The organism is Algoriphagus sp. AK58 (genome assembly GCF_014324365.1).
Taxonomy (GTDB): Bacteria; Bacteroidota; Bacteroidia; order Cytophagales; family Cyclobacteriaceae; genus Algoriphagus.
The window spans coordinates 1-57671 of sequence record NZ_QEIG01000003.1; the positions used below are offsets into that span (position 1 = coordinate 1).

The 57671-nt window shown below is 44.5% G+C and carries 51 protein-coding genes (1 of these 51 running past the window's edge); 15 read left to right on the top strand and 36 right to left on the bottom strand.

Translation table 11 applies throughout. The annotated features are described in order from the left end of the window. Positions 1-145: 145 nt before the first annotated feature. The 3 genes from DDT91_RS02065 to DDT91_RS02075 are packed head-to-tail and all read right to left on the bottom strand — an operon-like array spanning position 146 to position 2771. Positions 146-967: a mechanosensitive ion channel family protein gene (locus DDT91_RS02065; protein ID WP_187174470.1), complete on the bottom strand. Its 822-nt coding sequence runs from the start codon at positions 965-967 to the stop codon at positions 146-148. 23 nt (positions 968-990) lie between these two features. Then, on the bottom strand, positions 991-1695 hold the full coding sequence (locus DDT91_RS02070; RefSeq protein ID WP_187174471.1) for a methyltransferase domain-containing protein: 705 nt from the start codon (positions 1693-1695) through the stop codon (positions 991-993). Continuing rightward, positions 1692-2771 carry a type III polyketide synthase gene (locus tag DDT91_RS02075; RefSeq protein ID WP_187174472.1) on the bottom strand — a complete coding sequence of 360 codons (1080 nt, stop codon included), beginning with the start codon at positions 2769-2771 and terminating at the stop codon, positions 1692-1694. Before DDT91_RS02075 ends, DDT91_RS02070 begins: the two co-directional genes overlap by 4 nt. Positions 2772-2866: 95 nt before the next feature. On the opposite strand from DDT91_RS02075, the gene DDT91_RS02080 reads away from it, so the two are divergent. Continuing rightward, positions 2867-3763, top strand: coding sequence for a UbiA family prenyltransferase (locus tag DDT91_RS02080; RefSeq protein WP_187174473.1), 897 nt, complete (start codon positions 2867-2869; stop codon positions 3761-3763). Here DDT91_RS02080 and DDT91_RS02085 read toward each other — a convergent pair whose 3' ends face one another. Next, positions 3764-4882, bottom strand: a complete 1119-nt coding sequence (locus DDT91_RS02085) for an NAD(P)/FAD-dependent oxidoreductase (protein WP_187174474.1) — start codon at positions 4880-4882, stop codon at positions 3764-3766. A 159-nt stretch (positions 4883-5041) separates the two neighbouring features. Here DDT91_RS02085 and DDT91_RS02090 point away from each other — a divergent pair, with 159 nt between their 5' ends. Both DDT91_RS02090 and DDT91_RS02095 read left to right on the top strand, forming a co-directional pair. Next, the gene (locus DDT91_RS02090) at positions 5042-7531 is read left to right on the top strand and encodes a zinc-dependent metalloprotease (RefSeq protein ID WP_370539282.1); all 2490 of its coding nucleotides are present in this window, start codon (positions 5042-5044) and stop codon (positions 7529-7531) included. A gap of 80 nt (positions 7532-7611) precedes the next feature. Next, positions 7612-8025: a Fur family transcriptional regulator gene (locus DDT91_RS02095; protein ID WP_187174476.1), complete on the top strand. Its 414-nt coding sequence runs from the start codon at positions 7612-7614 to the stop codon at positions 8023-8025. On the opposite strand, the gene DDT91_RS02100 is transcribed toward DDT91_RS02095, so the two are convergent. Beyond that, the gene (locus DDT91_RS02100) at positions 8022-8249 is read right to left on the bottom strand and encodes a hypothetical protein (RefSeq protein WP_187174477.1); all 228 of its coding nucleotides are present in this window, start codon (positions 8247-8249) and stop codon (positions 8022-8024) included. The two genes, DDT91_RS02095 and DDT91_RS02100, sit on opposite strands and share 4 nt — an antisense overlap. A gap of 152 nt (positions 8250-8401) precedes the next feature. Here DDT91_RS02100 and DDT91_RS02105 point away from each other — a divergent pair, with 152 nt between their 5' ends. Then, positions 8402-8875: a YcxB family protein gene (locus tag DDT91_RS02105; protein WP_187174478.1), complete on the top strand. Its 474-nt coding sequence runs from the start codon at positions 8402-8404 to the stop codon at positions 8873-8875. A gap of 58 nt (positions 8876-8933) precedes the next feature. Here DDT91_RS02105 and DDT91_RS02110 read toward each other — a convergent pair whose 3' ends face one another. Continuing rightward, positions 8934-9434, bottom strand: coding sequence for a fasciclin domain-containing protein (locus tag DDT91_RS02110; protein ID WP_187174479.1), 501 nt, complete (start codon positions 9432-9434; stop codon positions 8934-8936). A 178-nt stretch (positions 9435-9612) separates the two neighbouring features. Between DDT91_RS02110 and rlmH the strand changes: the two genes are divergently transcribed. Both rlmH and DDT91_RS02120 read left to right on the top strand, forming a co-directional pair. Further along, the gene (gene rlmH / locus DDT91_RS02115) at positions 9613-10086 is read left to right on the top strand and encodes a 23S rRNA (pseudouridine(1915)-N(3))-methyltransferase RlmH (protein ID WP_187174480.1); all 474 of its coding nucleotides are present in this window, start codon (positions 9613-9615) and stop codon (positions 10084-10086) included. Between the two features lie 102 nt (positions 10087-10188). Next, positions 10189-11019, top strand: coding sequence for a hypothetical protein (locus tag DDT91_RS02120; RefSeq protein ID WP_187174481.1), 831 nt, complete (start codon positions 10189-10191; stop codon positions 11017-11019). Between the two features lie 129 nt (positions 11020-11148). Here the strand turns inward: DDT91_RS02120 and DDT91_RS02125 are convergent, their stop codons facing one another. The 4 genes from DDT91_RS02125 to DDT91_RS02140 all read right to left on the bottom strand — a co-directional run bounded on the left by DDT91_RS02125 (position 11149) and on the right by DDT91_RS02140 (position 14638). Beyond that, positions 11149-11607, bottom strand: a complete 459-nt coding sequence (locus tag DDT91_RS02125) for a DUF6252 family protein (protein WP_187174482.1) — start codon at positions 11605-11607, stop codon at positions 11149-11151. 126 nt (positions 11608-11733) lie between these two features. Further along, positions 11734-12249 carry a peptidylprolyl isomerase gene (locus tag DDT91_RS02130; RefSeq protein ID WP_187174483.1) on the bottom strand — a complete coding sequence of 172 codons (516 nt, stop codon included), beginning with the start codon at positions 12247-12249 and terminating at the stop codon, positions 11734-11736. A gap of 17 nt (positions 12250-12266) precedes the next feature. After that, complete coding sequence (locus tag DDT91_RS02135; protein WP_187174484.1) at positions 12267-13970, bottom strand: capsule assembly Wzi family protein; 1704 nt, start codon at positions 13968-13970, stop codon at positions 12267-12269. After that, positions 13967-14638, bottom strand: coding sequence for a hypothetical protein (locus DDT91_RS02140; RefSeq protein WP_187174485.1), 672 nt, complete (start codon positions 14636-14638; stop codon positions 13967-13969). The genes DDT91_RS02135 and DDT91_RS02140 overlap by 4 nt, the downstream gene beginning before the upstream one ends. Positions 14639-14771: 133 nt before the next feature. Between DDT91_RS02140 and wecB the strand changes: the two genes are divergently transcribed. Together wecB and DDT91_RS02150 are read left to right on the top strand one after the other, a co-directional pair. Continuing rightward, entirely contained in the window at positions 14772-15866 is a 1095-nt protein-coding gene (wecB, locus tag DDT91_RS02145) for a non-hydrolyzing UDP-N-acetylglucosamine 2-epimerase (protein WP_187174486.1), read from the top strand. Next, complete coding sequence (locus DDT91_RS02150; RefSeq protein ID WP_370539281.1) at positions 15863-16354, top strand: cupin domain-containing protein; 492 nt, start codon at positions 15863-15865, stop codon at positions 16352-16354. Before wecB ends, DDT91_RS02150 begins: the two co-directional genes overlap by 4 nt. A gap of 2 nt (positions 16355-16356) precedes the next feature. On the opposite strand, the gene DDT91_RS02155 is transcribed toward DDT91_RS02150, so the two are convergent. From DDT91_RS02155 to DDT91_RS02185, 7 genes are all read right to left on the bottom strand, one after another. Then, positions 16357-16797 carry a DinB family protein gene (locus DDT91_RS02155; protein WP_187174488.1) on the bottom strand — a complete coding sequence of 147 codons (441 nt, stop codon included), beginning with the start codon at positions 16795-16797 and terminating at the stop codon, positions 16357-16359. A 13-nt stretch (positions 16798-16810) separates the two neighbouring features. Continuing rightward, positions 16811-17386 carry a hypothetical protein gene (locus tag DDT91_RS02160; protein ID WP_187174489.1) on the bottom strand — a complete coding sequence of 192 codons (576 nt, stop codon included), beginning with the start codon at positions 17384-17386 and terminating at the stop codon, positions 16811-16813. Positions 17387-17508: 122 nt separating this feature from the next. Next, positions 17509-20412 (bottom strand): TonB-dependent receptor, encoded by a 2904-nt coding sequence (locus DDT91_RS02165; protein ID WP_187174490.1) that lies wholly within the window; start codon positions 20410-20412, stop codon positions 17509-17511. Between the two features lie 78 nt (positions 20413-20490). Then, positions 20491-21732 (bottom strand): hypothetical protein, encoded by a 1242-nt coding sequence (locus DDT91_RS02170; RefSeq protein ID WP_187174491.1) that lies wholly within the window; start codon positions 21730-21732, stop codon positions 20491-20493. Between the two features lie 184 nt (positions 21733-21916). Next, positions 21917-22888: a MoxR family ATPase gene (locus DDT91_RS02175; protein ID WP_187174492.1), complete on the bottom strand. Its 972-nt coding sequence runs from the start codon at positions 22886-22888 to the stop codon at positions 21917-21919. A 118-nt stretch (positions 22889-23006) separates the two neighbouring features. Beyond that, the gene (locus tag DDT91_RS02180; protein ID WP_187174643.1) at positions 23007-23648 is read right to left on the bottom strand and encodes a pseudouridine synthase; all 642 of its coding nucleotides are present in this window, start codon (positions 23646-23648) and stop codon (positions 23007-23009) included. A 4-nt stretch (positions 23649-23652) separates the two neighbouring features. Next, positions 23653-23829 (bottom strand): hypothetical protein, encoded by a 177-nt coding sequence (locus DDT91_RS02185; RefSeq protein ID WP_187174493.1) that lies wholly within the window; start codon positions 23827-23829, stop codon positions 23653-23655. Positions 23830-24702: 873 nt separating this feature from the next. Between DDT91_RS02185 and DDT91_RS02190 the strand changes: the two genes are divergently transcribed. Beyond that, positions 24703-25317 carry a Crp/Fnr family transcriptional regulator gene (locus DDT91_RS02190; protein WP_187174494.1) on the top strand — a complete coding sequence of 205 codons (615 nt, stop codon included), beginning with the start codon at positions 24703-24705 and terminating at the stop codon, positions 25315-25317. A 46-nt stretch (positions 25318-25363) separates the two neighbouring features. On the opposite strand, the gene DDT91_RS02195 is transcribed toward DDT91_RS02190, so the two are convergent. Further along, on the bottom strand, positions 25364-26725 hold the full coding sequence (locus DDT91_RS02195; RefSeq protein WP_187174495.1) for an alkaline phosphatase family protein: 1362 nt from the start codon (positions 26723-26725) through the stop codon (positions 25364-25366). Positions 26726-26800: 75 nt separating this feature from the next. Continuing rightward, on the bottom strand, positions 26801-29971 hold the full coding sequence (locus DDT91_RS02200) for a TonB-dependent receptor (RefSeq protein ID WP_255501999.1): 3171 nt from the start codon (positions 29969-29971) through the stop codon (positions 26801-26803). Positions 29972-30377: 406 nt separating this feature from the next. Here DDT91_RS02200 and ileS point away from each other — a divergent pair, with 406 nt between their 5' ends. From ileS to DDT91_RS02225, 5 genes are all read left to right on the top strand, one after another. Next, complete coding sequence (gene ileS, locus DDT91_RS02205; protein WP_187174645.1) at positions 30378-33752, top strand: isoleucine--tRNA ligase; 3375 nt, start codon at positions 30378-30380, stop codon at positions 33750-33752. Between the two features lie 10 nt (positions 33753-33762). Continuing rightward, positions 33763-34383, top strand: coding sequence for a lipoprotein signal peptidase (locus DDT91_RS02210; protein WP_187174496.1), 621 nt, complete (start codon positions 33763-33765; stop codon positions 34381-34383). Between the two features lie 203 nt (positions 34384-34586). After that, positions 34587-37526, top strand: coding sequence for a DEAD/DEAH box helicase (locus tag DDT91_RS02215; protein WP_187174497.1), 2940 nt, complete (start codon positions 34587-34589; stop codon positions 37524-37526). Between the two features lie 255 nt (positions 37527-37781). Then, complete coding sequence (locus DDT91_RS02220; protein ID WP_187174498.1) at positions 37782-39128, top strand: PhoH family protein; 1347 nt, start codon at positions 37782-37784, stop codon at positions 39126-39128. A 257-nt stretch (positions 39129-39385) separates the two neighbouring features. After that, positions 39386-39616, top strand: a complete 231-nt coding sequence (locus tag DDT91_RS02225) for a hypothetical protein (RefSeq protein WP_187174499.1) — start codon at positions 39386-39388, stop codon at positions 39614-39616. A gap of 138 nt (positions 39617-39754) precedes the next feature. On the opposite strand, the gene DDT91_RS02230 is transcribed toward DDT91_RS02225, so the two are convergent. From DDT91_RS02230 to tpiA, 13 genes are all read right to left on the bottom strand, one after another. Next, complete coding sequence (locus tag DDT91_RS02230) at positions 39755-40510, bottom strand: LytTR family DNA-binding domain-containing protein (protein WP_187174500.1); 756 nt, start codon at positions 40508-40510, stop codon at positions 39755-39757. A gap of 130 nt (positions 40511-40640) precedes the next feature. After that, a complete protein-coding gene (locus DDT91_RS02235) occupies positions 40641-41375 on the bottom strand; it encodes a LytTR family DNA-binding domain-containing protein (protein ID WP_187174501.1) in 735 nt (244 codons plus the stop codon). 14 nt (positions 41376-41389) lie between these two features. After that, complete coding sequence (locus tag DDT91_RS02240; protein ID WP_187174502.1) at positions 41390-42445, bottom strand: sensor histidine kinase; 1056 nt, start codon at positions 42443-42445, stop codon at positions 41390-41392. An 83-nt stretch (positions 42446-42528) separates the two neighbouring features. Further along, a complete protein-coding gene (gene uvrA, locus DDT91_RS02245; RefSeq protein ID WP_187174503.1) occupies positions 42529-45360 on the bottom strand; it encodes an excinuclease ABC subunit UvrA in 2832 nt (943 codons plus the stop codon). Between the two features lie 187 nt (positions 45361-45547). Beyond that, on the bottom strand, positions 45548-46687 hold the full coding sequence (locus DDT91_RS02250) for a nitric oxide synthase oxygenase (protein ID WP_187174504.1): 1140 nt from the start codon (positions 46685-46687) through the stop codon (positions 45548-45550). 157 nt (positions 46688-46844) lie between these two features. Continuing rightward, entirely contained in the window at positions 46845-47783 is a 939-nt protein-coding gene (locus DDT91_RS02255) for a lytic transglycosylase domain-containing protein (protein ID WP_187174505.1), read from the bottom strand. A gap of 45 nt (positions 47784-47828) precedes the next feature. Continuing rightward, positions 47829-48317 carry a hypothetical protein gene (locus tag DDT91_RS02260; protein ID WP_187174506.1) on the bottom strand — a complete coding sequence of 163 codons (489 nt, stop codon included), beginning with the start codon at positions 48315-48317 and terminating at the stop codon, positions 47829-47831. A gap of 3 nt (positions 48318-48320) precedes the next feature. Further along, positions 48321-49841 (bottom strand): GH3 auxin-responsive promoter family protein, encoded by a 1521-nt coding sequence (locus DDT91_RS02265; RefSeq protein WP_187174507.1) that lies wholly within the window; start codon positions 49839-49841, stop codon positions 48321-48323. Beyond that, positions 49841-50578, bottom strand: a complete 738-nt coding sequence (gene lptB / locus DDT91_RS02270) for an LPS export ABC transporter ATP-binding protein (protein WP_187174508.1) — start codon at positions 50576-50578, stop codon at positions 49841-49843. Before lptB ends, DDT91_RS02265 begins: the two co-directional genes overlap by 1 nt. A gap of 1 nt (position 50579) precedes the next feature. Then, on the bottom strand, positions 50580-52304 hold the full coding sequence (gene recJ, locus DDT91_RS02275; protein WP_187174509.1) for a single-stranded-DNA-specific exonuclease RecJ: 1725 nt from the start codon (positions 52302-52304) through the stop codon (positions 50580-50582). 96 nt (positions 52305-52400) lie between these two features. After that, the gene (locus tag DDT91_RS02280; RefSeq protein WP_187174510.1) at positions 52401-52601 is read right to left on the bottom strand and encodes a hypothetical protein; all 201 of its coding nucleotides are present in this window, start codon (positions 52599-52601) and stop codon (positions 52401-52403) included. A gap of 1 nt (position 52602) precedes the next feature. Then, entirely contained in the window at positions 52603-53430 is an 828-nt protein-coding gene (gene prmA / locus DDT91_RS02285; RefSeq protein WP_187174511.1) for a 50S ribosomal protein L11 methyltransferase, read from the bottom strand. 92 nt (positions 53431-53522) lie between these two features. Continuing rightward, positions 53523-54284 (bottom strand): triose-phosphate isomerase, encoded by a 762-nt coding sequence (gene tpiA, locus DDT91_RS02290; protein ID WP_187174512.1) that lies wholly within the window; start codon positions 54282-54284, stop codon positions 53523-53525. A 69-nt stretch (positions 54285-54353) separates the two neighbouring features. Between tpiA and DDT91_RS02295 the strand changes: the two genes are divergently transcribed. Next, complete coding sequence (locus tag DDT91_RS02295; RefSeq protein WP_187174513.1) at positions 54354-54860, top strand: regulatory protein RecX; 507 nt, start codon at positions 54354-54356, stop codon at positions 54858-54860. A gap of 45 nt (positions 54861-54905) precedes the next feature. On the opposite strand, the gene DDT91_RS02300 is transcribed toward DDT91_RS02295, so the two are convergent. From DDT91_RS02300 to DDT91_RS02315, 4 genes are all read right to left on the bottom strand, one after another. After that, positions 54906-55724 carry a YgcG family protein gene (locus DDT91_RS02300; protein ID WP_187174514.1) on the bottom strand — a complete coding sequence of 273 codons (819 nt, stop codon included), beginning with the start codon at positions 55722-55724 and terminating at the stop codon, positions 54906-54908. Then, complete coding sequence (locus tag DDT91_RS02305) at positions 55705-56139, bottom strand: TPM domain-containing protein (RefSeq protein ID WP_187174515.1); 435 nt, start codon at positions 56137-56139, stop codon at positions 55705-55707. The genes DDT91_RS02300 and DDT91_RS02305 overlap by 20 nt, the downstream gene beginning before the upstream one ends. A gap of 8 nt (positions 56140-56147) precedes the next feature. Beyond that, complete coding sequence (locus DDT91_RS02310; RefSeq protein WP_187174516.1) at positions 56148-56738, bottom strand: LemA family protein; 591 nt, start codon at positions 56736-56738, stop codon at positions 56148-56150. Between the two features lie 103 nt (positions 56739-56841). Next, a protein-coding gene (locus tag DDT91_RS02315; RefSeq protein ID WP_255502001.1) for an aspartyl protease family protein crosses the window boundary here: on the bottom strand, positions 56842-57671 show its 3' portion. Its footprint extends 382 nt past the window's final position; the window shows 830 of its 1212 coding nt (coding positions 383-1212); the start codon falls outside the window, past its right edge; it ends in the stop codon at positions 56842-56844.

Consider the following 57671-nt stretch of genomic DNA (forward strand, 5'->3'; position numbering starts at 1 on the left):
CAGTGGTGCTCGCGCTGTAGATAAGTGATGTGTTCGACTGTTTGTTTTCAAGCAGGAGACGGATTATGATATCTTTTCACGTGATTGGAGTTCAGACGTGTTCTTTTTCTCTTTTTTTTTCTTGACTTTTTGATTTTTATGTATTCTATATCTGATGCAGTACTCGCTGCGGGAATGGAATTTCGATACTATGTTTCTCAAAAGCTTCCTTGATTTTTTCCATAGTTTCAAAATAAACAGGCCAAAGGTTTTCAGTATTTGTCCATGCTCTGACCACTAAATTCAAGGAACTGTCTCCAAAATTATTCAACCACACTACAGGAGCTGGATCAGAATGAACGCGTTCGTCATTTTCCAGAATTTCCAGAATCACTTCACGGGCTTTTTTAAGATCGGTAGAATAAGCTACTCCGACATTCAAATCTACCCTTCGGGTTGGTTGAGAAGTCAAATTCACCACATCGGAATTGGCCAAATTGCCATTGGGTATGACCACTTCTTTGTTATCAAAAGTGGTCAGATGTGTATACAAGATATCAATCTTTCTCACCGTACCGGTATGCCCCATCCCAGTCACCACATCACCGACCCGAAAGGGTTTGAACAATAGAATCAGGACACCTCCGGCAAAATTGGAAAGCGAGCCTTGCAATGCAAGACCGATGGCCAACCCTGCTGCACCCAAAATGGCCAAAAAAGAAGACATGGGCACACCGAGTATAGAGGCTATTCCAATAAATAAAGAGACAAAAAGAAGCGCTTTGACCAAGCCTACCAAAAAGGTATTGAGTGAGGGATTGGCATCTCTTTTTTCCAGAATCTTACTAAAGCCGTTGACGAGTTTGATAACTACAAACCTCCCCACTAGATAAAAAAGTAAGGCGTATATCAGAGAAGGAATGATTTTGTAAGCGAGCTGAATGCCTTCATCCAAAAGTGTTTTCACTGTTTCCGGTGATAGTTCCATAAATCGATAATTAAGGTTAAACATTAAAATTTCACGCAAATCTGCCATCTAAAGGCCCAAAACCAACGGATTTGAAAACTTTCAATTCCGGCTTTTTTAAGGATTTTTTCCCAATCTTCTTTTGAAAAACCTCTCAATACGGACAAAGCTGCATCATTCTTTACCATCGGGGAATTGCTAAAAAACCTCGTCAACCACTTGATACTGTAGTAGGCTATAGGATGCCTATGCAAATCATTGATCACTAACCCTAAGCGGGCCTTATGGCGGAGCGCTTTTATAAGATCTACTAATTCCCCGTCTGTAAAATGATGAGTAAACAGCGTGCAGGTCACAATATCTGTTTTCTCAGCTGAAAATTCAGGGTCAAAAACATTTTGAACCCTCCATCGGACATCTTTAACATCCCTTTGTCTAACCTTAGCCAATTCGATTATGTTCCCATTAGCGTCAATTCCGGTGAATTTGGCTAGGATTTGATGCTTATTTGCCCAATCGTGCATCACCCGTATCATATCTCCTCCTCCACATCCGATATCAGTGATTTCGTAGTGATTTTGTGGATTTTTGCTTATCAGCTGTGTCAATCCTAAGGTGGTGACATGATTTCCTCCCAGCCATCGATTGATGGTTTTCAGTTCCCGAAGGGTTTGTTCCAAGACAGGACCTGAACATTCCAGGTCATCCATAATCTCCTTCTCAGTACTCCTTTGGGAAAAAATGCTCATCGTTTATTCAGTTGAAGGGTTTCCAAAGTCAATCCAGGACCAAAACCCATCGCCAAAATATCTCCCTCGATCGCTGGATCCCTCATCATCCTTTCCAAGACAAAAAGGATGCTGACAGAGGACATGTTTCCGAAGTTTTTCAACACATCCATCGCATGGCGATTCACCTCTGGCTGCCAGCCAAATGCTTCCTGCACTTTTTGCAGAATCTGCTTTCCTCCTGGGTGGATGGCAAAATTCCGGATCTCAGAAAGCCCGAATTTTTCTTCGAAAATGGAGTTGAGCCTTCGGATTCCCTGATCCAAAAGTGAAGGAATATATTGACTCAACCGCATTTCAAACCCGAAATCCCCTATACCCCAGGCCATATCCTTTTCACCTTCCCGAAGCACTTGGCTCAGGTAATTTTTAATGGCAAGTCCTTTATCAGTATTCATGACCAAGGCGGCGGCTGCTCCGTCTCCAAAAAGCGAATTGGCCAGGAGATTGTCCTCGGTGTATTCTTTTTGAAAATGAAGGGTGCATAGCTCTACGGCCACCACCAACACTTTGGCACCAGGCTCGGCTCGGAGAATTTTGTCTGCCAACTTCAAACCCGTAAATGCCGCGTAGCAGCCCATAAAATGGACACAGTACCGCTCTACAGAGTCATTGAGACCGAGCTTCTCGACCAATTCCAGTTCCACGCCGGGGGCTACCATACCGGTACAAGACACTAATACCAGATGTGTCACTTCTCCTGATTTTACTTCGGTCTGATTTATGGCCGAAAGACAGGCCTCGAGGGCCAGTTTTGGTGCTTCGGCTTGAAAAACCTCCATCCTGGCCTTGGTCGTTGGAAAAGGACTCAGCTCCTTGTTTTTCGGAAAAAAGGAAAATTCAGAGGTGGCTTTTTTCTCAAAATCATCCAAGACACTGTAACGAAAATCAATGCCGGACATCCGATAAAAAAATTGGAGCTTCCGGCTTTCCAAATCATCCAGTTGGTGTGCCAGCTGCATAAATCGGGAGATTTCGGACTGTGGAATAGGCTTACCCGGATTGGAAAGGCCAATACTGACAATGCTGGAATTCATTAAATCAAGTAAGAGAAATATTTCTAATTTAGTCGATATCCATATCAACCCTTTCCTGTCAAGAAGGTTAAGCAAGTATTCCAACTTATCGACTTATGATCACCCGCTCCAGTGTTCGACATCTCCGAATTCCTTTTTCTTTTTTCCTGATGCCGGTTTTTTTCTTTGCGCTCGCTTTGACTCCCAATCTCAACGAACTTCGATTACTGCTGGTATTTTTGGCTTTGCACTTGTTTCTCTATCCCAGCAGCAACGGATACAACAGCTATTTTGATCGGGATGAGGAAAGCATCGGAGGGCTAAAATATCCCCCCAAAGTGACCCCGGACCTTTACTGGCTTTCTCAGGTCTTTTTCCTGATTGCACTGATTATTGGCGCGTGGATCAGCTGGGCTTTTGCCAGCATGCTGGCAGTCTATGGTCTAGTCAGCATGGCTTACAGTCATCCTTGGATTCGAATCAAAAAATACCCTTGGGCAAGCTGGTTGATTGCGGGGCTTTTTCAGGGGTATTTTACCTTTGCCATGGCCTATGCAGGCTTGAGTGAGTTAGGCTGGGAAGTGATGTTCAAGCCCCATGTAGTCCTCCCGGGCCTGTTGACCAGTTTGATGCTTTGGGGCAATTATCCCTTGACCCAAGTATATCAACATAAGGAAGATGCCCGTCGGGGAGATCAAACATTGAGCAGAACATTGGGAATCACAGGAACCTTTGCGTTTTCGAGTATCTTTTTTTCGCTTACAGGTGCGGCTTTTGTCTGGTATTTCCTTAGCAGAGGACAAGAAAGCATAATTTGGGTATACCTTGGAGCCATGGCTCCTATCCTCTTGTTTTTTCTGGTGTGGTTTGGTTTCGTGAGGACCAATCCTGAAAAATATGCCTCTTACAGTTGGGCCATGGGAATGAACTACCTTTCCGCGATAGCTCTCAATGCCTTTTTTATGTATTACTTTCTGGAAAACACCCAGATCCTCCAAGTATTTGGCTACTGATCAAAAAGGCTGACCGTGGGTGTTTCGCATAATTAAGTTTGCCGCGAAAGGCACGTGCTCGATCAGGTTTCGGGCGATCACTGATCCTCTGCCGGATCCGAAAAGTTTTTGGACGGTCCTTCCTACTGCTAGTCGTCTACGAAATTCTTCATTCCAGTTTTGAGCATACATTCGCTCAACATGCTCTCTAGACTTTCCTTCATTCAAGGCCTCTACGGCGATTTTGGCCGAGTGAATCGCCATCGCCATACCATTACCGCAAAGAGGTGTAATTAAGCCCGCTGAGTCTCCAAGCATGAGTACATGATTTTCGACTGGCAGCTTGGGCTCAAAATTGATCTCATTGATTACCTCAGGCTTGTCGAAAAGGAATTCACTTTCCTTAAAAATCCGCTCGAGAAGAGGATTTTTCCACAAAACCTGCTGCTCCATTTCAGCTATCGTCCCATAGTGCCTAAGTTGCTCCCTGCTCCCCAGATAGCATAGGTTAAACTTCCCCTCCTCGATGGCATTGATCCCGCAATATCCCCCATGGAAGTTATGCAATGCCACAGTATCTCTTAAAAAATCGGTTTTCACATGATATTTTACGCCGATATAAGGACTCCGTTGAAAGAAAAATCTACGATTCAATGACTTATCGAGCTTACTTCTTTTTCCGAAAGCTCCAAACACAAAGGGAGCAAGTACTTCACTGGAATCAGAAAGCGTTAGGTGAAAAAGATCTGATTTCCTGTCAAACTCCAATCCGGTAACCTGAATCCCTGTCCGAAACTCCACTCCTTCATTTATTGCCAAGTGATAAAGCCACTCATCCAATACAAACCTGCTAATTCCAAAACCGCCTAAGTCCAAAGGAAGGCGTACAGATTTTCCTTGGGTATCAGAAAACTCAAACTTTGTGATTTGGGGCATATCGATAAAGTCCGGGAAAAGACCATTTCGTTTCAAAAAATGCCGGACCTCATTAGAAATATATTCCCCACAGACCCGATGAAAAGGATACACTTTCTTTTCTATCAAAATAACCTGATGTCCGCTTTTGACCAAAAGGAAGGAAGCCACCAATCCGGCGAGACCTCCTCCGATTATGACCACCTCTTTCTTTTGCCTTTCCAAGTGCCTTTGATTTTATGATGAAACCGCTTATCAAAAAATAGGTTTAAGACTCGGCTTATCCCGAGCTTTGGAAGTTATTTTATTTTACAATCAATTTAGAATGCTATGAACAAAACCCTACCCAAATTACTGAGGAGAACCACCTTTGTATTGGGTCTGATGGGCGCAATGCTTCAGGCAGAGGATTCTTTCGCACAGAAAAAAAAGAAAAAAGGTGCCGAAACTCCTGTTGCCGCTGCTCCTGCCCCAGCTTCAAGACCCCAAAACAATGGCCCTGCTAATGGGCCAAAACCTTATAAAGATGTCATTACTGCCAAGGCAAAGTCTAAAGCAGGGCTCTTCAAGGTGCATCAAATAGAGGACAAGTATTTCTATGAAATCCCGGATTCTCTTTTAGGCCGTGACATGCTCATGGTGGTGAGAATCGCCAAAACTGCCGATGGAATCGGATATGGTGGCGAAAACACCACCAATTTGATGGTGCGTTGGGAAAAAAATCAGGATGACATTCTCCTGAAAGTGGTTTCTGTCAACAACTATGCGGCAGACTCCCTTCCAATCTCCCTTGCTGTAAAAGCGTCCAACTTAGAACCAATCCTTCAAAAATTTGCCATTAGATCACGTGCTACAGATTCTACCGGTACCGTGATCGAAGCCACCGATCTGTTTACCAAGGACAATCAGGCACTGGGCCTTCAAAGAAACAGAAGAACGGAATACCGTGTGACCCGATTGGACAATGAGCGCTCGTTCATCCAGCATATCCATACCTATCCGATCAACATCGAAGCTCGTTATGTATTGACGTATGCTGCTTCCGATCCCCCTTCCAACAGCGTGACAGGCTTGATCACCTTGGAGATGAATGCTTCCATGATCCTTCTTCCGAAAGAACCCATGAAGCAGCGTCTCGCTGATCAGCGCGTAGGTTGGTTTGCAAGATCCTATGTGGATTACGGCGCGGACGAGCAAAAAGCCACATCCAGAAGATATCTGGACAGATGGAGACTAGAGGTGAAGCCGGGCGATGAAGAGAAATTCAAGCGTGGAGAATTGGTAGAACCGAAGCAGCCCATCGTGTATTACATCGACCCCGCTACTCCAAAAAAATGGGTTCCTTTCCTGAAGCAAGGAGTAGAAGACTGGCAAAAAGCCTTTGAAGCGGCTGGCTTCAAAAATGCCATCATCGCCAAGGAAGCTCCTAGCCCTGAGGAAGATCCTACCTGGAGCCCAGAGGACGCGAGATATTCTGTGATCCGTTATTTCGCTTCTGACATTCAGAATGCTTACGGTCCTCACGTTTCAGATCCTAGATCAGGTGAAATCATCGAGTCTGATATCGGATGGTATCACAACGTGATGAACCTGCTTAGAAACTGGTTTTTCATCCAGACTGCTGCAGTTAACCCTGACGCGAGAAGCGTGAAATTTGACGATGAAGTGATGGGTCGATTAATCCGATTTGTATCCGCTCACGAAGTAGGACACACCTTGGGTCTTCCTCACAACTTTGCCTCCTCGGTAGCTTATCCGGTAGAAAAACTGAGAGATGCAGCCTTTACCAAGGAGTTTGGAACTGCTCCATCGATCATGGACTATGCCCGATTCAACTATATCGCACAGCCAGAAGACACAGGGGTGAGTCTGATGCCTGACGTTGGACCTTATGATAAATACGCCATTATGTGGGGTTACCGTCCAATTCTGGACGCAAAAACTCCAGAAGATGAACTTCCAACATTGGATAAGTGGATCGTGGAGAAAAAAGGTGATCCAATGTACAGATACGGACGTCAGGGCAACAACTATGACCCGACTACCCAATCCGAGGACCTTGGCGATAATGCCATGCTTGCTTCAGAGTATGGAATCAAAAACTTGAAGCGAATTGTGCCTAACCTCATTGAATGGACTACCGAGAAAGACAAGCCCTACAAGAATTACGCTGACTTGGAAGAAATGTATGGTCAGGTGATCGGACAGTTTAACCGCTACATGGGACACGTGAGAACCAACGTAGGAGGAGTGATGGAAGTCTACAAGTCCTCCGGACAAGGAGAAGCCGTTTACACCCACACTTCTAAGGAAATGCAAAAGTCTGCGGTGGATTTCTTGAATAAGAACCTATTTGCCACACCTAGCTGGTTAATGGATGAGGCCATCATCGCAAGAATTGGTGATTTTGGTGCTTTGGAAAGAATCCGCGGCATCCAAGTGACTACCCTCAATGGAATCCTGGAATGGGGCCGATTGGGCAGAGTCATAGAGAATGAGGCCTTGAACGGGGCTAATGCCTACAAGGTCACCGAACTATTCGACGATCTACGAAAAGGAATCTGGACAGAACTACCATCAGGAAGAGCCATCGATGTACATCGCAGGGCCCTTCAGAGAGCTCACATTGAGCGTCTCGAGCTGTTGTTGACTGGAAATGTGGCTCCACTTCCTGCTCAATTTAGAGCATTTGCCGGTCCACAGCTTAATGCCTCACAGTCTGACATCAGGCCAATGGCTCTTGGAGAATTGAAAACCCTTCAAAGCCAGATCAGAGGTGCAATCGGCAGAACTTCCGACCGAATGAGCAAACTACACCTGGAAGATGCATTGGAGAGAGTCAACAAGATTCTGGAAGGATATTCCGGAGATTAATTGAGTAAGGAGGCGTCGAAATCGGCGCCTCTTTTTTTACCATCCATTTTTTCAGTTAATTTGAGAAGCAAAGGAAGCCCATGAATAACCCCTATTCTATATTACAATCCCACAAACTTCGAATTACCGATTGCCGTCTGGAGATCATTCAGGAATTTTTGAATAAAAATATTGCCCTGTCTCACTCCGACTTGGAAGAAACCCTGAACAAACAATTTGACCGAGTGACGATCTATCGTACCTTGAAAACCTTTTTGGACAAGGACTTGATTCACAAGGTTTTGGATGATAGTGGAGCTACCAAATATGCGTTGTGCACTCACGGGGAATCCGAGCACGACCATAGCCATGAGCATGTGCACTTCAAGTGCGAAAAATGCGGAGAAACTACTTGCTTGGAAGACATTACCCTGCCTCAGATCAAGCTACCGAAAGGATTTGAGAAAAAGGAAATGAGCCTATTGGTACAGGGTGTTTGCGAAAAATGTCATTAAAACTCTACCGGCTCGGGTTGCTTCGATTTTTTGGGAGCATCCGAAGGCCAAATAACCCCGGGGGGCAGATCAATTTTGGGAGGGGTAATTTTTTCGATTCCTCCGTCTCCCTCATCATTACCTTTTCCCCTTTTTAGTGCGTTTTTGGTCATGGTGGCTATGAAATATACTGTAATCACATATGCCAACCCACAGACGATCAGATCTACCACCAAACTGTTCATAGCCAAAAATTTTTCTATAATTTAAAGTATTACAAATTTTAAATCAATTGCATGAACGATTTGTTTTTCTTCCAACCCCATCATTTATGATTTAGAACCATTTGCTTAATCACAGGGATAGGTGGATATTTGCGCTCTCAAATTCCTGACTAATGATTATTAAAACCAAAAAATACCAGCTCGAAACTGGAACATATATCAAAATGGGGCTCAAATCCATCCTAAAAGAACAGTGGTGGGTGATCCTGATCGCTTTGGCCATTTGCTGTGGGTACTTCTGGATTGCTTCCATTTGGTGGATCATCGGCGCGGTGATCGCTTATGGTTTGTATGTATTGTTCTGGGCTATTCAGTTTACCGGTGTGACTCAAATGGAGCAAAACAAACCCATTTTCCAAAAAATGGCTTACGAGATCGACAGCCGTCAGATCCTGATGAAAATCAACGCTCGTGAAGGAATGCCTGTGCAGTGGAACATGATCAAGCGGGTAGAGATGACCAAAGATGCCTTTGTTCTTTACCTTTCCAAGGCTCAGTTTATTCACTTACCATTCCGAATATTCAATTCGGAGAATGATAAAAAATTTCTCGAAACAATTCTGAAAAGAAAAGAGCTAATCAACTAAAAAAAGCCCGCTGGAATTGATCCAGCGGGCTTTTTGGTATTTAAAATCGAAATCCAAATTACATTTTCGGTAGGATCACAGTGTCGATTACATGAACCACTCCGTTTGATGCCTGAATATCTGCTGCGGTAACAGTAGCATTGTTGGCCATGGCTTTGCCATCCTTTAGGGTAATGGTAATTTCTCCCCCTTGAGCAGTTTTTGCTTTCATTCCATCTTTCAAATCAGAAGACATCACTTTTCCTGGTACTACATGGTAGGTCAATACTGCTACTAACTGAGCCTTGTTTTCGGGCTTAAGCAGGTTTTCTACCGTACCAGCGGGAAGCTTGGCGAATGCTTCATTGGTCGGAGCAAATACGGTGAAAGGTCCTTCACCTTTTAGCACATCTACCAAGTCGCCAGCCTTGACAGCGGCTACCAAGGTGGATAAAAACTCAGTAGACACTGCCAAATCAACGATATCGGCATCTACTTCGTGAACAGTGTTGGTTTTTGGTGTGAAGGCTGATGCGAAAAACAACGTCATCACCATCACTAAAGAAAATACTTTTTTCATGGGTAGAAATAGTTTTGGTTTATGGTTTTCGAACAGACTGTTTATCAGGAATGTTTGGCGTCTTGACACAAAGAAGGTTCAAAGGAAGATTTGATGTAAAGGCGGGAAATGTGAGGGATTAGTGGAAAATTAATTTTGTAAAAAAGCTTTTAAAAGGAGCTTTTCGGATATTTACCCCATGCAAATCAAGCTTTTGGCCATAGGCAAAACCGACCATAAACCGATTCAGGAACTGATCTCTGAGTATACTGAGCGTCTTGGGTATTACATCCGTTTCGATCTGGAGATTATCCCTGATTTGAAAAACACCAAATCCCTTTCCGAATCCGTACAAAAAGAGCGGGAAGGAGAATTGATTCTCAAAAAGCTTCAGACCTCAGACGAACTTATACTTTTGGACGAGCGTGGGAAAAGTTTTTCCTCTCTTGAGTTTTCGGAATACCTCCAGAAAAAAATGAATTCAGGCCTTAGGCAATTGGTCTTTGTTATCGGAGGGCCTTATGGATTTTCAGAAGCAGTGTATGCTAGGGCAAATGGGAAAATATCTCTTTCCAAAATGACTTTTTCTCATCAGATGATCCGTCCATTTTTTATTGAGCAGCTGTATAGAGCTTTCACCATCCTCCGAAACGAGCCCTACCATCACCAATGACCCCTTGTAATTATCCCAATGTTAAGTTTTGGGTCATTTTTTTTGCTAATGTTATCAAATTGTTAATTTTAGACTCAACTGATAACAATAGCTTCATGAGCCATGAAAAAGGCGGTTCTATTCATCGCAATCTTCTTAGGGTTTGTCTTTTCGGGCATTTCCCAAGAAAGAGCTTTGCATGAAGATTACCTTGCTTTTGGATCTGAGACAGAAAAAGCAATTTGGAATTCGGATGAAAAAACTCCCTTTCAGCTATTCAAAGCCGTAAATGCTGTCGAAACTATTTCCGAAGAAAAGTGGAATTTACTTGTCGGAGAATTGGATGGCAAAGCTTCGAAAACAACCGATCAGATGGTTTTACTTCGAACCATCTTTCAAAAAGCACATCAACGACTTTTCAGAAAATACGAGCAGCACTCCTCTTTCAATACCATGCTTGCATCTGGAAAATTCGACTGCGTAAGCGGTTCAGCTGCCTTGGGTTTGCTTTTGGAAAGGTATGGGTATGATTTTGACATTGTAGAAACGGATTACCATGTATTCATTCAGGTAAATCTGGCAGGAAAGCCCATTATCTTGGAGAGTACGATTGCCGTGGGTGGTATGATTACCCTTCCGTCTGAAGTAGAAAACTACCTCAGTTCGTATCTTCCAAAAAAAGATGCTACACCAATCACCTTCAATCAACGATTGGCCGGACCTAACGTTGATCTTTCTGAAACTTCCATATTCAGAAAAGTAAATCTTACTGAATTGGCCGGACTGCAGTATTACAATGACGCCATTGTCCATTTCAACTCACAGGATTATGGACAGGCTGTTCATCAGTTATCGAAGGCGTATTTGCTGTACCCTTCTGATCGCATCGAAGGTCTGAGAGATTTGAGTATCAATCTCGCTTTTAAGACTTACGGATACGATCTTCGTAAGTAAGCAAAGGCCTCTCTGAACAATCAGAGAGGCCGGCTACTTTACAGTCCAATCACCCTTACGACTTCAAGCGCCATTTCAAAAAATTAGCCTAACCACCCGCGGGCTAACCACACAGGTGATTATGCTTTCTTATCGCATGATATTGATATCTGTAAAAACGCCATCGGTGATGGTGACTTCTGCTCCACCTCCAAGGGCGGGTCTAGCTTTAAAAGAAAAAGTGCCCGACACTTTGTTTCCTTCCAATTTTGTAATGTTCAAGGTACCCGAAGTAGCATTGTGAACTACTAAATCAGACGTAGTCCATACTGCATTGCCTGCCAGATTAAATGTACCTGTCCGCTCTTCGGTCATGGTGAGTGCAAAGCTCGATCGATCTGTGGCCCCAGCCCCGATCGCAAAAGCCTTGAACCCTCCGGGTAAACTGGTAATTCGGCTATTGCCTGAGCCCTTCCAATCGACCCCATTGATTTTTGCCTCGACATTGAAAGAGCCCTGTGGAAGCTCATCTTCAGTGGAACAAGCCATAAATGCGATAAAAAAACCTAGCAAGGCAACTTTTCTTAAAACATCAATCCAAATTTTCATAGTAGTAAAGGGTTAGGTTTTGAAATTGAACTGACCAAAAATACCTTAACCTAAGACTCTCCACCATACGACAAATGCCCTATTCCTTTCGAAATAGGGCATCTAAAAAGTTCAATTCCTTGTCATTTAATGGTGATGATGACCGTCCGGGCCATGGGCATGACCATGCTCTATTTCTACAGGCTCAGCATCGCGAACGGCGACTACCTTCCCTTCAAAATATAAGTCAAACCCAGCGAGAGGAGGATTGAAATCCATGTGTACTCCGAGGTAATCTACCTTTATCACCTCTCCACGCATTTGGTTTCCTTTATCGTCCTGCATGGGAATCACATTTCCTACCTTCAGAATATCTTTATTCTTTTTTCCGTCTTCTTTGAAATTGGCTTTGGGAATGATGACTTTTTTGTTTTCATCGTAATCACCATATCCGTTTTCAAAGTCAATAAAAACTGAAAAAGTATCGCCTACGGACTTACCCTCTATAGCCTGCTCAAATTTTGGAAGGACATTTTGGTAGCCGAACAAAAAGTAAAAAGGCTGATCTTCGGATACCGTTTCATACAATTCTTTTCCGCTTTCCCCATCATCTACCATCAGCGTGTAGGCCACAGCAATTACTTTATCTTTTGAAGCTTTCATTTTTGTTACGTGTTCGATTATTTTATTAGATAGGTCACCCCAATTTGGCCTACAAAATTATTCCGGTCATATCCAGGTACAAAATATTGATTGGGGTCATTTTCAAGATACCACTTGTAGTTAAGAGTATTTACGTATTGAAACTTACCTGAAACCAAAAACTGCTCCCCAAACTTCCACTCTGGAGTGAGGGAGAATACTAAGTCTACATATTTGTTTCTGAAATCTTTAGATTCCTCGTAGCGGTAATAGTAGAAATCGTTATTGTACTCAATCCGCTCAAACTGCAATCCTATTTTTTTCAATCCTTCTACCCATGCGAGTCCCACAAAAATCTGATTACTAGCGGGTCCATTCCCAATTCCCAACACCTGACCTTGATGGGTATATCCATGCCTCACATGATCATGGATGTACCAAGTCCTAAGCTGTCTGATATCATCCCTGATCGTCTGCCCTGAAAGAGTCATTTCAGAACTGATTTCTAAAAAACGATTGGGTTTTTTGAGCTCCATCAAATGAGCAAACCCAAAGGTAAAAGCTCTGCCCGATTCGGGAGTGGTAATGAAATCATTGAATGTCCGGTCATTGTCTCTGGTTCCATATTCCCCATAAAACTCAAACCTACCCTCAGGACTCAGCCACCTGAAAAATCCCGAGCTAAACTGCTGCCTTTTTTCTTGGATAGGATCATTGACGTTTTGTGCTTTTTTCCTCCCATTGAAAACAGGGATCGCATCAGCAAGAGTGGAGACGTCCGAACGATACATATGATTGACAGAACCATATCCCAGAAAAAGGCCTGGAATCCACTTGGGTTGGTAAGTGAAAACCAAACCTGAGAGATATCTTTTGTCATCTGACCTCTTAGGGATATATACAGGGTTTTGCTGGATGTTGTAGTCAGGCCAGGGCGGCAAAAAACCTGACGATTTCAAGAAGCCGGAAATCACCTGTCCCTCAAAGGATCCAATACCAGTCTTGACTGGTTTTCGTGTATTCAATGTAAAGTGCAAAAATCCAGGGGCATTATTCCCCATCAAAAGTGAATTCCGTCTGCCTGGACCCCACCATAAATTTTCAGTAGAAACCCCAACGGAAGCTTCCTTAAGATTAAATCGGAAGCTGGATTGACCTGGATAAAGTCTGACAAAATCGGTTAACCCAAACCGCTCTGGCATATCTATCCGGTTCATATACTCATAATAAAACAGAATCGTGGCCTGATGCTCGATAGGAAACCCTTTGTAATCCTTGTTATCTGCCCAGATTAGTTCGGGCTGCAGCTGCAGGCTAAACTTTCCATACTCTGCATAAGTCCCCCAACTGAATACCTGCTGAATGCCCCGGTTTGGAATCATGACCCCATCATTCACACCAAAAGCATAATTAGAATTATACTGAGCCCGATAAATTACCGGAAGCGTCAGGAATTTTCCTTTTCCATCCTTCCCAAAACGATGGTGGTATGCCGACTGATCCAAGTCTACCAAAGAACTGTCGAGATCAAAACCATCTTTTGCCCCAAAAGCATCCACCGGAAACAGAGGTCGGATCATCCAAGAGGACGCCGAGTCGATTTGTCCCATTAACTGAAGCCTCCTTAGGTAGTCATCCAAAACAGGCGTTCCTACGGGAATAGTCTGAGCAAAAGTGGATTCGATGAGGACAGACGCCAACAAAACCAACAGAAAACCAACACCTCTTTTTTTAACTCTCATCTTTTATTGGTTTGAATCGCAAAAACTTGAATCCCAGCAACAGACCAAGACTCGTCACACACAGGATCAGGACTATTCAACTGCCTAAGTTCTCCACCTAAAAACACCCTCACATCAGGATTGGTATGCTCGATCAGTTGCTCTACACGATATCGAGTAGTGTAATTTGGAAATGCCCCAAAAAGACACAATCCGGGCAAATTAGTTTGAATAGCTCCAGTCTTGGGCCTGTTTTGTCTAAAGTACGTGTTGGGATAGGACTGATACAGACAATACGTCGATTCGCAGGGTGTATTGGAAAACGTGGTTCGGTATGTTTCTGTACGATCTATACCCATATACCAATAATCTGGTCCCGAAAGGCTATCCTCGGGATTGCCATCCCAAGTATCATGGATTAGAATTTCGATGGAAAGCTTCAGGTAATTGTGAGGAGGAAGATCCTTCAAGTTTACCGCCACCTCTTCGTTGTGGTAATAGCCCGCCAAGGTATCATTTCTCCAAATAAAAAGTTTTCCATTTTCAAACCCTGCTAAGTTCAAATCGGAAAAATCATTGGAATAAGCCAGCACCTCATTTTCGACTGTTTCCACACAGGAGGAAATCCCTAAAATCAATCCAAAAAATGCTGTCAACCACGCTAGCCTTAACTGATCAAATCTTCTCATTTAAACTTATTTACTCAAAAAACATTCTGCCACAAAGAAACAAAAAACCGACCAATCCCCCGATTTTTAAATGGAAATTGACTGCCTGACCCGAAGGTAATCCTTATTTTTGCCAAAATTTTATCAATAAGCCATGCCTCTTTTTACCATCGTAGCCGGTGCCCGGCCAAATTTTATGAAGATCGCTCCGATCATCCATGCATTGCAAAAGAAACAAGCAGAAGGAAAGGATGTAATGTTTAGACTGGTGCATACCGGTCAGCATTATGACAAAAAGATGTCCGGAGACTTTTTTGAGCAGCTGCATATCCCCGATCCCAACGCCAATCTAGGAGGAGGCGGAGGTACCCAAGCCGAACAAACGGCTGCCATTATGGTAGCTTTTGAAAAAGAATTGATGGAAAACCGCCCGGATATTGTGATCGTGGTAGGCGACGTGACCAGTACTTTGGCCTGCTCCATTGCTGCCAAAAAACTCCAAATCGATGTGGCACATGTGGAAGGAGGAATCCGGTCAGGCGACCTCAGCATGCCTGAGGAAATCAACAGAATGGTGACGGATTCCATCACAGATCACTTTTTTACTACTTCGGAAATTGCCAACAGTAACCTGAGAAAAGCAGGAGTTCCAGAAGAGAAGATCCACTTTGTCGGCAACACCATGATCGACACACTGATGGCACAAATGCCTCATTTCAAAAAGCCCGAAGGTGAAATTTTTGAAAAGTTGGAACCGGGCCAGTATTTTGTGATGACCATGCACCGTCCTGCCAACGTGGATCAGGAGCATTCACTCAAGGCGATGATCGACGCGATCCTGGATGGAACAGAAGGTCTGCCGATCATCTTCCCAGTCCATCCTAGGACGGCAAAAAATCTTCAAAACCTTGGAATAAATGCTCCAAACCTCCACATGTGTGAACCACTGGGATACTTGGAGTTCAATTACTTGGTGAAAAATGCCAAGGGAGTGATCACGGACTCGGGTGGGGTGACTGAGGAAACTTCTGTCATGAACGTACCCTGCGTGACCCTGAGAAACAATACCGAACGGGCAGAAACCATCCACATGGGAACCAACGAGCTGGTAGGGACCGATCCATCCAAGCTAAAGCCTTACCTCGAGAAAATCATGCGAGGTGAATGGAAGCACTACCAAGGCATCCCTCTTTGGGATGGAAAAACTGCAGAGCGAATCGTAGATATTCTAGTAAACAATTATTCGTGAAATCGATCGAAAAGAGGATTCAAGAACTGGTTGAGATTCTGAATCTCAAAGCACATCCGGAAGGAGGGTTTTACGCTGAGACGTTTCGATCTGCTCAGGAAGTAATTCATTCCAATGGAGAAAATCGGCAATTAGCTACCTCTATTTATTTCTTGCTGAGATCTCAGGATGTATCCCATTTTCACCGAATCCAAAGTGACGAATTGTGGTTTTGGCACGAGGGGAGTCCGCTTTCTGTTCACTTATTGGGTGAAAAGGGACATGAAGTCCTAAAGCTTGGACCTGTTTCAGAAAAAGGTGCAAGACCTCAGCACTTGGTACCAGCAAATACCATTTTCGGAAGCTCTGTGGATCTTCCAAACAGCTATGCACTTGTATCCTGTGTCGTAGCACCGGGTTTTGATTTCAGAGATTTTGAGCTTTTCACAAGTGAAGTTTTACTTCCCCTTTATCCTGAAGCCGAGCAAATCATCCGAAAACTTACCTAATATCACTGCCCATATTTCAATACCAAAGCCAGTTGCCCGGCATGGTAAGCGGTATGGGTAGTGATTCTTCCCAAGGCTTCTGCCTTGGTCTTTTTCCCAAACTCTTTGGTTTCGATCACTTGCTCCCAATTTTCCTGCAGGGAAATTGCCTTTTCCAGCATGGTAGCCGAGTAAACTGCCATCTCTTTCAACTCCTCCAAATTGGTCCATTCGCCTGTGTCTTTTCCGGCAATCAGCGTTTTGGCTACAATTTTTACTTCGGCCAAGCCGAAGACATTTTTTGCAAAAAGCAACTCGACTTCCGCGATATGCCGGATCAAAAAACCAGCAGAATTGGGACTGTTGCCGTTGCGCTTGGACAAATCAGATGCTGCAGTTTTATCCAAAAGCTGTGTGAATCGGGTTCTTCCCTCTCTCCAGAGTGCAATTAATGAATCGTTCATCTAGTAATTGGTTTTAGTCTACCCATCCCCAAGGTGCTTCCGGGACTTCTATGGGCTGAGTCAGATCAAATTTTACAGTAAATAAAGTTGGAGAACCAAGTCTTCTGAGATTGTAGGAAAAGGAGGTATCGTCTACAGTAATCCACCAGACATTACCCACCGCGGCGGGTAGAAGGTTGGCCGTAAACTGATCTGCTGGAAAAAACTGGGTAGTAGCCGACCCTGTGTTGGAAGCTTTTCCACCGTATTGAGTCACCTGGTCTTCAGAACCATCCTCATGACGGTGATCGTGCTTAAGTTGGATCAGACCCTCTTCATCCATAGTCAGCACCCAAGTCCTTGATCTGTCTTCCCCCACAAAAAAGGGAATTCGAATTCTTCCTTCTTCACACGCCCTAACATGCATGACCAATCGTCCGGAAAATCTCGGATCAGATTCAGGAGATATCAATTCTCCTGCATAGGCTTTGCCGCAGTGATTTCTGAGGTTTTCCCAGAATTTTTGAGAGGGGGCTTTCTCTTGGGAGAAGGCCGGATTTTGGAAAATGCCAAGGAATAGTACCAAGGCCAGAAGTAGGCTGGATCTCATTATCATGTCCCAAAGTAGTCAATCCTGAGAGAATGAGATGGAATATAGCCAATAATTAGCTAAAGGATACTAAAAAAGCCATCCCTTATGAGATGGCTTTAGTAAACTAAAAGCTGTATGTATTAGAATGAAAAACCTACGCTGAAATTAACCCTTGTGCCAGGGGCAAGTTGGGTGAAGATCTGATCCTGAGCTCCAAAGGAACTGAACACGATCTCTCGCTTGTCATTCAACAAGTTTTGAACTCCCAAGCTGGTACGGATGCGCTCATCAGCACCAAAAGTTTTGTTGATGTTCAAATTAAGAGAGTGGAAAGGTTCCGTATAAGTATCCGTACGGTTGCCGAATCCAACCATATTTAGGGTAGGCCCTTGAACATTATAGAAAATACCTGCCTCCCAGCCATTGCTGAAGTTATTGTATGCTACACCCGTATTGATGATGTAGGGAGCCTGTCCAGCCATATCTCTGGTATTGCCAATCTGCTGCCCTTCTCTGGCAGTAAGTTCCCTGGATTTCTTTTCAGTTTCTGACATCGCAATTTGAGATTCGGTGATCGTCACATTGGTCGTCCAGAGGAAGTTTTCCAATCTTGGGCTAAGGAATCTCAAGGATTTTCTGAATTCCATTTCTACCCCTACCACAGTTCCATTTCCCACATTTCTGGGCTGGAAAGAACCTGGATCAGAAAGGAACTGTACAATTTCAATCGGTTTATCAAAAGTTTTGTAGAAAGCTCCTACTGACCACATCTCTCCTTTTTGCTGGAAGGTTTCCCAACGTACGTCGAAATTGTTGATACGGGTAGAAGTCAGATTTCCATCCCAAAGCACCTCAGTTCCGCCGTTGGTAGTCTCTGGGAAAAGACCGCCGATAAAGGTTCTGCCGGTGATCGGATCCAAAATTTCAGCAAAGGAAAGTTCCTTGAAAGAGGGTCTGGCGATGGTCCGGCTGGCAGAGGCTCTCAGGTTTTTATTCTCCTTCAAGCTGTACACCAGGTTGAGGGTAGGGAAGAAATCCAAGTCATCCAGCATTTCTACCAAATCATAGTTGATGGTTCCAGTTTGGTTGGTTCCTGTATAAAACTGGTTGAATTGCTCCACTCTCAAGCCCACGATGGCACGAAGGTTCTGGACAGGGCTAGATTCAAATGATCCATAGCCGGCAAAGTTGGTTACATAACCTTGGTAAGCATTGGGATTGATCGGAATGAAGTCCGGATTATATCTTACTCCGTTTCGGTTAGTACCGGAAAACAAGTTTTCTTCATTCAAAATCGTGTTAGGATCTCCGTCCAATTGGTTATTTCCGGTTGGAAACTGGAAGCTTTGAATTTCGAAATCTCTGTACTTAAAGGTATAAGCACCTCCCATTTTCAATTTTGCTTCTCTCGAGAAGGCACTGAGGTTTCTGGTCAAATCAACTTTTCCGGCCAGGTTATATTCTTCCAAATTTCTCCAAATACGGGTCGGAAGTCCGACCTCTGAAGAAATGGTATTGGTGGGTAGTCTGAATCTGGTAAAACGGATATCTGGATCCTCAATAGTAGATCGGGTAGGAGCCAATTTCCAATTCACTTCCCAGGCACGTCCATTTATAAAATGTGTACCAGAAAGCAATAAGCTGGAAAGACCTCGCTGGCTATATTCCAAATTGTATTGAGTAGCCTCAAAGTTGGCCCCCAAGTTTGTATTTACGAAATCAAAGGTACCGGCCTTGGATTCTCCGTTTTGCAGATGAAGAATATTAAGCTTGTATTTGGATGTGTTTGTCTTCAACGCAATCCCTGCCAATCCACCTAACAGCACACTGTTGACACCGTAATTCCCTACCTGTCTTTCCAAGGCTTCCATTTCTGTATCGCTTTGGCTGATAGGTTTTGCAAACAGATTGAATTGAGCACCTTGATAAAATTCTGTTTCGTTCTTATATGTCAGGGCAGCATTGTAGCCCCAGGTTGCTTTAGGCCTTGCAATCTGATTCCCAAAAGAAATCCCAAAACCAAAATCCATTAAAGATGACTGTTGGGTTGCACCCAATGTTTTATTAAACCCTCTTAAAATCTCTTGGTATTCCTGTCCTCTAGGTCCATTTGGATTACCCACTACTTCACCGTATTGCGGGATGTCTGTTCTTCCTCCGGTTGGATTTGCGCGAGTACCATCATCAAAACCCAACCAATCTGTCTTGCCGCCTTGATAAGCCAGGTAATTTTTGTTGAAGTGCATGGATGGATTATATCCTCCTGATATACTCACTCTGAATGTCTTTTCCTCAGGGAAATCCTTGGTTTCGATATCGACTACTCCTCCGGTAAAATCTGCCGGCAATTCAGCTGTGAATGATTTAGAAACGATGATGTTATCAATCACATTGGTAGGGAAAATATCCATTTGGATGGTGTTCCGATCCGGGTCGAGACCGGGAATATCCACCCCGTTTAATACTGTTTTGGTGTATCGGTCTCCTAAACCACGTACATAGACATATTTTCCTCCTTCAATAGAAACCCCTGTTACTCTTTTTACAGCAGAAGCAGCATCACCGTCTCCGATTTGCCTGAATGTGCTGGCTGAAATTCCATCCAAAAGGTTGGGAGCATTTCTTTTGACAGACATCAAGGCGGATTCAGTCGTCCGAATCGCAGAAGCGGATACCGTTACCGTCTCCAATTCTGAAGCCTCTTCTTTCATCAAAATGTCCGGAATGATGGCTACCTTATCGGATTCGACCAATACATCTGACAGGCTTAGGGTAGAATAGGATATGTAAGAGATTTGCAGGGTGTAAGTGCCAGGATTGACTTTGATTTCAAATTTTCCATCAAAATCTGTCACTGCACCTGTAGAGGTTTCTTTGACCAACACAGAGACGCCAAATAGCGGTTCTCCGGTTCTTTCGTCAAAAATGGTTCCTCTGATGGTACCATTTTGTGCAAAAGCAAATCCAGTGATCAACTGGAATGCCACGATGAGAAGGAGGATTACCAGTGGTTTGATCGGTAAGCCTTGTTTTTTCTTGTTCATACAGCGTTTAATATTCTTTTTGGGAAAGAGAGAAGGAAGGGTCCTTGCAAGACCTTCCTTCTTCTTTTAATGAGTTGATTATTTGAAGTCAGCGAGGGCGTTTGCCGCAGCAGCCCAAGTCCATCCAGCGAAGGCTGATTTGTCTGCTCCAACGGTATTTGCCCGGATCGCTACTGTAGAGGCGTGTACATCGGTACCGTTTCTGAAGGCTTGCTGGAGGGTTACTCCATCAGCAAGAGTTGCTTCTAGTTTGGCAAACTTCAAAACTCCGTTATTGAAGTTGGCAATGGTGTTGTCACCGCTTAGGGAGAAGTCGCCTCTTCCTGCATTGTTATTAGCAGTTGGGGCAGGGAAGTTGAAGAAGTAAAGATTTTCGAAGGTACCTCTAGCACCGGCTCTGAAATCTGCAAATTCAGATGATGGATGGCCTTTGATCGAGCCGTTTTTCACGATATGAGCGGCATTGTAAGACCCCTCAGGTCCATCTATTTCCAAGGCATGGTCAGTGTTTACCCCGCAGATCACGATGAAGTTGTCCAGGGTACCCGCCCACGCTTGGTCAGTGTCTATGGCATCATCGCCTGAATTCCAGATAAGTGCATTTTTTACGGATACTGTTCCACCAAACCATTCGATACCATCATCTTGATTGGCTACCACTTCCACGTTTTCTATTACGGTTCCTGAACCTACTCCACCCAGAGTCAACCCGTTGATTTCGTTTCCTTCACCGATATTTGCACCTCCATGACGAATAGAAACATATCTCAATACACCGGAATTGTCTGCGTCATTATTCCCACCGTATAGGCCATTGGTGTCTGAAGCAGGTATACCTTCGATTTGTATTTCCTGTACATCACCTGCAAAAGAACTTCTGGCTCTACCCAAGATGAGCACACCGCCCCAAAGACCTTCCAGAGTTGGATCCATATTGGGAGAAGCTATTTGGCCTGGTCTGATTTCGTCGGCAACAGTGGTAAAAATGATGGGTTGAGTGGCTGTTCCTGCTGCGTTGATTCTGGCCCCTCTTGCGATGATGAGGGCGGAGGCATTGGCTCCGGTACCTACTTCACCTTTTACAATCACCCCTGGCTGGATGGTAAGCGTTACACCTGATGTAACTGCTATTCTTCCCGAGAGGACATACACCTTTCCGGTTTCCCATGTGGTGTTTGAAGTAATGTTTGAACTGATGACAATGCTGGAATTATTCCCATTTCCATTGTCTGTCCCTGGTTGGTCATTTCCTTCGATACATCCTGTGAAGCCGATTACTGCAGCAGTCAGGATCAACATAAGGGCTTTGAAATTTTTCATTTTTATAAATTGAATTGTGGTTTTGCGATTTTCTGATGCAAAGGTGGATTCAATTTTTCAGCCCAATAGAATGAATCGAATTATGGTTTTTTTAAAAATGAAGACAGAATTTAATATTGTATTAACAGGAAAAGCATAAAAAAAGGCTTCCCTCACGAGAAGCCCTTTTAAGCCATAATTTGTGTTATTTCAATGTTACCGACTTGTTAATCGGTACTTTTTCGAGGAGGGTTTTAACCAGGCTCCTGGTGTTGACATTATCCGCTTCTGCCTCATAATTGAGCAGAATTCTGTGATTGAGTACATCTTCGGCGATTTCTTTGATGTCCTCCGGAAGCACGTAATCTCTTCCATCCATGTAAGCCACAGCTTTGGCAGCAAGATTCAGATTGATACTTGCTCTAGGAGACACGCCAAACATAATATACTTGGCTTCATCCTTTAATCCATACTGCTGAGGGAAACGGGTGGCAAACACGAGCTCTATGATGTAGTTTTCCAAGGGCTCTGCAATGTTTACCATATTGATCTGATTACGGATGTCAAATATGTCCTGCTTAGAGAGGATAGGTCTTACCTCTGCGTTGTATTGAAGATTGGACATTCTTCGCATGACCTCCATTTCGTCGGCTTTGCTTGGATAGTCGATGTGGACCTTCATCATAAATCGGTCTACTTGCGCTTCGGGAAGAGGATAGGTTCCTTCTTGATCTACGGGGTTTTGGGTAGCCAACACCAAGAAAGGCCGGTCCAAAGCAAAAGTAGTCTCTCCGATGGTGACCTGTTTTTCCTGCATGGCCTCCAACAGGGCGGATTGTACTTTGGCTGGAGAGCGGTTCACTTCGTCTGCAAGGATGACATTGGCGAAAATAGGCCCCTTCTTTACCTCAAAGTTGGAAGTCTGCTGATTATAGATCATGGTGCCAATCAGGTCAGAAGGCAACAAATCAGGCGTAAACTGAATACGGTTGAAGTCCAAATGAAGGACTTTAGCCAGGGTATTTACGGTAAGGGTTTTTGCCAATCCTGGCACCCCTTCCAGCAAAATATGTCCGTTAGTGAATAGGCCGATCAACAGTCGATTGACCATTTTGTCCTGACCGACAACCACTTTTTTGACTTCCTGAATTACTTCGGCGATTTTTTCCTGATGCATGAACTACACGTATTAAATGCTTGAAATGGCTGGGCTAAAATAGGGGAAATTGTACCAAAGGACAATCTTAATTCTTAGCAGTGGTATTGCCGAGGCTCTTCTGAGATTTTAGGAATTTTTAAGACCGCCGATCCTTCTTTCTGAAATTACCTGAAGAATCTGTCTTCATAAATCCCGTCAAGCCCAACGCACGGTAGACCGATTCTTGATCCATCTCTCGGATTTCCCCGACCTGCATCCCTGAAATATTGATTTTTTCCATGGAAAACCTCACCAAACGTAAAGTGGGAAACCCTACTGCTGCGGTCATCTTCCTCACTTGACGGTTTTTTCCTTCAATAAGAGTCAGCTCAATCCAAGTATCGGGGATAGAAGCCCGATAGCGAATGGGAGGGATACGCTCAGGTAGACTAGGGGCAAGATCAACGATTTTAGCCAAGGCTGGTTTGGTCTTGTAATCTCTGCCGTCCACATTTATGAGGACCCCTGACTGCAGTTGTTTTAACGCTTCAGGAGTGGGAAGGCCCTCCACCTGCGCATAGTAGGTGCGCTGATGTCCAAATCTGGGATTGAGCAGGTGATGGTTGAGCCACTTGTCGTCGGTGATTAAAAGTAAACCTTCACTGTCCTTGTCAAGTCGACCGACTGGATAGACTTCTTTGGGAAAAGTGCCGAGAGAGGCCAATGTAGGCCCCTCTCCGCTAAACTGGCTTACTACGCCAAATGGCTTGTAAATGATAAAGTATCTGTGCAAAGCGATGGATTTAACTTCCGCAACCGATGCAGTCAAAGTGCGAGTCCATTGGTTTTACTCCTTTGAGCTGCATCTCTAGGTTATGAATCTGATCCCGGATTTCCATATCGGCAAACATGTCTCCGGTGAGTTGAGACTTGAGGGAGGCAATAGCTTCCTCGAGGGCTTGTTTTTGTTGTTCGGTCATAAAAGTGGGGTTTGGTTGTGAATGATTGAGTGGATTGAAAATAGCCAAATCAGGTGATTTGGTTCCTTTCGTTCGTGGATTTTTTAGAGTCAAAAATTAAGCCAGTTGATCTTCAGGGAGATGGGTAAGGTGGAATGGGTGAGGTTGAAGGAATTGCAAATTCCATAAACTATTCGTTTGTAAAATACTATTCTCAACCTGGGTCAATTGGCAAAAATATCGGTCGTCATTACGTGACTGCTTAGTCCAAATGAATATCAATTTTCGAAACAAAATCACTGCCGTAGGCATGACCGGTTTTAAAATTGAACATAGTTTTCCCATTCCGATATCCTTTCCTTCATATGAACGGGCTTGGTCAGGGTAATCATTTGAAGACCATTTTCGGTAAATTGACTGATCTTGTATGGTTCGAACTTTTGAATAGCCCTAGGTGGATACCTAGGCCAAATTATAGTATCTGTATATCCGCTTTCTTACCAGAAAATTATGCTTGCTTTAAAAATTTCTAGAAAAGGTTGAAATCTAGAAAGCTTCGGTCCTCTGTCATCGGACTTCCGACCCATTAATCGAAGAGTATTTGGCTGATGGTGCAATTGCGGACAACCATATTGTAGTGATATGTTTCGGTTTTGGGAATCACCTAAGGGGTTGAACTTTTTGGAAAGGCAATTATTCTTAGAAAACTAATAAATGTGCTACTACTTCACCAACCTGAGAAAAAATCCTTTATCTCCATAAAATTTCCCCCATATTAATTTCTTGCCCAAAGTATTATCGGCACATTTTCAAAGTATTAAGTTCTAGTGAAGCTTGACGATCGGCATTCCAAAATTCCATTTTACAAAGGAAATTGTACCAAAAACTATCTTCATGGAGTTCAACCTTTTCGAATATCTGAAAGGCAAGGTCGAGGAAGGTTTTACCCAGGTAAAGCCTTTGGAAATAGAAAAGGGGATCTTGCTCTATCAACCTCCCCAACGCATCACACCTATATATGAAATCGTCAAAGGTGCCATCCGAATTGGATCCTATTCAATTCAGGGGGAGGAAATTTGCTACGATATACTCAAACCAGGAGACTTTTTTGGCAATCTCCAATACCTCAACGGCCAATTCTCCGAATTCGCCAAAACCCTCACGCCGGTAGTTTTGAGGACGTATGAACAGCCCTTTTTCAAAAAAATTACTACCCAAATCCCGGAAGTCTCCGAATGGTTTTCCTATAAACTGGTCAGCCGATGGTGCAGAGCGGAAGAGCGCCTTTTTGCCGTACGAAGTCTCAGTGCCCAAGAAAAAGTCCGGCGAACCCTCAAGCAGTTTCAAGAACAAATCGAGGATGGAACCGGCAAACATCATAGTTTGGTAAACCTATTGACTCTCCAAGATATGGCTGACCTCACAGGAATGACTCGGCAGACCGTCTCCAAAGTGATCAAGGAAGAACTTTTCAGAAATGGGGTAAAAAGATCAAAGTCAAGAACATAAAAAAACCGGTCGAAAAATCGACCGGCTTTCTCAGTAGAGGCAAAAATTATTTCTTGATCCCCGGATACAGATTGCTCTCAGGAAGGTCCATCTTCAGGTTGAGCAGATAGTCGACTACTGCAGCCACATCCACTAGGCTCATTTCTTGGATTTCTACATTGGATTGGATCCCCGCTCCCCAGGCTATAAACCCGGTTTCGATCTCATCAAAGTCAGGGAAAAATCCATGTGTCCCACCCTTCGCAGGTTTCAATATGGCACCTTGACTACTGGAGGAGAATGACACCCCCCGGATTGGAGCCAAGGCCAAGGCGGCATTGGGATCAGCGCCGATTTCAGCCAACTCTTCCTTCTCCACAACACGAAACAGTTTCTTGTAATTTTCTGGAAGTTGGCTCAGGATGGATTTTACCTGATCTAGGGTTTTTTGGTCCTTGGGATCTTTGAGATGCAGAAATGCCGAAGCTCCACTCGTGTGAAAAGTCGCCTTCCAATTGCCACGGTCAGGCTGATTTTCCATCAATCCAGCTTCTACCAGCCAAACATTAGGACTTAGCGAACTATGGATATTGACAAACCCATGATCTCCAGTGACGATAAAGGTGGTTTGATCGAGGATGCCGGCACGCTCGGCAGCTTCGATGATTTTACCGATTGCCCGGTCGGTCGCGGCAAGAGATTTTCTGACCATCGGACCCTCTCTTCCTTCCACATGTTGAAAATGGTCCGTGGCAATCAGATGCAAAGTGATCAGATTAGGCTTGTAAGTCTCCAACACATAGCCTGCCATTTCCCCGATGCGATCCTCGCGGTTGAGGTAGTCCCCATTGAAGGTACGCTCGTTGAGTTTACCAAGCACTTGCTCTTCGAGTTCGGCCAAAAGCCCTTTGGGGCTTTCTTCATTTCGCATGGGCTCGATTCGTCCGAAGCCTTCCTCAAGACTCCAATATTCTGGGAGGTTGTAGTCGATGGGCGCGCCCACTGAAACTGGCCAGATAAAACTTGCGCTTTTCATTCCAGCCTTTCGCACAGCATCCCACAGGGTAGGCACTTTTATTTTCTCAGTCTCCCAATACCATCTGCCCGTTTGACCACCTGGCTCAAATGGGGAATTGTAATAAATCCCATGGGCCGCTGGAGTACGGCCTGTGACGATGGTGGTATGAGAGGGATAAGTCACCGAAGGAAAAACTCCTGTCACTCCTTCGGCACGAGCTCCTTGATAGGCCATCTCCTGAAGATTGGGTGCAGGCCAAGAAGGATCCAGGTAAAAATCAGGTCTAAATCCGTCAATGGAAATCAAGATCACATGCTGACTGGGTTGATTTTGGGCATTGGCTGAGGAATACCCAATCCCTAAGCATAGAACTAGAGACACAATGGATATAACTATTCTAAAATTGTTCATAGGAAAATTGATTAAAGGGAAGGAAAAAGCCCGCTTTTCACAATGAAAAAGTCGGGCCTTGTATTATTGAATCGATTAGAAGAAGATTCTACCGGAAATCTGCACCTGGAAAGGTGTCCCGCCCGGATTGGCTACCCCAACATTGGGATTGATTTGGTACACATATTCCTGCTTGGCTCGGTCAAAATTCCGTAGCGTCATCAAATTCTGATTTCCTAGATTTTTGGAAGTACCCCACTCTTTATTAAGCATATTGGCAACGTTGAAGATGTCAGCACCCAGTTCAAATCCGGTTCTTTTTGCATCATTGAAGTAGAATTTCTTGGTGACTCTCACATCCCAAAATCCGAAGTACCCATTTTCACCCCCGTTTCTTTCAGCCACTTTACCCAAACTGTTTCGCAAATAGCTAAGTGCCAGATTATCTGGATTGGCCAACACCTCCCTCATGGCAGTAGCCACCGATTCGGACAATCCCGGCGTATTCGGATCAAACACAAAGGCCAAGTCATTGCTGTTTACAAAGTCACCGTTAACATTGCCATTGACCACGAGGGAATACCGAGTTCCGCCGATGCCAGAATATCTCACACCTACAGTCACCCCTTTGAAGGAAGGAAGTGTACCGTAAAAAACCACTTTTTTCCTAAACTGGCCATTAGAGTAGCTCATGCGGGAAAGATCTCGGGGATCATCCACCACTGCCTGAAACAAGGTCGCACTGTTGGCTACGTTGCCGTTAAAGGAAGTATTGTCTTTCGAGTCGTTCCAAGTGTAGCTGGCAGTGACTTGTCCGTCTTTGAAATAGCGATAGGTTCCATCAATCACCACCGTATAAGTATTGTTTCTTCCTTCACTGACCAGTTCGAGCACCCTTCCCAATTCAGTAGTTTTCCTCCCTCTGGTCCAGTCTGCATTACCGTTGGTAGTGCTGATGGTTTCGATAGGCACATAGACTCCCCGATTTCCTTCATTGGCCAGTCTAAAGAATGGTTCATCCACCATGTTTCGGTCAACATACATGTAGTTATTTCGGGCAAGGGATGCAATTACATTGGCTCCTAGACGCAGTCGGTTGTTGATGATTTTGTTATACATCACATTTCCCTTGTACACGGTAGGTACTTTCAGGTCCTCACTGTTCATATTGATCGTGGTGACAGGAGATACACCCGGAAGATTCAAAAGCTCTCTTCCCGGGGCCGTAGCGGGATTGTTTCTGTAGGAGACAAAATCCGGAGTAGGAACCGCAGCTCCGGTGATATCCACCGCTACGATTTTTGTACCGTCAAACTGCAGGTTGTTGACATCGGTGTAGTTGTTCAGCGCCGACCCAAAGATTCCCCCACCGATTCTAAGTACATCCGTTTGTCTCTGATTGATATCCCAGGTAAACTGAAATCGAGGCTGAATCTGGAAGGCATTGGTTTTTACATCCGTCCTTAAGCCAAGCTCATCAAATACGGTCTGATTAAAGTTGGGAGCATTTTTATACCCCGTGTAATCTCCTCTCAAACCCAAAACTAAGCTCATGCCTCGTCCCAAATCGGTATTGGACTGGGCATAAATCCCCCCTCCAAAAATCGTCTGCTCCACAGTAGGATCAGTCAAAGCGACTTCTCTTGCATACCGGAAAGGCCGAAGATTGTCAAAATTATCCAAGCCGGTGAAGAAAAATCGACCATTAAACTCACTGGTGGCCAAAGAGGACAAGTTGTTCATCAAGAGGTCCATACCGAACGTGTAATTGGTTTTTCCCTTGTTGTAGTAAAGGTTATTGACCAATTGATAGACATTGGATTCAAACCGTTCAGGAAGAAAACGTTGGCCTCCAAGCTGGATATTGGTGTTGACGGTTCGGTCATTTACTTGAGACTGCACATTTTGCACGATAGCTCTTGGGATATTTTCGCTGGGAAGCTGAGCATTGGGTCGGCCGTCGTCCAAAGTGTAGAGGTATTGTAGCTTCAGTTCGTTGGTCAGATTGGGGGTAAGCACTGTCCGCAGGGAAGCCATCAAGCTGTTGGCCGTGGACAAGTGATCTCCATACACCTCATAAAGATTGATAGCAGTGTTATCATTGACCCCTTGACTGTTGAGGTCCCAAGAGAAATTGTTTCGTACAGTCAAAAGGTTTTTGGAATTGATCTGATAGTCCAAGCGCAAAAATGCGGTGTGAGAATACCTCAGCTTGTCAAAGCTGCCGGTCTGTGGAGAATCTGCCACTCCATATTTGGTTCTGGCGATCTGAAGATAACGGTCGAGACTTTGGCGGGAGACGTTGAACCGGACTTCATCCTCTGGGGTCTGAAGGTCTGCGATAAAAAGTGGCTGCGCATCTCTCTGCCCATCATAAGCTACAAAATAGTGCAGCTTGTCCTTAATAATTGGACCTCCCAAGGTCACCCCATACTGCTGAATGGAAAATTCATTGGTTCTCCGGTTGCCTCGGATATCATACTTACTGGCAAGCCAATCTGCCCGATTGAAGAGAAAGGCAGACCCTTCGACTCGGTTAGTACCGGTCTTGGTCACCGCAGAGATAATCCCTCCTCCGCTGCGTCCATTGGTCACGTCATAGTCATTGGTCATGACTTCAAACTCCCGAATAGCTTCCATAGAAATCGAAAACGGTCCTCGGTTGGTAGAACCGCTGGAAAGCGGACTGCGGTTGGTCATCCCGTCAATGGTATAATTGGTCGATGAAAAAAGCTGACCCAAAAGGCTGTTTCCATTAGAAACAGGGGATAAATCGACCAAAGAATTGAAGTTCCTACCATTTACAGGAAGGGTGGACATATCCTTAGCCGAAACTGCCGTAGAGCTTCCGAGTCGGTCGATGCTGTTTGTAATGGAGTTGGCCATCACGCTGACTTCCCCCAGTTCTTGGGCTTGCTCACTGAGAATAAAATCCAATTTGATATTATCGCCTTGATTGAGCGAAATACCGGTAAATGTTTTGGAACCGTAACCCATGTAGGTTGCTGTTACCGTATAATTAGTCCCCAAAGGAATCTGGGAAATCAGGTAGTTACCTGTTACTCCGGTAACCGTGGAGGCCGTAAATCCGGTCAGCTCATTCTTGACCAAAATCTGTGCTCCGATCAGCATTTCTCCTTCCGTGTCGGTCAACTTACCGGACACAGAGGCATTCACTAATTGCGCAGAGGCATTTTGAGGTAGAAGGATACTGAAAATCAAGGTCAGTACCATCCCGAAGGTTTGTGTAAAAGTTTTGAATCTCATAGAATTGAGCAGGTTGATTAATGCTCAAAACTAGAGGTGGACCCAGGCCTGGATTTGTTAAAAATTAACATTCAGTCCATTCTTCATGAAAGCTTAAAACGGGAAACAATTCTTTAAAAATGGGATAATAGATTGAAAAAAACGCGCTTTTCCATCAGTTGATACCCTAAAAATCTGTTTGCTGCAGACGCCGTTTTTCCTTTTTCCAATCTGCTGGAATTGGTAGGATTTTTTATTCATTGACTTAATTGGAAGGCCTTGCTGTTTAATTTTGAGGGGGTTCATTCTGATTTTGAAATTCATTCTCCCCCAAAAGACCAATATTGCTATCTTTGTGCCTTGTTTTGAGCAGGATGGGGCCTCTCCATCCTCTTTTCTCACCTACATGCCCCTAAGAAAGGAACTTGTGAAAACGTACCAAGAATTCAAACAGGTCGATTACCCGCATATCGGAGAGTCCGTCCTTCAGTATTGGAAAGAAAATCAAATCTTCGAAAAGTCTATCGCCAACCGTGAGGGGGCCGAGACCTTTACCTTTTTTGAGGGTCCGCCTTCGGCCAATGGCACTCCCGGGATTCACCACGTGATGGCCCGTACACTGAAGGATATTTTCTGCCGATACAAGACGCTGAAAGGATTTCAGGTGAAGCGCAAAGGTGGTTGGGATACCCATGGCCTTCCTGTGGAGCTTCAGGTGGAAAAGGAACTGGGAATCACCAAAGAAGATATTGGCAAGAAAATCACTGTCGAGGAATACAATCGCAAATGCCGGGAGACGGTCATGCGTTTCAAAAACGAATGGGACGACCTAACCGAGAAAATCGGCTATTGGGTAGACCTCGATGATCCATACATTACGTTTGACTCCAACTATATCGAGTCACTTTGGCACTTGCTGAAGAAGCTTTATGACAAAGGCCTCCTTTACAAAGGCTACACCATACAGCCTTACTCTCCTGCAGCTGGAACTGGCCTGAGCTCTCATGAACTCAATCAGCCGGGTACTTATAAAGATGTCAAAGACACCTCCATCACGGCGCAGTTTAAGCTGAAAGGAGAAGAAAACACCTACATTCTCGCTTGGACCACCACGCCTTGGACCTTGCCATCCAACTCGGCCTTGGCCATCGGTGAAAACCTGGATTACGTGAAAGTGAAAACTTTCAATCCCTACACTCATGAGCCTGCAACCGTGATATTGGCGAAAGCCCGAATGGCCGCTTACCTCAATCCTAAGGCTGCCGAACTGAAACTGGAAGATTATAAGGCAGGCGACAAACTCATCCCTTATGAAGTGATCGAAGAGTTTAAAGGCAAAACCATGCTGGGTTGGGAATATGAGCAGTTGTTCCCAATATCAGCTTTGTCCTTGCCTCATCCCGCATTTACTGTGGTAGCCGGTGACTATGTGACCACCGAAGACGGTACCGGGATTGTGCACTTGGCCAAGGCATTTGGTGCGGATGACTTTAGAACTTTGGTACAGAATAATGTACCGGGTGTCTTTGTCAAGGACGAACTCGGGAATGACATCCCCGTGGTGGACAAGCAAGGTAAATTCCTCCCTGTGGTGGGTGAATACCTCGCTGCCAAAATGCAGGAGCACGGCATCACGGCGCACAAAGCGTACGGGATGAATGACTTCTATGTCAAAAACTACACGAATGATGATGAAAGCGCAGCGGATTACAAAAACACGGACGTGATCATCTCCATCATTCTCAAGAATGAAAACAAGGCCTTCAAGGTCGAAAAATACGAGCACACCTATCCACACTGCTGGAGAACAGACAAACCTGTGCTGTACTACCCACTGGAAAGCTGGTTTATCAAAACTACAGCCTTCAAAGACCGCATGGTGGAGCTCAACAAAACCATCAACTGGAAGCCCGAGGCAACCGGCACAGGCCGCTTTGGCAACTGGCTGGAAAATCTGGTAGACTGGAACCTTAGCCGTTCCCGATTCTGGGGCACGCCACTTCCGATCTGGAGAACGAGCGACGGCACGGAGGAAAAATGCATCGGATCCATCGCGGAGCTGAATGCGGAAATCGAAAAATCTGTGGCGGTGGGCTTTATGGCCAAGTCTCCTTACGAAGGTAAGGAACTCGATCTGCACAGACCCTATGTGGACGATGTGATTTTGGTGTCGGAAAAAGGCGAGAAAATGTTCCGCGAGCCGGACTTGATCGACGTTTGGTTTGACTCAGGAGCAATGCCGTATGCACAGTGGCACTATCCGTTCGAGAACCAGGACATCTTCGAAGCCAACTATCCGGCTGACTACATTGCTGAAGGTGTGGATCAGACCCGTGGCTGGTTCTTCACGCTTCATGCGATTGCAGTGATGCTCTTTGATAGCGTGGCGTTCAAAAACGTAATCGCCAACGGGCTGGTCTTGGACAAAAACGGCAATAAAATGTCCAAGCGCTTAGGTAATGCCATTGATCCGTTCAAAACCTTGAAAGAATACGGTCCGGATGCTTTGCGCTGGTACATGCTGAGCAATGCCAATCCTTGGGACAACCTGAAATTCAATCTGGATGGTGTCACCGAAGTGCAGCGAAGGTTCTTTGGCACGCTTCAGAATACGTATAATTTCTTCGCCTTGTACGCCAATTTGGATGCTTTTGTCTATGACCAATCCAAGGCTGTACCGGTAAGCGAGCGGGCTGAACTCGACCAATGGATCACCTCCAAGCTTCAGTCTCTGATCGCAGAGGTGGAGGAGGCCATGGACAACTACGATGCGACCAAGGCTACCCGTTCAATCATGAATTTCACCGTGGATCAGCTTTCCAACTGGTACGTACGACTGGCCAGGAAACGATTCTGGAGAGGAGAAATGAATACCGACAAACAGGCTGCTTACGAGACGCTCTACGAATGCTTGTTGACACTTTCACAGCTGATGTCTTCTTTCGCACCTTTCTATGCGGATTGGCTGTACAAAAACCTGACTGAAGCAGGCGAAAGCGGCAAAGAATCCGTACACCTGACCGACTGGAAGTCATCAGACTCCTCCCTGATCAATACCGATTTGGAAGCCAGTATGGACTTAGCTCAAAACATTTCCTCTTTGGTGCATTCGCTGAGAAAGAAAGAAAAGCTAAAAGTGCGACAGCCGCTTCAGCGCATCTTGATCCCCGTACTTTCTGCCAAAACCAAAGCCCAAATCGAGCACGTCGAAGAGTTGATCAAAACCGAAGTTAACATCAAGACTATTGAGTATCTAGACGATGCTTCAGGAATTCTGGTAAAAAATGTGAAACCCAACTTGCCTGTTTTGGGGAAAAAGTTGGGACCAAAAATGCGCTATGTCGTCGCTGCCATCAATAGCTGGGGGCAAACCGAAATCTCCCAAATCGAACGTGAGGGCAAAATCGGAGTGGATGTCGAAGGAGAAACCATCGAATTGCTATTGGAAGAAGTGCTGATCAGTTCTCAGGACATCCCGGGTTGGTCTGTGGCTTCTGACCAAGGAGTCACGGTAGCGCTGGATGTGACCTTGACAGAGGAGTTGAAGCAGGAAGGTGTAGCACGAGACTTGGTCAACCGTATCCAAAATCTCAGAAAAGATATGGGGCTTGAAGTCCAGGATAAAATCAATATTCTGGTAGCTGACTCCAATGAACTAGTAAATGCTTCAATTGCCAATTTTGGAGAGTATATTCAGTCCGAAACTCAAGCTTTGAGTCTTTCGTTGAGCACTCAGCTGGAAAACCCCACTCTGCTTGATATGGACGAATTTGAATTGGCAGTAAAAGTAGAAAAGGCCTAAGCCCCAACTCATGAACAACTACATCAAATATTTTGGAATTGCGCTTTTGGTTATCGCTGTCGATCAGGTGGTAAAAATGTTGGTGCATTTTCAAATGGATTTTGGAACTCCTGGTCAGATCCAGGTCTTTGGAGATTGGTTTAAGCTTCACTATACTACCAATCCTGGAATGGCATTCGGGATGGAGCTGGGTTCGGAATACGGTAAAATGATTCTCACTTCCTTTAGGTTAGTAGCTATGGTGGGCATCGGATACTACCTGCATTATATCATCGAAAAGAAAAATCATCCGGTATACATTCTTTGTATTGCTATGATTTTGGGTGGTGCTATTGGCAACTTGGTAGATTCGGTTTTCTATGGCGTATGGTTGGACAATGCTCCCTATAATGCACCAACCCCTTGGTTTCATGGTCAGGTAGTCGATATGTTTTACTTTGATATCTGGGAAGGGTATATACCCGAGTGGGTACCTCTTTGGGGAGGAAGTTACACTGCGTTATGGCCTATTTTCAATGTGGCAGATGCATCCATATTCATAGGAGTTGCTATTATTTTAATTTTTCAGAATAGATTTTTCCCTGAAAGTAAAGTAGAAAAGGCCAAGGAAGGCCTGGAGATAAATTCCTAATGCATCAAAGACTTCCTCAAAAAAGGCCTTTTCTAATCAGAAAAGGCCTTTTTTGATACCAGTAGAAAAAACAGGCGGTATTAATGAAAGGAGGTCGGATTTTTTAAGTAATTTTCCTTTTGTATATCCAAAAAAAGCCCCAACCATTTGATATAGTCGAACAATATATATTGCTCTGACTATATAAAATTTGACAAGTCACTATGATTGTAAATCCGGATCAGCCGTTTCAGATTGTTTATTCTATTTTCAGTCATGAATATTTAGGATTGCTTTTTGAATCTTATGTAGTCCCTCTTGATGACAAAGGAAGACTTACTTATGCCTATCAAAACATAAGTTCTGCCAACGCAAAGGAGTTTGATTCTGGATTGGACAAAACGGATTATGAATTGATCAGGCTGATGGATGCCATGCAGCAGGATGTGGTGGTCAAGCCCTACATGAAAAAAGGGAATCTCAAGCCAAAGGATTTTTTGAGGAAAATTTTTGATCCCAAGACTGAAGATAAAACGATCCAGGAGCTTCTGTTTAAAAATTTGGAGATCAAACGATCCAAAATTCTCCCTCTTCTGATTGGGAAGAGACTCTTTGAAACTGCCTCTGATGGGACACCAACAGGAAAAGAAATAAAAATTCATGCAGAACGGGCTACGGTGATCTTCCATTTTGATAAAGGAGAATTCAATACCCAATATTATCCTACCATCAAATTCCGGGGGCAGAAGTTGAACTGGCAACACCGAGGAGGCTATTTGGTCTGTAAAGATCCTGCCTGGCTAATTGTGGATCAACAGCTTTTCCACTTCGAAAAGGGGATTGATGGCAAAAAACTTCAGCCCTTTCTCAATAAAAACTCCATTATGATCGAGCGGAGATTTGAGCCGGAATACTATAAAAAATTCGTCACCTCCCTCATCACCCAATTTGAAGTGGTAGCCAAAGGTTTTGAAATCCACACCGAACAGGGGACGCCAGAGGCTCTTTTGGCCATAAGCGAATTGCCGGGAGGAACTATGACAGCAAACCTTTTCGGCGAGGAAATGGAGGAAACCGCTGAAGATATCATCGTATTGGAACCCCGATTCAAGTATGGGGAGTACGATTTTGGGGTTTTGGTCAATGACGGAGAAGGAAGCGGGAACTCGTGCAGATATGAGGAAAAGGAAGGACAGTTTACATTTTACAAAACTGTCCGAACTGCAAAAGTCGAGGAAAGGTACCTGACCATCCTGAAGAAAAAAGGCCTAAACTTCATCCATGGTAAAATGGCTATGCCGAAAACCCAAGCCTTTGAATGGCTGGGAAACCACGAGGATTACCTGGAAGAAAATAAAATCAAGATCGTTCAGAGGAACGGGCTGAACGGAAAAACTTACCATATAGGCAAGGCACAAATCACGATCGAAGTCAATGAAAACATCGATTGGTTTGATGTGAAAGCCCTGATCAAATTCGGAATTTACCTGGTACCTTTTGCCAAGCTCCGCAAGTTGATCATCCAAGGGAAACATGAATTTGAGCTGCCTAATGGAGAAATCGCAGTAATCCCAGCTTCCTGGTTTGTCAACTACTCGGAGCTTTTCAATTTTATCGAAGAGCGGTCTGCTGAGGAACTCGTACTGAGAAAACACCATCTGGCATTTGCCAGAGAACTACAAAACGGGGAGCTAATCCGACTTAATCTCAGCCTGAAGCTGGAACGCCTTCGTAATTTCGACGCCATTGAGGATTACGAAGTACCTTCTACTTTCCAGGGTTCTCTAAGACCTTATCAGCATGCCGGCTACAATTGGCTGCGCTTCCTGAACGAATATCAATTTGGAGGATGTCTGGCCGATGACATGGGTCTGGGAAAAACCGTCCAGACCCTGGCACTTTTGGCGCATGAAAAGGAAGAAAATCCCGGCTTTGCTTCCTTGCTTGTCATGCCTACCTCTCTGATTTACAACTGGGAACTGGAAGCCAGAAAATTCACTCCTGACCTAAAAATACTGGTCTACTCCGGTACTCAGCGGATCAAAGATCCGTGGAAGTTCCGTGGGTATGACGTGGTGTTGACTTCCTATGGCATTGTCCGACTGGATATTGATGTGCTGAAAGACTTCTACTTCAACTACGTAATTCTGGACGAATCTCAAGCGATCAAAAACCCCACCTCCAATATCGCCATGGCGGTAAATAAGCTGAAAAGCAAGCGAAGATTGATCCTCACCGGCACCCCTGTGGAAAACGGTACGATGGACCTATGGTCCCAGATGAACTTTGTCAATCCGGGTCTGCTGGGCAATCAGAATATTTTCAAGAAGCAGTTTCTGCAGCCGATCGAAAAACAAAACGACAAGACCAAAGCTTCACGCCTCCATGCGATGATCAAGCCTTTTATCCTGAGAAGATTAAAGTCCCAGGTAGCCAAAGATCTCCCCGAAAAGCTTACCAATGTGAAGTACTCCGACATGACTGCCGAGCAGGAGAAAGTGTACGAGGAAGTAAAAAGCTACTATCGGGAAAAAATCATCGGAGAACTTGCCGGCATGGGCCGGGGCGCACAGCAGTTTACTTTATTGAGAGGATTGACCCAACTTCGTCAGATCGCCAATCACCCTAAATTGGTAAGGGAGGATTATAAAGGTGAATCCGGTAAGCAGGAAGACATCACTTACATGCTGCAAGAGACCATTTCAGAAGATCATAAAGTATTGGTATTTAGTCAATTTGTAAGACATCTTTCCATTGTGCGGGAGTTTTTGGACAGGGAAAAAATCCCCTATGCCTATCTGGACGGAGCTACCAAAGACCGTCAGGCACAGGTCGAAAAATTCCAGAATGACCCAGAAGTCAAAGTCTTTCTGATTTCCTTAAAAGCCGGTGGGGTAGGTCTCAACCTGACCAAAGCTGAGTATGTGTTTTTACTGGATCCATGGTGGAATCCTGCCGTAGAAGCTCAGGCGATTGACCGTGCTCACCGGATCGGTCAGGAGAACAAGGTTATCATCTACAAATTTATTACCCGAGGGTCGGTGGAGGAGAAAATCATGGCTCTACAGGATAGAAAACTAGCTTTGGCGGGAGAACTGATTTCCAATGAAGAAAGCTTCATGAAGAGCTTGGATAATGAGGATATCCGGGCCTTGTTGGATTAAGTGATTGAAAGATTTTAAGATTGGAATGACTTGTCCGCCGTGGCGGATTGGAAGATTACCGAGTGCTAAACCGTGGCTACTAGTTGACTAATCCAAACTGGTAAAATTTTAATTTTCCAATTTTTATCAATTTGATTTTCAAGACTATCCCTAGGATTGACAAATCTTAACCATAATTTCTTCAAAGAAAAGCGCATTTCACGGAGATAATTTTTTAAATTATTTCAACAGTACACCACTACAATTTTCCTGCGCATGCCTAGAGCTAAGTCCGATAAAGATCGGAAAATCTTTGTGCTGGACACATCCGTGATCCTTTACGCACACAACTCCATCATGAATTTTGCTGAGCACGATGTGGTGATTCCCATCACGGTACTCGAGGAGCTTGATCAATTCAAGAAAGGCAACGACACCAAGAATTTTGAGGCAAGGGAGTTTATCCGACTATTGGATAAGCTATCCCAAGACCACATGATTCATGAGTGGACTCCATTAAACGGGAAGACCAGGGGGAATTTCAAGGTATTGATGAACCCGGACAACAACCTAAATGCGAATGTGATCTTTGGGGAGGAGAAGAATGACCATAAAATCCTGAATGCAGCACTCTACCTAAAGCAGCATGAAAGGGATCGAAAAGTCATTCTTGTATCGAAAGATATCAATCTCAGACTGAAGGCTAAATCCCTGGAAATCCACGCGGAAGATTACGAAACAGGGAAAATCAAAAACATCTCCGAGCTTGAAAACACGGGTAAGTATTTTCTGGACGATGTAGATCCTCAAGCCATAAACACCCTTTATGATCAGGGATACATCGAGGCAAAGGCCATACTGGGTACCAGAAAGCGGAAAGCCAATGCATTCTACATCCTGAAAAGTGAAAAAAATTCTGTCCTCGCCTACTACAACTCAGATCAAAATGTGCTGGAGCGAGTGGACAAAAGACTAGCCTACAACGTAAAACCTCGAAATGCCGAGCAGACTTTTGCCCTGCATGCCATCATGAATCCCAATATCAAACTGGTGTCGATTCAGGGAGTGGCAGGAACGGGTAAAACACTTTTGGCTTTGGCGGGTGCCTTGGAGCAGCGAAGAGATTACAAGCAGATTTTCTTGGCCAGACCGATCGTACCACTTTCCAACAAAGACATCGGCTATTTGCCGGGAGACATCAAGTCCAAGCTCAATCCCTACATGGAGCCGCTTTGGGACAACCTGAAATTTATCCAAAATCAATACAAGGAGACGGACAAGGAATACCAGAAAATCACCGAACTGGTCAATCAGGAAAAACTGGTGATCCAGCCTTTGGCCTACATCCGTGGTAGGTCACTTTCGAATATTTTCTTTATCGTGGATGAGGCGCAAAACCTGACTCCGCATGAGATCAAGACAATCATTTCCCGGGCAGGAGAAAACACCAAAATCATCTTCACGGGTGACGTCTTCCAGATTGATACGCCTTACTTGGATTCTCAGTCCAACGGCTTGTCCTACTTAATTGACAGAGTTAAAGACCATCCGCTCTATGCGCATATTAAACTAGAAAAAGGAGAACGGTCTGAACTGGCCAATCTGGCGAATGAGTTGTTGTGATCGAATGATGAAAAAGAACCTAAAAGCTGCCCGAAAAGGCAGCTTTTCATTTTTTAGGGTAAAAGTTGTTAAATCTTCGCAAATCATGAAACCAAATATTGTTCGGTGAATTTGTCCGCCCATGGCTGATAGCTGTACGGTATCGTACAGTCGTTTTTCTAAAAAATGCTTTCTAGCTCATTTTAAGCCCCTTTTAAAGTTTGGTCGCCTTTTGGCATATTCCCTACATACGAAAACAAACCAACTTCTTGACTGCCATGACTACTGCACTCTTTTCCCAAAAAAATGTCTGCGCGGCGCTGGGATTCGCTATGGCAATTACCATCGTCCTCAAAGCAAAAGCTGAATCCAGCCTTGTAAAGCATACTGCCCGATTTGAAACTACTAAACCAACTCCACAGATCGGATTTGAATCTCACACTGGTCCTGAAATTCATCAGGTACACCTCTACAAAAGCGAAAAGTCCCAGAATCCCGGGACTTGCTGAAAGATAAACTCGTAAGGGTTAATTTGGTTGATTGTTTGGTTACTCTAAAGAGGCGGGTTTTGCCCGCCTCTTTTTTATGTCTTACTACAAAGGAGGACTTGTTTCTATTGTATTACGCCTTTGACTTATCTCCCTTTTTTAACTTTCAGTGATGGTATTCAATTTGGCCAAGAAGCTATTGTAATACTGACGGCCCACCTGTACCACTGCACCTTGCTTCAAATTGATTTCTTTAGTATTGAAACTCTCGATCTGTCCAAGGTGTACGATGTATGATTTTTGCACCCTTAAAAACAGTTGTGAAGGCAGGATTTCCTCAATTTCCTTCATGGATTTCCTGATGCTGTAATCCCGATTTTTGGTAAAGATGGTGACCATATTGCCATTGGCCTCTACATAATAGATGTCCTCATATTGCACGCGCTCAAATGCATTATCAGCTTTGATGAAAACGGCATCATTGACCAGGTAAGGGCTTTCGTTGACGGCTTTGGCTACAGCCACCTCAGCGGTTGGCTTTGTCCTTTTATTGTAAAGGACAATTTCCACAATCGCGTGAATGTCATTGGTATTGAAAGGCTTCACAATAAAGCCCGCCGGAGAAATTCTTTTCGCCCTTTCAATAATCGTAGGATCACTGTAGGAAGTCACGAATACCAAAGGAGCATCCACCATTTGCTTGATGATCTCTCCCAATTCGATTCCGTCTTTATCTCCCTTCAGTTTGATATCCATGAAGATCAAATCAGGACGGTATTTTTTGATAACCTTAATGCATTGATTGGCAGAATTTGCGATATCAATATTCACATAACCCAGGAGTTCGAGGATCTCTTGGATGTTTTCTGCAATGCTTATGTCATCTTCGACGATAAGTATCCGTTCCTCTTTCATAATCTAAGCAATTGATTTGGTGGTATTTAGGGGTAATAAAACAGAAAATTGACAGTTTCTAATGTCAACTTACCTCCTAAGTTCCTGATTTTATTCAGAAAACCAAATGCTTTTTTTTGACTATGAAAATTTAAAGACTCATCATTTCCTTAAAGCGGGCGGCTTGTCTCCTGCTTACTTCAATGCGGTCGCCTCCTCGAAGGGTAACTACCAATCCCCCATTGAACCAAGGTTCGATGGCTTCCACCCATCCCAAATTGATGATGTGCTTACGGCTAGCTCTGAAAAAAGACTTCTCATCCAATCGCTCGTCCAAGGCATTAAGCGACTTATGGATCATGGGTTTGAAATGATCAAAGTAAACCTTGATATAATTCCCGTCTGATTCAAAAAGTCGGACGTTTGAAAGTCTTACAAACCAACATCTATCCCCATCTTTTACGAAAACCTGATCTTCGAGCGTAAGCTTTTTCTGATTGGCAAAGGCACCGTTTTCGTCTCTTCTGGAGATTCCTTCGATTTTGCCCTGAAGCTTCTGAATGGCTTCTTCGAGTCTTTTGGGCTCAATAGGTTTCAGGAGATAGTCTAAGGCATTGACTTGGAAAGCCTTTAGCGCATACTCATCATAGGCGGTAGTAAAAATCACATGAGGTACCTGGTCCAATTCTTCCAATAGGTCGAATCCGGTTTTTTCAGGCATCTGAATGTCCAGGAAGATCACATCTGGCTGAAGTTGCTCGATTTTCTCTTTGGCATCTTCCACATTTACAGCCTCTCCTACTACCTCGACTGTTTCCAGTTGATTCAGCAAATTGATCAATTCTTTACGTGCTAGTCTTTCGTCGTCGATTACAATGGCTCTCATTTTTACGGAGTTGGTTAGTCTAAAGTAACTCTTTGTTTCGGAATTTTGATTTCAGTAATGACAAATTGGTTGCCTGAGTTGAATATCCTAAAGGAAGCTCGGTCTCCATAGAGGAGCTGAAGGCGTTGTTTGGTGTTTTCAAGCCCGTGCCCACTTCCATCTTCCCGTTTGGCTTTTGGAGATTTAGGATTGAGATATCCACTGTTTCTCACTTGGATATACAGCTCTTCACTCAATCCTTCACGGCATTTGATCTCGATCAACCCTCCTTTGACCAGGTTGGAAATTCCATGCTTGATGGCATTTTCCACAATGGTCTGAAGCATCATCGGGGGAATCTTATAGGAATACGCTTCCTCCTCTATTTGGTAAATCACCTCTAGTCGCTCCTCAAATCGGATGGACTCCAGCGCCAAGTAATCTTTGACCGTTGCCAATTCGTCTGCAAAGTCAATGACTTGCTTTTTATCCATCATAAGAGAAAACCGAAGCATATTCGAAATTCTCGTGATGGCCGTTTTGGCTTTGTCGGGATCTTCGTCTACCAATGCTCTCACTGAATTCAGCGCATTGAAGATGAAATGGGGATTAAGTTGACTCTTGAGGTGATTGAGCCTAATCTCGTTAATTTTTGCTTCGTACTTGAGGCTGTTGTTGTAATTATCAAGGAAGTGAAACAAAAAGTAAAGGAGAAACCAAAAAGCATAGTATAAGAAGCTGACGAAGAGATTCACCGCAATCACCAAAGCGCGAAAATCCTGAGTTGGATTTAGTGTGCCAAAGGCAACATTTATCAGAATTTGTGCGAAGACATTGACCACCGCAAGGGACAGTAAGGCTAAGATGGCTTGAACAAGAAGTCGGAAAATACCAAGTTTAAACCAATCATAAGATTTAACCACATGACGAAAAGCATGGGTAGAAAGTAAGTAGTAGGCCGCCAAAGCCACAAAAGCCCAAGCCTGGATTATGGAAATCCCCTCAGAAAGGGAGGCAAAAAAGACATTGACAAAGGCAAAGCTTCCCCAGCCCAATATCTGCAAAATCCAATACAGCCTTACTCTGTTCATATCCAAACCAAAGTTAGCCAAGGAATTTCTCCTAGGATTTCTATTTTGATAAATGGGCGAGACACTTGATTTACGCGTCAATTTCAGCGTTTTAGTTCCTCCTTTAGAAATCTGCCGGTATGACTCTGAGGATGAGCCGCCACCATTTCAGGAGTTCCCTGCACGAGAATGGTTCCGCCTTTGTTTCCTCCCTCCGGACCCAGATCGACTACATAGTCTGCGACCTTAATCACATCAAGATTATGCTCGATGATCAAGACCGTATTACCCTTGTCCACTAGTTTTTGGAGTACTCCCATCAGCAAATCGATGTCTTGAAAATGAAGGCCGGTGGTAGGTTCGTCCAGAATGTAGAAGGTTTTTCCAGTATCCTTTTTTGAAAGCTCTGTGGCAAGCTTGACCCTCTGTGCTTCTCCTCCTGAAAGCGTTGTGGCATGCTGACCCAAGGTAATATAGCCTAGGCCCACATCACTGAGGGTTTGGATTTTTCGGAGGATCTTGGGTTGGTGTTCGAAAAACTCCACCGCCTGCTCTACGGTCATGTCGAGCACGTCCGAGATGGATTTCCCTTTGAAACGCACCTCCAAGGTCTCTCGGTTGTAGCGCTTTCCTTTACAGGTTTCGCAGGGAATATGTACATCGGGAAGAAAGTCCATCTCGATCAGCTTCATTCCTGCCCCTTCGCAATCTTCGCAACGCCCTCCCTTGACATTGAAGGAAAAACGGCCTGGCTTGTATCCACGGATTTTAGCTTCCGGCAATTCCGTGAAAAGAGTACGTATATCCGAAAATACACCTGTATACGTCGCAGGATTGGACCTTGGCGTACGCCCGATGGGGCTTTGATCTACCTCGATGACTTTATCCAAGTACTCCAGCCCGGCTATGCTTTGGTAGGGCATGGGTTCTTTTTTGGAATTGTAAAATTCCCGGTTCAAAATGGGAAACAGGGTCTCGTGGATCAAGGTACTTTTTCCACTCCCTGAAACCCCCGTGATCAGGATCAAGGTGCCCAATGGAAGCTCTAGATCCACATTTTTTAGGTTATTGCCGGAGGCCCCTTTCAGGATAAGTTTCTTTCCTTTTCCCTCACGGCGATTTTCTGGGATCGAAAGACCGAGCTTTCCACTGAGATAGCGGGCAGTAACGGAGTTATTTTTCAGTATTTCCTGAGGAGTACCGGCTGCTACCACATGTCCGCCATGTCTGCCTGCACCCGGGCCCATGTCGAGCACAAAATCCGACTCCAGCATCATGTCTTTGTCATGCTCCACCACAAGAACAGAATTTCCCAAATCCCGAAGGCTCTGAAGGGCTTTGATCAGCTTCACATTGTCGCGCTGATGAAGGCCGATACTCGGTTCATCCAAAATATAAAGCACCCCAACCAGCTGTGTGCCAATCTGAGTGGCTAGTCGGATTCGTTGGGCTTCTCCTCCGGATAGCGTTTTCAATGGACGATTGAGCGAAAGATAATCCAGACCGATATCCAACAGGAATCCGATTCGCTTTCGGATTTCCTTCAGAACTTCCACGCCGATGATCTGCTGTTTTTCGGTCATTCGACTTTCCAATCCCTCAAACCAATCGGCCAATCCTCTGATATCGAGCATGGCAAGTTCGCCGATGTGCTTTTCGTCAATTTTGAAATGCAAGGCTTCTTTTTTCAATCGGTAACCATTACAATCCGGGCAGGTCTGCGTGATGGTAAATTCGGATACCCAATCCTGAATTTTATCGGATGAACCCTCTTGGTATTTCTGCAAAAAGTTTACAATTCCTTCAAAAGTAGTATTCCACTGCGTACCTGGATACTTCACCGAATCCACCGCAACTTCGATCTTGTCTCCATAGAGTAAGACCTCCACCACTTGCTCGGGTAAATCCTTGATCGGAGTACTCATGGAGCATTTGTAATGCTTCAGAATGGCTTCAATTTTTTTGAAAATCCAGATATCTCTGTATTCACCCAAGGGAGCTATTCCCCCTCTGGTAATGCTGAGCGAAGGATCAGGAATAATGCTTTCCCGTGTGATTTCTTCAATGATCCCAAGGCCATTGCACGTAGGACAGGCTCCATAAGGGGAGTTAAATGAAAAGGTATTTGGGGCTGGCTCATCATAAGACAACCCTGTCTCAGGATCCATCAGGTATTTGGAAAAATGATGCACTTCTCCGCTTTCCTCACGGATCATGATCACTCCTTTGCCATGCTGAAGGCCTGATTTGAGGGATTGGGTGATGCGAAAACGATCCGACTCATCTGCAACAATGCGATCGATGACGATCTCGATGTCATGAATTTTGTACCGGTCTAGCTGCATTTTGGGCACAATGTCCATCACAACGCCATCCACCCGGACCTTGGAAAAGCCCATCTTTCGGATTTGCTCAAAAAGCTCACGATAGTGTCCTTTTCGACCCTTGACAATTGGAGCCAGGATGTAGAGTTTTTTGCCCAAAAACTTGGTAAACAACTGCTCGATGATCTGATCCTCGGTCTGCCGGATCATCTTTTTTCCTGTCAGATATGAATATGCCTCTCCGGCGCGGGCATAGAGCAATCGCATGAAGTCATAAATCTCTGTGACCGTACCCACCGTGGAACGTGGATTTTTAGACGTCGTCTTTTGCTCGATGGCTATGACCGGGGAAAGTCCGTTGATCTTGTCCACATCGGGACGCTCCATTCCTCCCAAAAATGATCTGGCATAGGCAGAAAAGCTTTCCATGTACCTTCTCTGGCCTTCTGCATAGATCGTATCAAAAGCAAGTGAACTCTTCCCGCTTCCCGAAAGCCCAGTGACTACCACCAATTTGTTTCTTGGGATTCGGACGTCAAGGTTTTTTAGATTATGCTCTCGGGCACCAAAAATCTCGATATATTCTTCCTGTGAGGCAGGGGATTGAGTCATGGATGAAGGGAAATTATTAATCGGCAAAAGTACACTTTTTTGGTCGGATCAGAGGGTGAGACCGCGAAGATTGTAACTCATCCGACCCGGGAAAGGTTGGAACAAACTGAACTCATCCGCTGCAAAAACCTCCTCCGACAAGAAATAATGGTTTATTTAGTTGATCTACCATGAGCCAAGGATTCGATCATCCGTGATGAAAAGGACATTCTTTGAGATTTTCCTCATTTTCAAACAGAACTTGCCTTGGAACTTCCTGATAGAAAAAGTTAGGGCTGAGGACCTGGTTTTCCCACTCTCTATGGAAAACGCCCAGGGTGGAGCCGGCTGTGGGGGGCACAATCCAAGACCAATCTGCCTGAACTTTCCGTCCCTTGGCTTCCTCCACTCTGCAAAACTCCAAAAATTGCTCCGAGGCACTATGGTGATCCACCAGAGTAATTCCTTTTTCCTGAAAAGAATGGAGTACAGCTTCCTGAAGTACGAGTAAGGCCTTGTCTTTCCACAAGGTTCGCACATGCCTGGTATCCAACCCCATTTTTTCCGCTAGTTGAGGGAGCAAGTTGTAGCGATGCGCATCGGCCAGATTACGGACAGCGATCTCTGTGAGCATGTACCAGCCATTGAACGGTGCGCAGGTAAACGAGATCCCACCCATCTCCAGTCGCATATCGGATATTACCGGGACTGCGTACCACTGGATATTCATCCTTTCCAACCAAGGATATTCTGGATGGATTATCGGAACTCTCAGCACTTTTTCTTCAGGAATCGTGAACCACTTTGGTGCTTCTCCTTCCACTTGAATCACCACGGGAAGGAGGTCAAATGCGGTGCCCACTGATTCCCACCCAAGTGCATGACAGAATCTGGTAAACTGCAATGAATCAGGGTCCCCAAGAACTTGCCCATTTGGTAAAAGGTATCCTGCAAATCGAACAAGCTGCTTGTTTAAGATTCGAACCCTTGGATATCGATCTGCAGCCTGATAGATAGAAATGGCAGACCTTATTTTTCCAGCATTGGTGGCAAAATCAAGATGCTCCATCAAATCGGCAAAAATCTCCTCGGGAGAAGAAAGAGAACGCCGATCACGAACTTTCAGACTTTTCCAAAACAATCTTCCGATGCACCTATTACTGTTTCTCCAGGCTAGTTTGGCGCCATAGGTAAGTTCCTCCTCAGTAAGCAGGTAGGTGCCATCGTTGCTGATCTCAGCGTTGACTTGGTGTAGCCTTTGATTAAAACCCTGCTTACCATTTTCCACAAAATATTGCTGAAGAAAATGCGTGGCCTTTTGAAGCAAATCAGTTTTGGATGGATGCATAACTGGCTCATATCCCTGTCCGAAGGGAGGGAATCAGATTAGATGGGTGATCAGATTTTGCAAGAAATACCCTGCATGGGTGATAGATCAATAACCAGCTTTTGGGAAAGTGGTTTGTGGGGTGATTGCTATTTCCCTGAATAAGAATTCGTGTGCTTCATTTTGGCAATCGGATTTCGTACACCTTACCCTTTTTTGCCTTCAAGTTCCGATCTCTCAACCAAGGGTTATACAACTTGAGGTACTTGAAATTGCTTCCCTGATTTTTGGCCCATTGGGGAAGATCTTTGATATCTCCCTGAACTTCAAAAGTTCTGAACTCTGGATTTTTATAAAAATCCTGATCATCCAAGTGATAGCCAAATTTCCCGGGATTCTCAAAAATTACTTTAAAAGCCAAGATCCTGAACAAATACCTGCTAGTCTCCTCGTTGAGGTAAAGGTCGTAGTAGTTGCGGTGGAGTTGCTCCTCCTGTCTTTTGGAAAATCCGCTTTGCCCCATATTGTAGCTCGCGGCCACTGCTGTCCAATCGCCGAATTTGGCATGGGCTTTTTTGAAATACCTGGAAGCAGCCAAGGTCGCTTTTTCGAAATGATAGCGCTCATCTACGGTATGGGTGATTTCGAGGCCATACTCTTTGCCGGTATCTTCGAGGATTTGCCAATAGCCTCTGGCACCGGCAGGAGAACCGACATTCATCAGTCCGCTTTCTGCAATGGCCAAGTACTTAAAATCGTCCGGAATACCTTGTTGTTTGAGTATCCGCTCGATGTCAGGAAGGTATTTGGCGGATCGCTTCATCAACAGAATCATATTAGATTCCCAATAGGCATTGACATAGATCTCCCGCTCCAGTCGCTCCAGAATGTCTCCGTCTTCCAAGGGCACTTTTTCTCCTGCAAAATCCAACTCTTTGGGAAGCTCAAACAGCCGGATGGAATCCCGTGTAAACGAAGGAAATCCAACCATAGCTTGCTCTTGGAATTGGATATCATCAGCCGGAACCTGTGGGGTTTTTGACCAGTAGACCATAGCAGCCAAAATAACCGCCACCAGGACAAGTACATAAAGTGTAATTAGATGAAAACGAGACATGTAACGGGAGGATATAATTACAAGATAATTCTCGGATTCCAGTTTTCAGACAATTTTTTGACGAAGGGCTTTATTGATCCGCTTTCTTATTTCGGGCCACTCCTCAGGTGTAGAGATCGTACGATTAGGAGCGCAAATACTTGTTGAAATAGGCCAATTTTCATTCCGATAAGCAAAAATGACATACCTTTCACCCAAGTTAAAAGTACCTGAGCAGGAGGTAAATCCAGATTCCAGAGTCAATCTTCTTTTTTTCAAGTCTTTTCCTAATTTTCCCTTTAAAGTCTTGATTACTTTAAACTCTGGATTGTAGCCTCTTTTTTTATAATACAAGGAATCAAAAGCCAAATCAGGAATCCATTCGAAATTGGGATCTTTTTCATCTTGGATAGATACCATCTCAGCATAAAAAATCACGGGAAAAGATCTCGCATGCTCTCCAAAATCATAATTGGCAGGGAAAATACATTCGCAGGCCTTTGAGGATAAAGTAAAGAGGAAAACCAAAACAAAAAACAATCCGGTCCTTTTCATTCTTTATCTCATCATCCCCAAAATCTCATCGATATACTCTCTGGAATTGGACAGTCGCGGTACTTTGTATTGTCCGCCCAATTTGCCTTTTTTTCCAAGCCAAGATTCAAAAAGTCCATGTGGGGCATTATGCAAAATCAGCTGTCGAAGAGCCAAATCTTTGTGTCGCTTGGCATCATAGTCGGAGTTGACCTCTCTCAACTTATCATCCAATAGCCTTGCAAAAAGCTTCAAATCTTCTGGCTCTTTTTGAAACTCTACCACCCATTCATGGGCTGCCTTGGATTGGCTGTCTTCAAAATATACCGGGGCCGCGGAAAAGTTGGTAATCGTGGCTCCCGTTTCTTCACAAGCATACTGAATAGCCGCTTCCGCATTTTCCACAATCACCTCTTCACCAAAAGCATTGATAAAATGCTTGGTTCGGCCCGAAATGCGGAATCTATATGGCGCGGTAGAGGTGAACTTGACCGTATCTCCAATCTTGTAGCGCCAGAGTCCTCCATTGGTGGAAATGATAATCGCGTAATTTTTGCCTAGCTCTACTTCCTGAAGGGGGATGACTTTTGGATTCTCTTTTTCCCACTCCTCCATTGGAATAAACTCGTAGTAAATCCCATAATCCAAAAGCAGCAGCAGCTCGTCCGAGTCAGGCTGATCCTGAATGCCAAAAAAGCCTTCGGAGGCGTTGTATGTCTCCATGTAACGCATTTTTTCAGATGGTATCAGTTCTTTGAATAGACTGCGATAGGGGCCAAAAGCCACCGCACCATGGAAAAATACCTCCAGGTTTGGCCAAACTTCGAGGATGTGCTTGGCCTTCTTGAGCTCGAGGATACGCTGCAGAAGGACTATGGTCCAGGTAGGCACACCTGCGATGGACGTGACATTTTCATTCATAGTCTCCCTGGCCATTTTCTCTATTTTGGCCTCCCATTCTCCCATCAAAGCTGTCTCTAAAGAGGGAGTCCGGGCAAATTGGGCCCAAATTGGGAGGTTTTGCATGATGACGGCCGACACATCCCCAGCCCGAGCAGTACCTTGAGGATTTAGGGGGTTTTTCTCCAAAGTTCCACCAATAGAAAGGCTCTTGCCAGTGAAAAGTTTCGTTTCAGGATTATTGCTGACATAGAGAGAGACCATGTCTTTTCCTCCTTTGTAATGGCATTCTTCCAGACTTTCTTCCGAAACAGGGATGTATTTGCTTCGGCTCGAAGTGGTACCCGATGATTTGGCAAACCATTCGATATCAGAAGGCCAGATTACATTTTGTTTTCCCAACATCGTCCTTTCGATGTAAGGTTTGAAACTTTCATAATCAAAAAGTGGAACTTGCTTGGCAAAATCCTGGTAGGATTTTATCCGGTCAAACTGAAATTCTTTGCCTATTTCGGTTTTACGGGCAGAGTCGACCAGTTCATCCAAGGTCTCTTTCTGAACCTGAATGGGATGTTGCTTAAAATGATCAATTTGACCCAGGCGACTTCTAAAAATCCAGGTCATGAAGCTATTTAGAACTTCCATTAGTTAAAAACTTTGCGTTTGAGCTCAAACTGACTTCCCAAATAGACTTTTCGGACCTGCTCATCGGCGGCCAACTCTTCAGCTGTACCTGCTTTTAACAATCGCCCTTCAAACATCAGATAGGCCCGATCAGTAATCGAAAGAGTTTCATTCACATTATGATCTGTAATCAAAATCCCTATGTTTTTGGTTTTTAGCTTAGCTACGATGGTTTGTATTTCCTCTACCGCAATCGGGTCTACTCCTGCAAAGGGCTCGTCCAACAGAACAAATTTGGGATCCACTGCCAAAGCTCTGGCGATCTCTGTACGTCTTCTTTCACCTCCAGAAAGTACCATGCCTAGATTTTTTCGAACATGGGTAAGGCTAAATTCCTCCAACAGGCTTTCCATCTTTTCCTTCTGCTGGGCTTTGGGCATTTTAGTCATTTCCAGCACGGCAAGGATATTTTCCTCCACGGAAAGTTTTCTAAAAACAGAGGCCTCTTGGGCCAGGTACCCAATTCCCAATTTTGCCCGCTTGTACATTGGCAAGCCCGTTATTTCTTGGTCTTCCAGAAAAATCTTTCCCTCATTGGGCTGAATCAACCCCACAATCATGTAGAAAGAAGTGGTCTTCCCAGCCCCATTTGGACCTAGTAACCCCACAATTTCACCCTGCTCCACTTGAACAGAAATATCATTGACCACACGGCGGCCTTTGTAGATTTTGACGAGGTGTTCTGCACGGAGCATCATATCAGTCAAATTTGATGTCTTTCACGTATAGTTGCAAGCTGCTTTTGTCACGGAAAAAATTCTCCCGCATTTCTGCCACGATATCGAAGCGCATTTTGCCACGAAGCATATTGACCGTAGTCAGATCGGGGTCTTTGGCCCGGTCGGCCATACCGAATCCCAAGCAAACAGGTGTGGTGACCTGACCGTCTTGGACAATTTTAAATCTCAAATGCTTATCCTTGAGTACCGTGACTTCGTCGGCATACACATTATTGATGCGAAAGACCGGCTCGGTGTTTCCCGGACCGAAAGGAGCCATCTGCTTCAGGATATTATAAAATTTGTAATTGATCTGATCCAAAAGTAGGACATCGTCAATTTCTATGACTGGCTTGAGATGAGTCTCTTCGATACGACTGCGTACCACCTGTTCAAATTTGGCCTGAAAAGCGGGCACATTCTCCACACTTAATGTAAGGCCAGCTGCATACTTGTGCCCTCCAAACTGATCGAGTAGGTCTGCACATTCTGCAATGGCTTCATAGATGTCAAAATCCACTACAGATCTTGCACTTCCAGTCGCTTTATTGTTTGACTCGGTAAGAATAATCGTAGGGCGGTAGTATTTTTCGATACATCGGCTAGCTACAATTCCAATTACGCCTTTGTGCCAGTCTTCTTTGAAGAGCACTGTGGAATTCCATTGGGATTCCATTTCCCGCGCTGCCAGCATTTCAAAGGCTTCTTTGGTGATATTTTCATCGAAATTTCTTCGGGTAGAATTTACTTCATCCACCAGCTTGGCCCGCTCGATGGCTTCATCGAGATTTGGTGCAATCAGAAGCTCTACAGATGCTTGAGCATGTTCCAGCCGTCCTGAGGCATTGATTCTTGGACCGATTTTAAATACGATATCTGAAATCTGGATTTCCTTTTCCACTTTGGCTTGAAGGATAAGAGCCTTCAAGCCAGGTCTAGGAGTGTTATTGATCCGATCCAAGCCATAATAGGCCAGAATGCGGTTTTCACCGGTGATCGGTACGATATCCGCTGCAATACTTACTACCAAGAGGTCGAGATAAGGAAAAAGACTGGACTCCTCGATTCCGTGAGTTTTGGCGTAAGCTTGAATGAGCTTAAAGCCAACACCGCAACCACTGAGTTCTTTATAGGGATATTGGCAATCTTCCCGCTTTGCATCGAGCACCGCAACAGCTGCCGGCAATTGCTCTCCGGGAGTATGGTGATCGCAGATGATGAAATCCACCCCCAATTCCTTAGCCAATCGAACCTTTTCGATGGCCTTGATTCCGCAATCAAGGGCAATCACTAGGGAAAACCCGTTTTCTGCCGCAAACCGAACTCCCCGCTCCGAAATGCCATATCCTTCCTTGTACCGATCGGGAATGTAAAAATCCACCTGCGGGTAAAACCCTTTCAAAAAACTATACATGAGGGCTACCGCTGTGGTTCCATCCACATCGTAGTCTCCATAGACCAGAATTCGCTCTTGTTCTAATACGGCCTTTTCTATTCTATTGACAGCAGCTTCCATGTCCTTCATCAAAAAAGGATCATGAAGCTGACTTAGGCTTGGGCGGAAGTAATCTTTGGCCTGATCGAAACTCTCCACGCCCCGATTGATCAGCATATTGGCCAAGGTAGGATTCACATTGATTTCCTTACCCAGCTTTTCGATAGCTGCCTGTGAGGTTTTGGGTTTTTGTTTCCAGACGTACTCCATGGGTCAAAATTACAAAAGTAAGTGGGATTAAAATTTCCCGGATTTTGGATTGGGTGATAGCCTTTAAGCGAAGTTTTGAGCTAAAAAGTTCTGTGTTTAGGAATTCCTTTTCTTTTTTTCCTGCCGGTAATAAAACCAAAAGAGGGCGGGAAATAGCAAGGACTTCAATTTCCAGTCATTTTTCTCCCTGAATGTCAATCCTTGATCTGAGTTGACTTCTTTATACATTTTGGAGGCAAAGACCAAGTGCCCCAAAATGGCCACAAATAGCATTGAATAGAAAACCAGCTCGTACATCTTAGTCTTTTTGTAGAATCAAAGCTGCCCAATTGTCTTTATCGGAGGATTTGATAAGCTTCAATCCCAAAGACGTTGCTGCTTTCACCAAGTCTTCAACGTCTTGGGTGTAAAACCCACTCAGTAAAAGGTACCCTTTAGAAACCAGTAAGCCGGCATAAATTTTCATTTCGTCAAGGAGTACATTTTTATTGATATTGGCTAAAACGATATCAAAAGGTCCCTGAGGATTGACTTGTCTGATGGTCCCCAAGCCCATACGCGTGATGAGACCGTTCAGATCAAAATTTTCATTGCCGTTGTCTACACACCAGTCATCGATATCAAAGGCTTCTACTTCTCTTGCACCCAATAGGTGCGCCATGATGGCCAAAATCCCGGTTCCCGAGCCCACATCGAGGACGCGTTTACCCTCATGGTCCAATTCACCCTGATGGCGGAGCATCTGGAAAGTGGTGGCATGATGGCCCGTACCAAAGGACATCTTTGGGTTGATGACAATCTCATGCCTGAATCCGGGTTGTGATTCGTGGAAAGATGCTCTGACATATACCAAATCATCCACGGCAATGGGATCGTAGTTTTTCTCCCACTCTTCATTCCAGTTGACCTTGGGCATTTTGCCTTCAGTCAAATTAATCTTGGCTGCCTCCTTGTAGGAATCAATGAGTTGATCAAATGCTTCACGGTCAAATTCGGATTCAGGTGCATAGGCGTCGATTCCATCTTCTGTTTCCAAAAAAGAATCAAAACCAATCTCCGCCAACTCAGCAATCAGAATTTCCCGGAAATCCTCCAGGCATTTTATTTTAAACTCAAGGTAATCCATAGTGAGGCAAGAAAAGAGGGCTGGAAAATACTCAGGCTTGTGAGTTCACAAGCCTGAAAAGAAAGCAGTCTGTGGCAAAACAGACCGTATGGTTAGAATGATTTGACAATATCGATGAAATCTCGGGACTTGAGCGAGGCACCACCAATCAGGCCTCCGTCCACGTCAGGTTTGGAGAAAAGCTCCTTAGCATTCCCAGGGTTGGCACTTCCTCCATACAGGATGGAAGTTTCATTTGCTATTTCTTTTCCGTACTTGGAAGCTATATGACGCCGAAGAGCGGCATGCATTTCCTGTGCTTGATCAGCAGTAGCAGTCTTGCCTGTACCGATCGCCCAAATAGGTTCATAAGCAATGACCACTTTGGAGAAATCCTCAGGAGAGAGGTCAAACAAGCTTGCGGTCAACTGAAATTTCACATTGGATTCATGGGTTCCTGCAGTACGGATTTCCAGAGATTCTCCGCAGCAGAAGATTGGAGTCAAGCCATTGGCAATAGCTTGCTTTACTTTAGCGGCAAGCAGTTCATTACTTTCCTTGAAGTATTCTCTTCGCTCAGAGTGGCCAAGAATTACATAGTTTACTCCAAAAGAAGCCAGAATCTTAGCAGATACTTCGCCAGTAAATGCACCGGCTTCCTTATCCGAACAGTTTTGTGCTCCCACATAGATTCCTGCAGTGTCTCCTACTAATTTTTTCACAGGATGAATATGGGGAAAAGGAGGATTGAGCACCACGGCTACGTCTTGGATCGCCTCATCCTTGTACATATTGACAATCTCGGAAGTGAGTTTTTGACCTTCATCATAGGTCATATTCATCTTCCAGTTTCCGGCTACGATTTTCTTTCTCATGGGAGGGTTGAAATTTTTTAGGTTTGAAAAAACTTGAGCAGAGGGTATTTTGGCTTAAAATTACCAAAAATGTCCACTTGGGGAAAAAATAACCCGGAACAGTCAGCAAAAAAGAATTGGACTCTGAAAGAAGCCAAGGGAAAACTCGAAACCTACTGTGCCTATCAGGAGCGAAGCGCTTGGGAGGTGAGAAGGAAACTTTTTGAAAAAGGGATCCAGGGACAACAGGGCGAAAACCTGGTCGAGGAGCTGTATAAAGAAGGCTTCTTAAATGATGAGCGTTTTGCCAGATCTTTTGCCAGGGGAAAGTTCAGACTCAAAAAATGGGGAAGGATCCGGATCACCAGGGAATTGAAACTTCGTGAAATCAGTCCAGATCATATCCAGGCTGGACTTTCTGAAATCGATCCGGAAGAATATTACGATACTCTTTTGACCCAAACCGAGAAAAAGTGGGAGAAAACCAAAGAGAAAGATCCCTACAGGAAGCGGTATCTTATCATCCAGTATCTGGTCAGTAAAGGATTTGAGCAGGATTTGATCAAAGAAGCACTGGAAAGCATTCAGTCCCAATAAGTGAATGACCGGAGTCTTATTCACTTATTGAGACTGACCTAGTGTTTACCAGCTGCCTCCGGCTCCGCCCCCTCCGAAAGATCCGCCACCGAATCCTCCAAAGCCGCCACCGCCGCCAAATCCACCCCCTCCAAAGGAACCTTTGCCTGAGGAGAAATCTCCCCATTTGCCTCCTCCGGAGCCTTTAAGCATATTGGCTAGCATGATGGTGGTCCACAGGTCAATGCCTCCCCCTTTGCCCCCCATGTGGTTGTCGTTGTCCTTTCGGTTTTTGATCAAAGGCAAAATCACAAATAAGAGGATGAAAAGAAGCAACAGGAAAATAGCCCCTCCGTGGTCACCGTCAGAAGTCACTTCCTCGGCTTTATACTCTCCAGAGGCCAACTTGATGATCATATCCGTGGCTTGATCCAAGCCTTGATAATAAGCCTGCATCTTAAAGTTGGGGATGATCAGATTGGTGACGATTCGTTTGGCCAAGGCATCCGGCACAGCCCCTTCCATCCCACGGCCTGTCGCGATAAATACCTTTCGGTCATCCATCGCAGCCAGGATCAGAATCCCGTTGTCTTTGGAGGTTCCGATTCCCCACTTTTCTCCAAGGCGAAACGAGTAGTCGGAGATATCATATTCTCCGACTGATCGCATCATCACAATAGCAATTTGTGTCGAGGTACTGTCGTTGTACGCCACCAGCTTTTGCTCTAATTGACTGACTTCTTGGGCACTTAATGTACCGGTGAAATCAGTGACTAGCCTAGGGGGATTTGGAACTGGGGGAAAATCCTGAGCTTGTCCTCGAAGGAAGCTTAGGAGAAATAAAATTGCGAGAAGAAAGGTGTTTTTACCCAAATGATACCTCATCCGAAAGTTCGTTTTTGTCGCCTTGTGAATCATATGGAAAGTGTGTACCCAATTGATCCCCGGCATGATGGATGCCTTCGATAAGGCCTTCAGTGAATTTTCCCTGGCGAAAATAACCCGCCATCAGATCCTTGGTTTTTACCCAAAAATCAGTTGGCACCACCGCGTTGATTCCAGCATCACCCAAAATGGCAAACTTGTGATCCGCCACGGCGAGGTAAATCAGAACGCCATTCCGGTCTTTGGTTTGATACATTTTGAGTGTTTCAAAAACCTCAGCCGCACGGTCCAGAACCTCCCCTTTGCAGTGGTTTTCAATGTGGACTTGGATCTCTCCGGAGGTTCGGGTTTCTGCTGCTTTTATAGCATTAACGATTTGAGCCTTCTGCTCCGGAGAAAATAATTTCTCTGCCATGGGAATCCTTAGAATTGAACGGTTGGAGCATTTTCAGCACCAGCAGCAGCTTCAAAATATCCTTTGGGTTCGAAATTGTACCATCCGGCGAAGATATTGTTCGGGAAAGTCCTCAAGTTGGAATTGTAAGCCTGCACTGACTCATTGAAATTTCTTCTGGCTACGGAGATTCTGTTTTCAGTACCTTCCAATTGCGCTTGGAGTTCCAGGAAGTTTTGGTTGGCTTTTAGGTCAGGATATTTTTCTATGGTCACCAAAAGACGACTCAATGCACCTGAAAGTTGATCCTGAGCCTGCTGAAACTGTGCGAGTTTTTCCGGAGTCAGGTTGCTGGCGTCGATTTGTACAGAAGTAGCTTTGGATCGGGCCTCCACTACTCCGGTTAGGGTTTCCTGTTCAAATTCTGCATAACCTTTTACCGTGTTGACAAGATTCGGAATCAGGTCTGCTCTTCTTTGGTATTGAGTCTGTACTTCAGCCCACTGACCGTTGATGGTTTCCTCAGACTGTACAAATTGATTGTAAGTTCCTACTGCTTTGGTATAGACGAAAATACCTACTACTGCAATGATCAGGATTGGGATAAGAAATTTTTTCATAGTTGGAAGTTTGTTTTAAAAACGAGTAAATACACGGAATATCTCCCCGGAGTGTTTTAACTCCAGCCAAAGTTATCCAAATTATCTTTTGTTATGGAAATGATTAGATCTGCTTTTTTAAATAGATACTGACCTTGTAATCAGAATAGTTGTTCAGATCATTGTTAAAATACCTGCGCATTTCAAGCTCAATTTCTCTTCCTTCCTCGGATCTAAAAAGTTTAAAAACTTCCGTCATCTCCCAGATAAACATCGGAATCCTGTTAATAGAGAGAATCTCATCAAAGGGTAATACTCCGGATTTATAAGCCGGTGACCCAGCTCTGACTTCTCCTACATAATATCGATTTTCGTCATTTGGCACCTTTTTGACCACCATCCCGCTCATATCAAATTCAAAGGGATTATAAAAGGTACTTCCCTTTCTTACCATAAAGGTATTTCGCGGATAATCCAAAATCATTCGGGTTCGTCCCAAGACCTCAGATCCAAGGCTTCCCTTTCTTCCGGTAGCCTTGATCACTGTACTGTATGGAGTCTCCTCAGGATATGAGGTAAGCACTTCGCGCATCGTCAGACCTCCAATGGAAAGGGAATTTACCCGACCGATAAATCCATACAATACTCCTCCGAGGGATTGCCCAAGTTCAGACTCAATGAAATTCAAGGGCATGGTGATCTCTTCCGAAGTTTCCCTATTCAGTAAGAGACCATGATTTGCTCCGGTATCGATGAGAAGCTTGGCATCAAGCTTTGATCCTGATTTCTGTTTTATTTTCGCCTGAATATATGCCTTGCCATCGTCCACAGTCATATCAAGTTTACGGTAAAAAGGTGGCCTCCATTTTAGGGCTCCAGGTCTGAAAAAATCGATCATTCCCTCATCATAGTCAATCAAAATAGGATTGTATTTAAAAAATTCATATCCAATAA

Coding starts and splice junctions, on each gene's coding strand:
- DDT91_RS02165 (WP_187174490.1), bottom strand. CDS start 20,412: ATGAACAAGAAAAAACAAGGCTTACCGATCAAACCACTGGTAATCCTC.
- rlmH (WP_187174480.1), top strand. CDS start 9,613: ATGCAAATCAAGCTTTTGGCCATAGGCAAAACCGACCATAAACCGATT.
- DDT91_RS02305 (WP_187174515.1), bottom strand. CDS start 56,139: ATGGCAGAGAAATTATTTTCTCCGGAGCAGAAGGCTCAAATCGTTAAT.
- DDT91_RS02265 (WP_187174507.1), bottom strand. CDS start 49,841: ATGGAAGTTCTAAATAGCTTCATGACCTGGATTTTTAGAAGTCGCCTG.
- DDT91_RS02140 (WP_187174485.1), bottom strand. CDS start 14,638: ATGAGAAGATTTGATCAGTTAAGGCTAGCGTGGTTGACAGCATTTTTT.
- DDT91_RS02280 (WP_187174510.1), bottom strand. CDS start 52,601: ATGTACGAGCTGGTTTTCTATTCAATGCTATTTGTGGCCATTTTGGGG.
- DDT91_RS02195 (WP_187174495.1), bottom strand. CDS start 26,725: ATGAACAATTTTAGAATAGTTATATCCATTGTGTCTCTAGTTCTATGC.
- DDT91_RS02200 (WP_255501999.1), bottom strand. CDS start 29,971: ATGAGATTCAAAACTTTTACACAAACCTTCGGGATGGTACTGACCTTG.
- DDT91_RS02310 (WP_187174516.1), bottom strand. CDS start 56,738: ATGAAAAAATTTCTTATCCCAATCCTGATCATTGCAGTAGTAGGTATT.
- DDT91_RS02170 (WP_187174491.1), bottom strand. CDS start 21,732: ATGAAAAATTTCAAAGCCCTTATGTTGATCCTGACTGCTGCAGTAATC.
- DDT91_RS02215 (WP_187174497.1), top strand. CDS start 34,587: ATGATTGTAAATCCGGATCAGCCGTTTCAGATTGTTTATTCTATTTTC.
- DDT91_RS02080 (WP_187174473.1), top strand. CDS start 2,867: ATGATCACCCGCTCCAGTGTTCGACATCTCCGAATTCCTTTTTCTTTT.
- lptB (WP_187174508.1), bottom strand. CDS start 50,578: ATGATGCTCCGTGCAGAACACCTCGTCAAAATCTACAAAGGCCGCCGT.
- DDT91_RS02260 (WP_187174506.1), bottom strand. CDS start 48,317: ATGAAAAGGACCGGATTGTTTTTTGTTTTGGTTTTCCTCTTTACTTTA.
- DDT91_RS02160 (WP_187174489.1), bottom strand. CDS start 17,386: ATGAGATCCAGCCTACTTCTGGCCTTGGTACTATTCCTTGGCATTTTC.
- DDT91_RS02235 (WP_187174501.1), bottom strand. CDS start 41,375: ATGAGAGCCATTGTAATCGACGACGAAAGACTAGCACGTAAAGAATTG.
- DDT91_RS02095 (WP_187174476.1), top strand. CDS start 7,612: ATGAATAACCCCTATTCTATATTACAATCCCACAAACTTCGAATTACC.
- DDT91_RS02185 (WP_187174493.1), bottom strand. CDS start 23,829: ATGACCGAACAACAAAAACAAGCCCTCGAGGAAGCTATTGCCTCCCTC.
- DDT91_RS02250 (WP_187174504.1), bottom strand. CDS start 46,687: ATGCATCCATCCAAAACTGATTTGCTTCAAAAGGCCACGCATTTTCTT.
- DDT91_RS02255 (WP_187174505.1), bottom strand. CDS start 47,783: ATGTCTCGTTTTCATCTAATTACACTTTATGTACTTGTCCTGGTGGCG.
- DDT91_RS02240 (WP_187174502.1), bottom strand. CDS start 42,445: ATGAACAGAGTAAGGCTGTATTGGATTTTGCAGATATTGGGCTGGGGA.
- uvrA (WP_187174503.1), bottom strand. CDS start 45,360: ATGACTCAATCCCCTGCCTCACAGGAAGAATATATCGAGATTTTTGGT.
- DDT91_RS02300 (WP_187174514.1), bottom strand. CDS start 55,724: ATGAGGTATCATTTGGGTAAAAACACCTTTCTTCTCGCAATTTTATTT.
- DDT91_RS02105 (WP_187174478.1), top strand. CDS start 8,402: ATGATTATTAAAACCAAAAAATACCAGCTCGAAACTGGAACATATATC.
- DDT91_RS02120 (WP_187174481.1), top strand. CDS start 10,189: ATGAAAAAGGCGGTTCTATTCATCGCAATCTTCTTAGGGTTTGTCTTT.
- recJ (WP_187174509.1), bottom strand. CDS start 52,304: ATGGAGTACGTCTGGAAACAAAAACCCAAAACCTCACAGGCAGCTATC.
- DDT91_RS02070 (WP_187174471.1), bottom strand. CDS start 1,695: ATGAGCATTTTTTCCCAAAGGAGTACTGAGAAGGAGATTATGGATGAC.
- DDT91_RS02210 (WP_187174496.1), top strand. CDS start 33,763: ATGAACAACTACATCAAATATTTTGGAATTGCGCTTTTGGTTATCGCT.
- DDT91_RS02295 (WP_187174513.1), top strand. CDS start 54,354: ATGTCCACTTGGGGAAAAAATAACCCGGAACAGTCAGCAAAAAAGAAT.
- DDT91_RS02110 (WP_187174479.1), bottom strand. CDS start 9,434: ATGAAAAAAGTATTTTCTTTAGTGATGGTGATGACGTTGTTTTTCGCA.
- DDT91_RS02225 (WP_187174499.1), top strand. CDS start 39,386: ATGACTACTGCACTCTTTTCCCAAAAAAATGTCTGCGCGGCGCTGGGA.
- DDT91_RS02190 (WP_187174494.1), top strand. CDS start 24,703: ATGGAGTTCAACCTTTTCGAATATCTGAAAGGCAAGGTCGAGGAAGGT.
- DDT91_RS02230 (WP_187174500.1), bottom strand. CDS start 40,510: ATGAAAGAGGAACGGATACTTATCGTCGAAGATGACATAAGCATTGCA.
- DDT91_RS02130 (WP_187174483.1), bottom strand. CDS start 12,249: ATGAAAGCTTCAAAAGATAAAGTAATTGCTGTGGCCTACACGCTGATG.
- DDT91_RS02155 (WP_187174488.1), bottom strand. CDS start 16,797: ATGAACGATTCATTAATTGCACTCTGGAGAGAGGGAAGAACCCGATTC.
- DDT91_RS02125 (WP_187174482.1), bottom strand. CDS start 11,607: ATGAAAATTTGGATTGATGTTTTAAGAAAAGTTGCCTTGCTAGGTTTT.
- prmA (WP_187174511.1), bottom strand. CDS start 53,430: ATGGATTACCTTGAGTTTAAAATAAAATGCCTGGAGGATTTCCGGGAA.
- DDT91_RS02090 (WP_370539282.1), top strand. CDS start 5,042: ATGGGCGCAATGCTTCAGGCAGAGGATTCTTTCGCACAGAAAAAAAAG.
- DDT91_RS02065 (WP_187174470.1), bottom strand. CDS start 967: ATGGAACTATCACCGGAAACAGTGAAAACACTTTTGGATGAAGGCATT.
- DDT91_RS02220 (WP_187174498.1), top strand. CDS start 37,782: ATGCCTAGAGCTAAGTCCGATAAAGATCGGAAAATCTTTGTGCTGGAC.
- DDT91_RS02100 (WP_187174477.1), bottom strand. CDS start 8,249: ATGAACAGTTTGGTGGTAGATCTGATCGTCTGTGGGTTGGCATATGTG.
- DDT91_RS02135 (WP_187174484.1), bottom strand. CDS start 13,970: ATGAGAGTTAAAAAAAGAGGTGTTGGTTTTCTGTTGGTTTTGTTGGCG.
- DDT91_RS02075 (WP_187174472.1), bottom strand. CDS start 2,771: ATGAATTCCAGCATTGTCAGTATTGGCCTTTCCAATCCGGGTAAGCCT.
- wecB (WP_187174486.1), top strand. CDS start 14,772: ATGCCTCTTTTTACCATCGTAGCCGGTGCCCGGCCAAATTTTATGAAG.
- DDT91_RS02175 (WP_187174492.1), bottom strand. CDS start 22,888: ATGCATCAGGAAAAAATCGCCGAAGTAATTCAGGAAGTCAAAAAAGTG.
- tpiA (WP_187174512.1), bottom strand. CDS start 54,284: ATGAGAAAGAAAATCGTAGCCGGAAACTGGAAGATGAATATGACCTAT.